Source organism: Priestia sp. ABM2_011 (assembly GCF_056158845.1).
The window spans coordinates 1167747-1225417 of the sequence record NZ_JBSWUB010000001.1 but is presented as its reverse complement, the minus strand read 5'-3'; the positions used below and the strand labels follow the sequence as shown (position 1 = coordinate 1225417).

The following is a 57671-nucleotide window of genomic DNA, read 5'->3' as shown; positions in this document are numbered from 1 at the left end:
GGAATATTCCGACTCCATAAGTCTTTGGCTTTTTCAGTTAGCGTATCCCCAGTCAGCAACTGTACATATCCAAGCCTTGTATCAATAATCAAAAACACAATAAAACCGACAAACAAAACAATGGCTAGCCTTTTACGAACTGTGACTCCTGATACCCGCATATATTAGAACCTCCTCTGAATCGGCTCGTTCCAATATATGCTTGTACAGGATTCACTAGAACTTATTTTCTAGTCAAGTTGCTTATCGTCTTTTTTACTGTCAGATTCACTTTTTTCCGTTTCTTTTAGCTTATTTAACGTGCTTGAAAATTCTTTAGGCGTTTCAAGTTCCACTTTCAGGTACGTTCCTGCTTTTAGCGGATCTCCTGCTTTAATACTTTGACTTACAACATAACCATTTTCAAGTGCGCTAGGTCGAACGTTGACAAATTCACTAAAGCGAATAACGTCACGATGTGAAAAACCTGTTAAATCAGGCATTGTGGCTTTTCCGTTTGTCTTAATGAACACGCGTTGACCAGTGACAATGGTATCAGAAGTCGGTGATTGGCTTTCTACCGTATCTCCTTTACCTATTACAACAGGAACAAGCCCTTTTTGTTTTAAGTCTTTCACGGTACTATCAACTGATTCATTAACGTAAGATTTAAGCTTGATTTCTGAATCCACTTTCTTTTCTTTCGTTTCTTTTCCGTCTTCATCCGTTTTTTGAGGCTCCACTCCTAAATACTGCAGACTATTTTTCATCACCGGATTAAATACAGCTGTAAGCGGCGCAGTACCCGTTTCTTGAGGCGTGAGAGTTGGATTTTTAACGGCTACATAGACAAGGAGCTTTGGATCCTTAGCAGGTGCAAAGCCCATAAAGGAAATGAAATTTTTCCCGTGTCCATGCAGGTAACCTCCGGTAGGCCCAGGAATTTGAGCTGTTCCCGTCTTTCCAGCGACATCGTATCCTTCAATCGCGTAAGGTTTGCCTGTTCCATCATCAGAAGAAACAACGGTTTCTAAAATACCTAGCGTTTCGTTCGCTGCTTTTTTAGAAATAGGCTGGCCTACTACGGTAGGTTTTGTTTTCTTAATTGTTTTCTTATTTGTTTCATCGACTACTTGTTTAATCACGTAAGGCTTCATCATTTTCCCGTCATTTGCAATCGCAGTAGCCGCTTGAATTTCTTGAATAGGCGTAAAAGCAGACGCCTGTCCAAACGCAGTGGTTACGCGGTCTCTCGGGTACTTCGTCACTAACTTGCTAGAAGCTTCATTTGGCAAGTCAATTCCCGTCTTATCCATAAAGCCAAACTTGTCCAAGTATTTATACAAACGGTCGGTACCTAATTTTTCGTTGGCTAAAATGGCAACCGCTACATTTGAAGACCTTTGAATTCCTTCATTAAATGTAATAGCTCCCCAGCCGACTCCGCCGTTGTGATCGTTAATCGGAACGCTGTTTTTCGTTACTTTATAAGATCCCGACTGATAGCGGTCTTCGCCGTTATAAACGCCTGCATCAATCGCGGCTGCTAGCGTAAAGATTTTCATCGTTGAACCAAGCTCATAGCTGTTTTCAACAAACGGATTGCGATAAGAAGTGATATCACGAATATTTGGATCAAATGAAGGTCGGTTTGACATCGCCAAAATTTCACCGGTTTTCGGATTCACTACCGTTGCCATTAGCTCTTCTGGTTTATATTCTTTAGCAGCAGCTGTCATCGCATCCTCTAAAAACGTTTGAATTTTTTCATCAATCGTAAGCGTAACGCTGTCTCCGTTTTTAGGAGCTACAATTGACTCTTTTGGATCCGGAAGCTTAATTCCGTTTTTAGCAGCTTCGTATTTTACATATCCATCTTCTTCAGAAAGCTGCTTATCAAATACTTTTTCAATTCCCATTTTCCCTACGATTTTACCCGTATCATCTTTTTGTGCATATCCTAAAATACTTGAGGCAAATACACCGTTTGGATAGAAGCGCTTCGAATCGCGTAAAAACGTGATGCCCGGGAGATTTAGCTTCTCAATTTTTTGCTTTAGCACGTTATCAATATCACGTCCGCCTGGGCCAAGTTCTACTTGGAAGGTACCACGTTTAATTCCTCTTGTTAACATGCTTTCAATTTTCGATTCGTCCATCTTCAACAACGGGGCTAATTTTTGAGCCGTCTTTTCTGGGTCTACCACATGTTGCGGGTGATCTTTATCTTTTGTTTGTTTTTTATCTAAAATCGCCACAACCGTATAAGCACCCGTGTCTTGGGCGATTGCTTCTCCATTTCGATCGTAAATCGTACCGCGCTGTCCTTCAATTTTAGACGTTCGCGTATGCTGTTTTTGTGCAATTTCGGCTAAAGCTTCTCCGTCTGCTTTGCCCGTCGCTTGGATGTAAAAGAACCTGATGGCTAATACAAAAAAGAGCAATGCAAATATTAAAATTAATATTGCTGCTCCTGTACTAATATTGCTATTTTTTCTTGGCGTAGTCATCGCAATTAATCGTTAACGACTTTTACGTTATTTTCATTCAATTTTAGTCCAAGTTCTTTTGCTTTTGTCCAAATACGATCGTATGCACTTAACTCTGTTACCTGTAATTTTAACTCATTGTTTTTTGCTTCTTGCTTGTCAATCTTTCCATCGAGTGATTGCACTTCTTCACTGATGCTATAAAGCGAAGATTGATTTGAAATGATTTGCACAGACCCAAACAGCATGAGTGCGACAAACCCAGAATACACAATTTTTTCACCAACCGTGATTTTTCTTTTTGTCTTTCGAACAACTTGACGTACCGTCTTTTGCTGCTTCTGCTGCTGGTCTTGCTCTCTTACTTTGTATGCTGCATTGTTCATTCTCGTCCCCTCCTCTTTGATTAAACCCTTTTATTAGACTAATTTCTCAACAATTCGAAGCTTTGCCGAACGCGCGCGCTTATTTTCTTCTACCTCTTCTTCTGAAGGTAAAATAGGTTTTCTTGTGATGACTTTCATTTTAGGTTTAAATTCTTCTGGAATAACCGGCAGTCCATGAGGAAGCTGCGGAACCGTGCTTGCATTTTTAAACGCTACTTTACAAATTCGGTCTTCAAGTGAATGGAAGGTAATAACACTTACACGTCCACCTTTTTTGATTACATCCATGGCCTGTTCAATTGCATCTTCAAATACTTGAAGCTCATCATTTACAGCAATGCGAATAGCCTGGAAAATCCGTTTTGCCGGATGTCCGCCCGTTCGTCTAGCTGGTGCTGGAATACCATCTTTAATAAGATCAACCAGCTCTAGCGTTGTTTCAATTGGTTTAGACTCTCGATATGCTTCAATCTTGCGGGCAATTTGTTTCGAAAACTTTTCTTCTCCGTATTGGAAAAAGATTTTTACAAGTTTTTCATAAGGCCATTCATTTACTACGTTGTACGCAGAAAACTTTGAGTTTTGATCCATGCGCATATCAAGCGGGGCCTCATGATGAAAGCTGAACCCTCGCTCTGGTGTATCCAACTGAGGAGACGAGACGCCTAGGTCAAACAATACTCCATCTACTTCTTCAATTCCATGTTTCATTAGCTGCTCTTTTAAATAGCGAAAATTACTTTTGATTAGAATAACTCTGTCTAGATACGGGGCTAATTTTTCTTTTGCATTTTCAAGAGCAACATCGTCTTGATCAAACGCAATTAATTTCCCTTTTTCTGATAGCTGTTTTACGATATATTCACTATGACCTGCTCCGCCAAGCGTGCAGTCGACATATACTCCATCCGGCTTAATATTTAAGCCTTCCGCTGCTTCTTTAAGCAAAACAGTTGTGTGATTAAACATTATGACACCTACTTCTTTCTAAACTACTTAGTTATGTATACAAAAAGCAAAAAACGGTGTTTTTCTTTGATATATATACACGTTTATATTATATATCAAAGTTCAACATTATTTCAGCTATTTATATAAGAATTAAGTAGAATTTTGTCTTTTTGTCACAAATAGTGTCATTTTGTTAAAAGTAGGACATATTCGTAGAATAAAATGTAAGGAATATAAGGTTTTTTTGCGTAATTAGAAATAAATACCTTATAAGGATTCAATTGGATGACATTCACCTTGTAAACTTGTTCTCTTTTCCAAAATAAAAATCCTGCTTTTCAGCAGGATTTTATTAGACATAGCAGACTTTTAACTGGTGATTTAATTCGACTTCAGCACTTAGTAAATCTGACACAAATTGCATACCATAGCCGTTTAAATAATACATAATATTCCACATGCGTTCTTGTGGAGCATTGTAGGGACGAAGAGCAAGTTCAATTTGAGCATATTTTGAATGCTTCACATCGTGCTTAATGAGCTGTTTGGATTCGACAATCTTTTGAATGGTTTCAAACTGCTTTTGAATAATCGCTCGATTTTTAAGCATGACTTCATCAAATGTTTTGTCTTCTTTTTGAATATTTTCACGAAGAGTTTTATGAATTTTTTCAAAATCTTCTTTCGCTTTTTCAAAATACATTTCGTACGGGTTGTGAACTTCTGTCTTAAGCCAGTGCTCCCTCTCTGCATCTACGCCTTTGTTAATGACATTCGAAAGGTCTAACTGAAGTTCATCCATATACTTCTCGATATGTCTTTCTACGATTGCATAGGATAACCTCGGAACCACGGGAGGCATTTTAAAGCTAAATAAAGAAAATGCTTTTTCAAGCTCTGCCCAATACGCTACTTCCCCTGGACCTGCAATAAACGCAAGGGTAGGAAGTAAGTACTCCTGCATAAGGGGTCTAGTCACAACGTTATTACTAAGAAGCTCTGGCGTTTGTTTAGCAATTTGAACCAGCTCTTCTTTAGACAGCGCGAGTTCATTTTGCTTTCCAACAAACTGCTCTTGCTCTGCGTCTCTTTCTAAAAGTACTCTGTTTTCGTTGTGTGAATAAAAGAGATGAGCCGTTTCTTCTCCCACTTCAATCATTCGTCCGTATTGTTTTTGAATCTCTGTTTGCTGTTCCATAACGGCTGACGATAATTTGTCATTTTGTTCAATTAACGTCACAAAGAAAGAAGATTCAATGCTGCGCACTTCTTTAGAAGCTGCATCCATTAAAATAAGACCTGACTCTGCAAACAATGTGGTAACCAAATGAGCAAAGAAATCGACATAGGTACGTGATTTATCTAACGCCTCTAAAACAAAGTGTAACACCTGATTTGTATGCGCCGTTTCGTTAAACGTTTGAAAAACATCACGAACCCAGCTTCTACAGGCTTCCTGATCTAATTCGATTTGAGAAACCATTTGCTTTTTCTTTAAAGAATGCTTTAACGTTTTCTTTAAAAGCTGGTTTTTATGCTCTGTGTATACATGGTTGATCTCAGCAAAATCATGATCTTCTCCAGCAATCCAAAATACCGGAAGCACGGGCACGTTTAGAGCTGCCTCTTGTTGTTTAGCTAGCAGCACAATTGAAATCACTTTATGAATGGTGTACAAAGGACCCGTAAGCAGCCCCGCTTGCTGACCTCCAACGACCACTACGCTGTTAGGATCTTTTAGCTTTTCAATATTTTCAATCGTCTTAGAAGATGCTCCGTAGCGCTTATTAAAATCAAGCAGATACTCAGCAAGCTGTTCTCTTGGATAAGACTGCTTTTGAACGTCCGCTAAACGTTTTTCATATACGTCTTTTTCGTGTATATTATAATGAAAAAAGGAAAGTGCTTGCTTTTCACCTTTTATGTAATCGTTCGTTAGTTTGTTTCCCGCCTTTAAAGAGACGTCTGTAATCTCCATGAAAGAACTTCCTTTCTTTTCCTAATACTTATATTCTCTACATATAGCTTCATTATCCATAATGTAACTGCTCACGTCTAGTAACATGCTTTACAGAGAGGAAATACGAAAAGCGATTCCACCTATATTTAACACAATATGTGCAATAAGAAACAAAACGAAATTCATTCGAAAGAACCCTTTCGCAATAAGCTTCATTTCTAAGTCATGTTTGACTTTCCAATGTACAAACATCATAATCATTGCCACAACTAAAAGGACTAACGCAATCAACCACAAAAAAGAGTGCCCAAAAATTTCCACAGCTGCATAATGCACGGACAAAATAAGAAAAACCGTAGTAATGTACGTTGCTATGTGGACAGATTTCCTTTTATTTTTCGTCAGTTTGCGTAAAAGCATGTATAGAATAAAAAAACCGACGAGCGGCAGAGTGACAAACGTCGCAAAAACGCCAGCAATAAAACTTCCCATGTTACTCACCCTTTTCTTCTTCGATTCCTTTTATTGACCTATATAAAAAGTCAACAATAGGCGTCGACGTTCTTTTTTCAGCAGCTTGTGTTTGGATATAACCTAAGATAGCATCAATCTCGGTTTGCCGCCCCTCCTGTATATCTTTTAGCATAGAAGATTGATTTGTACTCGTGCGCGAACAAACCCCCAGCGCATTTTCCCAATAATTAAAAGCTGAATCCAGTTTTAACACATCTGCAATCTCTTCATACAATAGACGCATCGTTTTATAAAAGTAGCTGTTGTGAATCAGCTGCCCATTTTTCACGCGATACAGCGCCGTAAGAGGATTAATGAGCGCATTTACAACTAATTTCTTCACCAGCATCGCATACCAATCTTTTTCAATTACCCAAGGAAAATTCACAATCGGTAAGATAGACTCCATTTCTCCTCTGTACGAAGCAATACGGGTTGTTCCTATTCCTGTATGATGGACGCTATCCATATTTGTACGCATTGCCCCATGTTCAACTGTACCCAAATAGAGAGTGCGCTGCGGGAGGTTTTTGAGAATTTCAATATGGCTCATACCGTTTTGGATAAACAAAAGGGGAGTATGTATAGTAAGGGTTTTAATAAAAGGAATAATCTCTTTTAAATGATACTGTTTTACAGTAATAATGATTAAATCTGCTTCTTTTATGTTTTTTTCCAGAGGGATAGCACTGACTTTTTTCGTGTGATGTTCCCCTTGTCTATGTAAGGTAATTCCATTTTCGTTAATACACTTTGCTTGAGTTGGTGTTTTCGTGTACAAGGTTACATCATAACAATCTGATAAATACGCGCTAAACAACAGACCTAATGATCCGCCTCCAATAATACCTATAGTTTTCATCGTATTTTTTGTTCCTCTTTCTATTATTGAGTTTCATTTTAGCAAAAAAATGCTTTGAATTAAATGCATTCTTTAAATTTTACCTATTCATATAGCCCGTGTGATTAAAAATCACCGGGCTTATTGTAAATTATTTAGAGTGATCCCGTTTTTTTCTATTATACGGGATACACCGGATGTTTACGACGGCTAAAGGTCACATTCTTTGTTTCATATAATCGAAAGCGGTCAATTAACGTTCGACGCAGTTCGTTAGCAGGAACGATGTCGTCAATAATAAGTTCAGATGCCAGCGTATAGATATCGATGTGTTCTTTATACTCTTGCTGTTTCTGTTTAACAAACATGAACCGCTCTTTCGGATCTTCAATTTCATTAATTTTATTAGAATAGACGGCATTTACTGCAGCTTCAGGACCCATTACGGCAATTTGAGCAGTAGGCAATGCAATGCAGCAATCTGGTTCAAAAGCCGGACCAGCCATAGCGTAAAGCCCTGCGCCATAAGCTTTACGCATGACTACGGAAATTTTAGGAACTGTAGCTGAACTCATCGCTGCAATTAATTTGGCTCCATGTCTAATGATGCCAGCTCTTTCTACTTTGGTTCCAATCATAAATCCAGGCACGTCAGCTAAAAACAGCAAAGGAATATGGAATGCATCGCACAGTTGAATAAATTTTGCGCCTTTATCTGCTGAATCTACAAACAGCACTCCCCCTTTAACTTTTGGCTGATTAGCAACAATCCCTACTACTTTTCCATCTATTCGTGCAAGCCCTGTTACCAATTCGGCAGCAAACAGTTTTTTCACTTCAAAGAAGCTCCCTTCGTCAATAAGGGTATCAATTGCTTCATAGATATCAAATGGAACATTTTGATTCTCCGGAATTAGTTCTACTAAATCTTTTGTCTGCTTAGGCTCTTTAGCTTTTTGTACTTTAGGCTTCTCTTGATAGTTTTGTGGAAAGTACGTTAAATAAGATTTGGCATACGAAATAGCTTCTTCTTCAGAATAAGCCAGCACATCCCCGCACCCGCTAACGCTGCAGTGCATATGCGCTCCTCCCATTTCTTCTAGCGTAACCTTTTCTCCAATAACGGCTTCGGCCATACGCGGCGACCCTAAGTACATAGAAGCGTTCCCATCTACCATCACAACAATATCACAAAATGCAGGGATATAAGCCCCTCCAGCTGCTGACGGACCGAAAAGCAAACAAATTTGAGGAATGACGCCGGAAAGTTTTACTTGATTGTGAAAGATCCTTCCAGCTCCTCGGCGGTTTGGAAACATATCTAATTGATCCGTAATACGAGCTCCCGCGGAATCCACCAAGTACAGTAAAGGCACATGCAGTTTTTCCGCTACTTCTTGAATCCGAATAATTTTCTCTACTGTTCTGGCCCCCCAAGACCCTGCTTTTACAGTAGAGTCATTAGCCATTACACAAACCGTTTCACCGTTTACTTTTCCAATTGCGGTTACAACACCGTCTGCCGGCAACCCTTGGGCTTTATTATTTGCAAACATGCCGTCTTCTTCATATTTCCCGTCATCAAATAAAAGAGCTAAACGTTCTCTTACAAAAAGCTTCTGTTGCTTTGCAAGTTTCTCTTTGTACTTTTCAGCGTTGCCCCGCTCTACTTTTTGACGGTTTTCATCATATTTTTTCTGAGATTCACCTGTATGTATCATGATATCCCCCCTTTATGAGTTATGAAATAGTCACCAAAACGTCGCCTTCGTTAACAAAATCCCCCACCGCTATATGGACCGTCTCTGCAATACCGGCTTGATCGCTTTCAATAGGAATTTCCATTTTCATAGATTCTAATACAACAACAACTTCTCCTTTGGCTACACTTGCTCCTTGCTGAACAAACACATTAAATACCATGCCTGCCATTGTCGCTTTGATTTCACTCATTGTGGTGCTCCTCCTTTATTTAATACTGTTGATAATAACGATGTGTTGTAGGCGCCTTTTTCATATAACTCTTCATTTAACAACTGCTTAAATAGAGGAATATTTGTTTTGATTCCCTCTACAACAGCTTCTGTAAAATATGATTTAGCTAGTTCAATTGCATTTGAACGCGTACGACCAGTAATGATAACCTTTGCAATCATTGGATCATAAAAAGGTGTAACCGCATTCATATCACTGTAGCCGCTATCTACGCGCGCGTAGGTTCGCTCCGGCAAGTGATAACCCGTAATTTTCCCCGGAGCCGGTAAAAAAGTAAACGGATCTTCTGCATAAATTCGAAATTCAATGGCGTAGTTATTTGCTGCTATTTCCTCTTGCATACGAGGAAGCTTTTCACCGCGCGCAGCTAAAATCTGCCACTTAACTAAATCGACCCCTGCAATTTGCTCGGTGATCGGATGCTCAACTTGCAGCCGCGTGTTCATTTCAAGAAAATAAAAATTTTCGTCTTCATCCACGATAAACTCCACCGTACCCGCATTATAATAGCCGATTGCTTTAGCCGCTTGAACGGCTTGGTTTTGCATGGCTTGTCGCGTACTTTCTTTTAAAGAAAGCGCAGGGGCTTCTTCAATCACTTTTTGATTTCTTCTTTGTACAGAACAATCGCGTTCAAAAAGATGAACGACATTACCATGCTGATCTCCAAAGACCTGTACCTCGATATGTTTTGCGTTTGTGATAAGCTTTTCAATAAACATTCCTTCATGACCAAAATATGCTTTTGCTCTTGCTTTTGTTGAGGCATATACTTGTTTTACTGCTTCTTCGTTATCGCAGCGCACCATCCCAATTCCTCCGCCGCCTCCGCTTGCTTTTAACATAACGGGATATCCAATTACCTCCGCTACTTTACAAGCCTCTTCAACCGACGTCACATCACCTTCGCTGCCGGGGACAACAGGTACACCCGCTTCTTTCATCGCAGCGCGGGCAGCAATTTTGTCGCCCATCATCGAAATGATTTCGGGAGAAGGACCGATAAAACAAAAACCTTCATCAATCGCTCTTTTAGCAAATGCACTATTTTCCGATAAAAATCCATATCCAGGATGAATGGCGTCTACTTTTTCTTCATGACTAATTCTAAGCAGCTCTTCCACATTCAAATATGACTTTTGCACAGGAGGCTCTCCAATTCGACGTGCTTTTGTAGCCGCTTGAACATAAGGAAGTTCTGCATCTGCATCGGAATAGACAGCCACCGTTTCAATGCCCATTTGTTTGCATGTATGAATAATACGAAGAGCAATTTCTCCTCGATTTGCAATCAGTATTTTTTTCACCTTTCTCTCCCCTTTCCTCAAAATTCTACTTTCCCCCATATAATTCTACAATAATTTTAAAACTCCTCTACAATTTTTGAAAACGCTTTCTATTTGAATTCTGTTTCCCTTTTGCCTCCTTTCTAAAAAGTGATGTTTATAGTAATGTATTCCTCGTATTTAACCGAAAGAATTCATTTTTCTTTGTGCGCATTGAATATTCGTTCACCAATCACGAAAACAGAATATTTTGTATTTTTGTTATATAATATTAGATGAACGAACCAATCCAGTTCGTTCATCTAGCAAGGAGACATAACAAGGGGGATATGGGATGAATTACGAAGTGAAGCATTTAAAAATTAATTTTAAAACGCTAGAAGAGTTCAAGAAATTCAAAGAATATGGCATTCAAGAACTTTCAATGCTAGAAGAATTACATGCCAAGATTTCCGATAATGAAATAAATTCTCCGTTTTACGGCATTTATTTTGGAAATAGCTTAGTGGCTCGCATGAGTCTCTATAAACGAAACAAACAGTACGATCAATATTTCGAGCCGCCTCAAACGTATATTGAAGTGTGGAAACTTGAAGTGCTCAGCGATTTTCAGCGCAAAGGATTAGGTCAAACGCTCGTTGAATATGCCAAATCCTTTCAATTACCTATCAAAACAAGCCCGCGAGTAAAATCGAGTGATTTTTGGTCAAAAATGGGGTTCGTACCTGTAACGTATGATATCGATCGTGATTTGGGAGAAAACCCTCTTATTTGGCTACCAAACGGTGTAAGCGAACAAAAATAAACAGCTGATTTCCAGCTGTTTATTTTATATCTATGTGGTATATATGATCAACATGAAGTAGGGAGCATTCAAGCTATCGCTTTACTTTTGAACTTTTTCTAAATTTAAATTTTTATCCACTTGAAATTTCACTTTTCTACTTTTTTCATCCTCTTTTAATACAACCATTTTACGAGCCCTCTCCATAATTTCAATAAGAGCTTTATAGTCATCTTCCACAATTAACAAATTGTTTTGCAAAGCTTTTTTTTCTTTTTCCAAAATCGTTACTTTCTCTTGTAAACGTTCAATCTTTTGCTGCAGTTCTTCATTAGCTTCGAGAAGCTCCGACGAGTGTTTTTGCCCTTGATCTACATTTTCTAAATACTTAATTACCTCATTAAGCGAAATATGTTTCTCTGCTTCCATATATGATAAGCGTGCAGGCTGCTCGTCGTCTTTTGAAACAGTTCTTGCTTTTAATTCTTTTCTCTGTTTTTTCGCAAGGTCAATACCAGTCTTGTATTGTTTGCGCACAAAAGAATTCCAGCGGAAGCCACAAGCTGCTGATGTTCGTGTAAGTTTCTTCCCCACTTCTTCAAATGCAGCTAGCTGAGTGCCACCTTCACGTATATGACGCAGTACAATTTCTGCGAGTAATAAATCTTCATCATGAGTCCATGCATCTTGACGAGAAGAAGTCATTTTTCTATCCCTCCTTATCCGTACTTATTAAATGAATATGCACCTACTAGATAAGATAGACTATTGTTCCTCTTCTCAATCAAGAAAATCTTTCATATACTTTGAAGCAAAATGGGAAACCCGTGATTCTTTCATCTTTCGCTTATTAACTATATTGCTATGGAAATGCAGTTCATAACTATGTTTTTTTAACGATGACCTTTTGAACCGCTTCTTCATGCTCAGGCGATTCCCACAATATCGAACAGCGATGAATTTCTTGTTCCATTCGATTCCAAACCCGGCTTTGCTCCCATTTCTCAATAGCGATTTCTTTGTAAGCTTGCACTACTTGGGTCGATTTATGAGTAATAGGCGCTAACCACTCCTCACACCTCATAGTTAGCTCTTTAAACGACGTAACATAGGAAAGAAATCCAATTTGCTTTGCTCGTTCTACTCCATACAGCTGAGCACTGTAGATCATTTCCATCGCTTCTTGATACCGCAGCTTTTCAAGAAGAATGGTTCCTCCTCCCCAGCCTGTTGTAATTCCTAAATTCCCTTGAATAAAGCCCATTTCGCTATGTGTTGCACTTATACGGAAGTCACATGCAATCGCAAGCTCACATCCCCCCCCAACCGATGTTCCATTCAAAAGGGCAACTGTTGGTTTTGGGAGCGTTAAAATTTCATAAAGAATTCTCCCCATTTTCGTTAACATTTGAGACGCCTCTTTCGAAGTCTTTAGCTCATGAAATACGCTTAAATCTCCTCCACTGCAAAATGCGTCTGAACCAGCACCTGTAATTACAAAAGCTTTTACTAACTGATTATGTTTCACATAATCTACAGCTTGCTGCAGTTCATTCATCACATCATAATCAATAGCATTACGCTTTTCAGGGCGATTAATCACAAATGTAGCAATGCCTTGGCTTGTAGTAAACAGCTCGCTTTTTTTCATGCTTTTTCCTCCTTATGAACAAGGTATGAATCCTTTTACAACAGTAATTGTTTATTTAAAAAGAGTTCTTGTTCTATAAGAAAAATCCTTCTCTTCCAAAGGGCAGAGAAGGAAAAAAGGCAAAAAAATAAAAGACCCTTTAAGAGGGTCTTTTATTTAAATAAGCAATTATTTGCTTACTACGTCATTTCCTTTGTAAGTACCACAAGCTTTACATACGCGGTGTGATAGTTTCATTTCACCACAATTTGGGCACTCTACCATACCAGGAACTTGTAATTTAAAGTGCGTACGACGCGTTCTTTTCTTCATTTTAGATGTTCTTCTAAAAGGTACAGCCATTATTCCCACCTCCTTAAAAGAATTTTAAAATCATATGAAGGCCCGAAAGCCGGATCTTCGCATTTTTATTTCTTTTTGTCTTTAAAGAAATTTTCGAGTACGGCTAAGCGGGGATCTACTTTTTCCTGCTGTTCTTCTTCGGTAACAACTTCCCAGTCTTTTCCTGACTGTGGAGCTGCTCCTGCCGCTTGCTGATTTTCACTAAATACCTGCAGAGGAATTTCAACAATAATTAACTCTTGAATCAAAGGTTGTAAATCAACCGTTTCTCCCTCTACAATGCGTACTTCAGCATCTTCTTCATAATCAGCATTCACATTCAATAAAAACGTTTCAGTTGCGTTAATTTCAAACGGATACGGAACGTCAACTAATGTACGAGCACAAGGCAACGTCATTTCTCCTGAAATTTTAAGGTGAAACGTTACTTTCGAAGAGCTAATGTCGGCTCTTCCTTTCACCTTTACATCTGACATTCTACGAATTTGAGGATCAGCATTCATAAACTCTTTGCCGTCAATCACTTCGTCAAATGTTAGACCTTTATTTTGCAACTGATACAATTGATGTATTGTCCATTTCATTGTTAATCACCTCAAGGCAACAAAGGTTATTATAGCTTTCACAAGATTATTTGTCAATATTTTTTCTTTACACTATAATGTACTTAAATATGCTTTTTTGTAAAAATTTCTTACTTTCATAAAAAAACGTTTTTAAAACAAAGAGCTAGACTAAAAATAATAAATTAAAAGGAGACATTATGCAAGCAGTTGGAATAATTGTCGAATATAATCCTTTTCATAACGGACACGCTTATCATTTGCAGCAAGCCAAACAACAAACCGGAGCAGATTGTGTGATTGCTGTGATGAGCGGGCACTTTTTGCAGCGCGGAGAGCCTGCTCTAGTATCGAAATGGTCCCGCACAAGAATGGCTTTAGCCGCTGGTGCAGACTTAGTCGTTGAATTACCCTATGCTTTTTCTACTCAAAAAGCTGAAACATTCGCAAGCGGCGCTATTTCTATTTTGGAATCCCTTCACGCTGACTTTGTATGCTTTGGCAGCGAAAATGGCAATATTGACTCATTTACCCGCACCGCTGATTTGCTCGAAGCTCATGAATCAGAACTATCTGCCTTAATTCAACAAGAGATGAAAAAAGGAAACAGTTATCCAAAATCAGCTTCCAATGCTTTCTTACAGCTTTTCACGGAGGCTCCTATTGATCTATCTCAGCCAAATAATGTGCTTGGAATGAGCTATGTAGCTGCCATAAAAAAACAGCATGCATCTATTAAACCATATACAATCACTCGAATTCAATCACATTATCACGATGATTCCCTGTCTTCCTCTTTTATTTCAAGCGCTACAAGCATACGTAAAGCTATTTTTGACAGCAGCAGCCATGGGGACCTGGGCAAGCATATGCCAGTTAGTACAGCAAACGAATTAGCAGCTTACAAACAAGCACACGGACAGTTTCATCATTGGGAGCACTATTTCCCATTTTTGAAATACAAATTATTAACTACTCCACTTTATGACTTACAGCGTATTTATGAAATAGAAGAAGGTATTGAACATCGACTGCTATCTTATATTTCTTCATCTACTTCATTTGAAGATTTTTTAACAAATGTTAAAACGAAGCGATATACGAGAACCCGTTTACAGCGCATGTGCGTTCACCTTTTAACCAATACAACAAAAAGTGAGATGCAACAAGCTGATCCTTATATTCGCTTATTGGGAATGTCAAAGACCGGACAAGCCTATTTAAAAACAATTAAGAAAAAGCTGTCCCTTCCTATTGTATCCACTGTATCGCAATGTAAACTAAAAGAAATTGATACCGATATTAAAGCGACACATGTTTATAGTATGCCGTTTCAGGAGCCTCTGCGCTCTCAGTTTATGAAACAAGAATATACGCAGCCTCCTATCATTTGGCCATAAAAAAATCGTCTGCAAGAGACGATTTTTTTATGGTTTCAGCTTTTCTAAATAGGTTACGGCATCCGAAAATGAATCTACGGGTACAATTTTCATATCACTGTTTATTTTTTTGGCTGTCTTCACTGCTTCTCGGTAGTTAGAGCCAGCAGCCCCTTTTTCATTTGGTGCAAAGAAAATCTCTGCTCCTTCTTTATCTGCGGCTACAATCTTTTGTGAAATACCTCCGATTGGTCCTACCTCTCCTTTATCATTGATAGTCCCTGTACCTGCAACGCGGTGGCCTTTTGTCATGTCTTCTTTAACAAGCTGATTATAGATTTCAAGTGAGAACATCAGTCCCGCTGAAGGCCCCCCTATTTTTTCAGTATCAATATGTATATCGGGCTTGACTTTTAATTCTTGGTTCGTTTCTAAGGCAATTCCTAGGCCTACTCGTTTCGGCTCGTCAGGAAATGCTTTAACTTTTAGAGTATGTTTGCTTTCTTTGCCATCTCTTTTTACATAAATTGATACTGAATCTCCTGCTTTTTTAGTCGATACGTAGTTGATTAAGTCCTCAGCAGTTTGAATTTTTTTCTCATCTACTTTTGTCACGACATCTCCAACATGAAGTTTTCCATGTGCAGGCATATTTTCTACAACATATGTAACATATACGCCTTTATTGTGGTAGGAAACGCTCTTTCCAGCTGCTTCATATGCTACTGAAATAGCGGCATTTTTTGACGTATCCATCATATGTAATTGCCTTGTCGAGTAATCTTCATCGCTTTCACCCTGCTGCAAAATTTGCTTTGTAGGGAAAATTTCATGAAAGTCCTGTATTTTCGCAAGACCATATGAAAGAGGAGTTGCTCTGCCCATTCTTACAGTTGTAAGCATAAACGTCCCTTTTTCATGGTATCCATCTTCTACCTTAATAATAGGCGCAAGTTCTTCTGCCATTCCAGGCTTTGTAATGTAGTACGGCAATGGATAAAAACAAAGCATTGCCACCACTGCAATAACAGCCAAATATACCAAAATTCTAATTCTAGATTTCACTTTTTTTGTTCTCCTTCCAATGATCAATTGCTTGTAGAATAGAAGGCAACTGCTCATGTGCTGCTTGTTCACCAATTGACATCATTTCTTGAATGTTTGTAAATGCTCTGGAACTAAAAGTATCGAGATTAGGACGAATCATAACGTCTGAAGCAATAGTTCGGTGAGCTACTAGCTCATCTTGCAAAATATCTAAACTTTGCATAATGACATCAAAAATGGAGCTGATTTCTGCATTCACTTTCGCTTTTGATACATCGACTCCAATGACAATATCAGATCCCATCTCTTTTACAACCGATACAGGAATACGGTCCACTACCCCGCCGTCTACAAGCAATCGCCCATCAATTACTTCGGGAGCAAAGATTCCTGGAATTGAAATACTTGCTCTCACCGCTTCAGCGATAGGTCCTTTTTTAAACACCACTTTCTCGCCTGTTTTCAAATCTGTCGCTACAATGGCAAACGGTATAGATAGCTGTTCAATGGTTCTATTTTGCGTAAAGGTGCGAACCAACGATTTTACTCTGTTGCCTGTAATAAATCCCATTTTGGGCACGGTAAAATCCAAATAATACTTTCGTTTGAACGTTAGCGCCATTTTATAAAGAGTTGTCAGTTCAATACCCGACGCATATAGTGCACCAACTAAAGCTCCCATGCTGCTGCCAGCTAGAAAATCAATAGGAATGTTATTTTCTGTTAGCGTTTTGATTACTCCTAAATGTGCAAAACCTCTAGCTCCACCTGAGCCTAACGCAACTCCTATTTTTGGGCTTTCCACTTTACCTGCCCCCTCGTTTTACCTTATAGACTTCTAAAAATGTAAAAACATTTGATGAGCTTCTCTATCATTGTTGCCCTGTCTTCGGTAGGACTATTCTTCATTTTCTATTTGTTCATTTAGTATGAAGCTAAAGATATGTTTTGCTCAATCCACGGTGGTTATTAAGCATTATACTATACTGAAGGTTGTTTTAAGAAATTCTTACTCTTCGCTTGCTGCGTATACGTTTTTTTACTCCTTGACTATCCTAGAAGTGCATTGATTTATGTATATGAATTGTATTTCCAAATGTGACAAGACGCCTTTTTATTCAGTATGAATTTATTTTCTCCTTACTCATAGGCATAAAGTCGATGCATAGCTTCGTATATTGATATATAGAAGAACTTGTACATTTGCCTAAAACTCCTCATTTCATTCGTATCAAAATGACGTGAGCTTAGAAAAGGAGATGAATCGTTCGTTGAATAAATCGATGGTGAAAACACTTCTGCTCGGGACGAGCGTAACGCTTCTCGCTATTGCGCTTATTGTATATCCAAAAGAAGCGCTAGAAGGTTCAGTAAGAGGTCTCAACACATGGTGGAAGGTCGTCTTTCCTTCTCTGCTGCCCTTTTTTATTGTTTCAGAAATGCTTATTGGGTTTGGCGTAGTGAAGTTCATTGGAATCTTATTAGAGCCGTTTATGAGGCCTTTATTCCGAGTACCTGGAGTAGGGGGTTTTGCTTTAGCAATGGGCATGGCTTCTGGGTTTCCTTCAGGTGCAAAAATCACTTCCCGGCTGCGCCAAGAAAAACAGCTAACAGCTATTGAAGCTGAAAGGCTCGTATCATTTACTAACTCATCTAACCCTATTTTTATTTTTGGAGCTGTGGCAGTTGGCTTTTTTCACAATCCAGCTGTCGGTATCATATTAGCTCTCTCTCATTACATAGGGAATATTTGTGTAGGACTGGTGATGCGGTTTTATGGATCAGCAAAACCTAAAGGACAAGTAATTCAAAAACCTTCTTTATCGTTAGCTTTTCACGAAATGCATAAAACGCGATTAAAAGATAAGCGTCCTATCGGGAAGCTTTTAGGAGATGCGGTTACTTCTGCAGTTCAATCTCTCTTAATGATTGGCGGTTTTATCATTTTATTTTCTGTATTAAACAAACTTTTATATGTGACTCATATCACGGCCGTTTTAAGCAGCGGTCTAGCTTATTTATTTTCCCTTTGTCATATAGGGACTGAGCTGAGCCTTCCCTTTATTTCGGGGCTTTTTGAAATTACGTTAGGAAGCCGCCTAGCAAGCGAAGCACCGGACACGCTGCTGTTTCATCAAATTATCATCGTTAGCTTTGTATTAGGCTTTAGCGGTTTCTCTGTTCAAGCACAAGTAGCTAGCATACTCGCCGAAACAGATATTCGATTTTTCCCGTTTTTTATTGCCCGAATTTTTCACGGCTGTTTTGCGGTAGTATTCACTATCTTTCTATGGGGTCCTCTTCGGGAATCCATTACTACTTTTCAAGCATCTGAAGGAGCACTGCCGGTTTTTTCTCACTTGGAGTCCGTTACGATTCTATCGCAGTGGCTAAACGTGTACGGCCCGCTCCTAACGATTTTTACGCTGTGCTGCTATATTTATCTATATTCAAAACGAGCGTTTCTTCATCGTTCCTAGTAAAAAAAGAACGTGACGTTTTCTTATCGGCAAAGAAAACGTCACGTTCTTTTTTATCTTATTTTTGAGACAGCTGTTCAAATTTTTCTGCAAGCGCTTCTCTAACAGGGGGAGGAACTAATTCAGAAATATTCCCGCCATATTTAGCTACCTCTTTTACAATACTAGAACTTAAAAACGAGTATTGATTATTTGTCATCATAAATAACGTTTCGATTTCTTTATCTAATACGCGATTTACAGATGTGATTTGCATTTCGTACTCAAAATCTGATACTGCACGCAAACCTCTTAAAATGGTCTTTGCCTGCTTTTCTTTTGCATACTCCATTAATAATCCGCTGTACGACTCTACTACCACATTAGGAAGTGATTTTGTTACTTCTTTCAGCAAAGCTACTCGCTCTTCCCCTGTAAATAGAGGACTTTTTGAGGAGTTATTTAAAACAACCACATAAATCGTATCAAATACATTTGCGCCTCGTTTAATAATATCAAAATGTCCATTCGTAACTGGATCAAAGCTTCCTGGACAAACAGCTATACTGCCCATACGTATCCCCTTTCTACATCTAACAGCTCATTGATTTATTCAACTGATTCTTCTTTCTTGTATGTATAAATAGAAACACCAATGATACCGTACGTTTCGCTTTTTATTTTTTCAAATAAACCAATCTCATTATCTAAATGTACATCATGAGAATGCTCCGCTACAATAATTCCTGTTTTTGTCAGAAGGTTTTCTTCACTTACCGTTTCGATAAGCGCTTTCAACTTTTGTGCTTTATACGGTGGGTCAAGCAAAAGTAAATCGACAGTCAGCTCCCTTTTCTTTATCGCTTTCAGTGCACGCTCTGCATCATTTCGATACACTTCAGCGCGGTCTTCTAACCGGCAGGATGCTAAGTTTGCTTTAATCGTCTGAATCGCTTTGCCATCCCGATCCACAAAAATGACTTTATCTATTCCTCGACTTAGAGCTTCAATTCCCAAGCCACCGCTTCCACCGAACAAATCAAGAGCTGTTCCACCTTCAAAAAACGGTCCAATCATATTAAAAATAGCTTCTTTCACCTTATCTGTTGTAGGGCGGGTTGAGTATCCTGGAACCGCCTTTAACGCATGGCCTTTATATAAACCTGCTACTACTCTCATCCTTATCACTACCTTACTTTTACTTCCTTATTCTTCATTATCCTAACATATTTTGAATTACAAAGACTAGCAAAAATCCTCAATTTATTCAATGCTGTATGCATTCTGTGCAATAACCCAGCAGCTTGCTTTTATGCTGGACTTTTACGACCGTCTCCTTAGATACACCTATGCAGATCATTCGGCATTTCGTTCATAAAAGATTTCCTTTACTTTAATATGTCATCATAAACGTAAATTTACCCTTTTTCTCTGTCATGTTATCAGTCTTTTATATTTTAAAAAGTGAATTTCACGAGACAGGTATATGAACGTTTAAAACGGACATACTGACTAGTAACAACATCATCTAACCGATGTTGTTGCCAACCGCGGAGAAGACTTACGTTTCCCCATAAGTTCTTCCTCCGGTTTCTCCTCTCCCTTTGCCTTCATCAAGGTGCTTGTAATCGCAGAGGTGATTACACCCCTTTATTGAAGGGCCCTACAATGAGTAGTTGTAGGGATTTTTTTATTTACTCCTAAAATATTCAGTGATACATTAAACTACGTGAGTTTGCTTTTTTAATACATAGAGGGGGAAATACATATGATTCAGCGTTTTATTGAGCTCGGAGAAGGGTATTCAGATATTTATGAGCTGTTAGAGATTGTCAAAAGCAACAAACATCGTCTTGCCCATCTTATTATGCTGCGAACAGTAAAAGAAGATCGACAAGTAGCTTCTTTTGTCGCTGTCTTGCATCCAACAGCTGAAGGGAATTTCCAACCGCTTTACGTTTGCCGAGAAGGAATTGTTTTAAAACAAAACGACAGCAAGCGCGTTGAGTTATTTAAACGAGCAGCTGAGGAAGCGGGAAAAGAAATTGTGGTACTCGATGTCAAACCATCTACTACCTTTCCAGAAACAGCACTATACTATCAGCACCTTATTGGCATTTTGCGAATGAACCGCTTTATTCCGCCAATGCAATAACCTCATCCCTGCCTATTCGTTTGCTAAGGCCAAGTAAAATAAAAAAAGGAATGTACATTACATTCCTTTTTTGTTTAAATTCCTATCTTATAGTCATATTCCTTCGCTTTATCCGGCTTTGAATTTTCGAATTCTGTTTTTAAAAACGGCCGATAAGAAGGATCTACTTTCTTCACAAAAGGTAGAGACTGAAGTTTATGGATTGTTTTTTCAATGCCATCTTGGTTGCAATATAAGACAACATACTTTAATTCTTTAGATACGTAATGTACATTTCCGTACTTTCGCAATGCTTTTGCTTGCTTAACAGAATGCACATACGCCACAATTCCTTGACGTTCAACAAACATATTTAGTTCCCCTTTTGCATACGTTATATTGGTTTTCTTTATCATAAATTCTTTTATATGAAGTAGGTGCTTTATGTATGAATTTAGATGATATCTGGATGCTCTTTCTTACTCATTTTAACGAGCACAGAGCTATTGAACAAGTCATTTTCAAAAAAATCACAAATATACCCTTTTTGTATATAAACACATCAATTGAGCGTAGAAAAATAGATGAGCTTCTAGAAGCTTCATCTATTTTTGCTACATCCAATACAAATGCTACGTGGCGCTCAAGTTTTGTCAGAAGTCAGCATCTTACTTATGTCTATCAGCACAGGTTTTACGTTCCACAGCGTAAAATGGCCTGCTGCGGAAATTCCTGTGCTGATTGCGTTCGATTTATACAGTGAACGGCTTATGCGCTGCACCCGCAGCTTCCACCAGATCCGCAGCCACCGCCGCAGCTGCTTCCCGTATCAAAAAACGGATTTCCCGTCGGTACTTTAACATGCTCTGAAACAGCTTGACCAAGGATAACGCTAATTTCATCAAGCAGTTTTTGCAATTCATTTTCTGCTTTTTTGAACGCAGCGATTGTCGCATGTAAATCAACTTGACGCTTTACATCACGTACTTGTCTCGTAATGGTTTTATAGTCAGGATGATATTTTCCAAATCGCTGAACATCCTCATACTGTTCCTTTATTTTCACAAATTGAGCAATTAATGCCTGTGCATGTGAATCTTTATTTAATCTATATAAACATTGACGATAGTTCTCGGCTACGTCTGATTGTAACACCATGTTCGCTACCTGATCAGACTCGTCGAGTAATTCAACAGTTCTCATTGTTGTCAGCATGGCTGTGCACCTCCGTTTTTATCTTATCACGTTTTGGATCTAAAGAAAAAGAACTTGCTAAAACAGATTACACTGATTTACTACAAGTTCTACTTTTTAACTATATAATTTCAACCGTAAAGGTATTCCTCACTTGATAACTTTCTTCTTTAGATTTCATCAGTTCAATCGTAACAGTATGAGATCCTTTTGGAAGATCACTTAAAACAAAGGCTGCTTGCTTCATTTCTTTAAATGGTTTTCCATCTACTGTGATTTGAAGGAATCCACTCTCTGTTGAAAATGAAAACCCGCTTAGAATACATTCGACGTATACGTTCTGTCCTTTCACATGCTGGTGTACCATCAGTGAAGGTTTTGTATTCATTGCACCAAACGTTTCAGCCGCCCGCGGTTGAGAGGAAGTTTTAGTCTCAGGTTTTGGTTTATCATGGTTGCATCCTAGCAGAGAAACTACACATAAGGCCGTCGTTAATAGTAAGCGCATAATACCATTCCTTTATCATTCGTTTCTCCATAGTGTTTACAAACTCTTTATTTTTACTCATGACGTGCAAAAATCTCTGCATCGCTATGTATGCAGAGATCATTGATTTTTCATGGATTGAAACATATGAAACATCATGTTTGCCATTTGAATCGAATTCGAAAACTTTTCAACTTTATGAGGAATGGTTTGTTTGTAGTAGTGTTTGGATTCTAATTCAAATTTCTCCAGTTCTTCAGGATTCCTAGATAAACGCCGGTACCACATTGGCTGTTCACGAACGAAGTCGTTGAGTTTAGGACGAGACTGCATATACTCGTATATATCTTTTCTCATTGCGTTTAATCTTTCCTAAAGCCAAATGGATTCCCTGGCCCGGAAGCTGCTCCTCCACCGGATGGCTTAGATGGCTGAAATTGCTGCAGTACTTGTTGAATATTCGAAATAGCGGAATTTACATTTGTGATATGATTTTGCATTTGATTCAAGTCCATGTTTTTTAGCGAGGATACAATTGTACCCATAATATCTTTTTTCTCCTCTGTGGCAGCAGCTGGTTCAGCCTTTTCACTTTCTTCTGAACGATATGCCTCCCACATTGGGTCTTCTGCACCGAATAAATACCAATCTTCATAAAGCTCTTTCCACGTTTTTTGCTGCTTTCGAACCTGTTCTACTAATTTGGGATGTGATTTTACAAATTGTTTAAATTCCACAACGGACGGATGAAGCTCTCGTTTGGTTTCCTTCACAGTCACTCACCTCATACTTAAATATAGCCTACTATATCTTAGAAAAAGAGAGCTCGTTTCGTGCGCCTATTTCAAAAATTTTTTATAGCTGTTTTTTTGAAGAAGCACGAACTGTGAACCAGTATGTAATGAAAATAGATAAAATGCTTAGCCAAAATGTAAAATAACCAATTTCAGACATATACGCATTGAGCATGCTGTATCTTGGCATCATAGAAAAAACGTAATCAATGATATCATTATGTACGGCCCATACAGCGGCAACCGCTACATGCCATAACTTAATCCGGTAAAACGGTACGTATAAAAGCCCTTGAAAAGCCATTGCTGCATGAGAAGCCATTAACATAAGCATCATCCAATCAATGTATCCTGTTAACACATAGACCAATACATTCATTATAACGGCCCAAATCCCGTATTTAAACAGCGTGACCATGGCTAAAGCTTCAAATAGTGAAAAATGTTTTCCGAGTAAAAGACCGATAAGTACGATAACAAAAAACAAGCTTGCCGTTGGACTATCAGGTACAAATAATAAAAACTTCTTAGGTGTTTCCGCTAATTGACTCCCATACCAAATATATCCGTAGATTGTTCCTAGTATATTTACAATCAGCAAAAGCGTTAAAAAACGCTTATCTTTTAAGGTATACCATAACCAAGCCATTCAGAAAGTCTCCTTTACATTTAATCTCTTCTTTATTATGTACAGTTTTTGGACAATAGCAAGCACCTATCTCATTGATATAAACCACAACATTAAATAAATTCAAAAAAACCAGCCTTTTGGCTGGTTTTCATTATTCTTTTCCTAAGTTTCCGACAAACTCCGAGAGCGTTTTCAATTCTTTATCTGAACCTTTGAAAACACCTTTTGGCATATTGCCTTTACCATTTTTTGCGATATTGGCGATTTCTTCAGGAGATAAATCAATTCCTGTTAAAGCCGGAGCCGCAGGGCCTCCCTGTAAATTATCACCATGACAGGTCAAGCACGTTTGCTTTTGCATAATTTTGTAGCCTTCTGAATTTTTGTCAATCGCTACTTCTTCTCTAATTTTCCCTTGCTCTTCACGTGCTTTCCAATCTACCTGTGTCGCTGACTGCCACGTTAGGAAAAAGACTGCTGCTATAGCCAGAAGCATGAATCCTGTCGCAAACGGTCTCTTAGCCGGTCTTCTTTCTGGTCCGCAATCAATGAAAGGAGCAAGCATTAATGCGCCAAATGCAATCCCAGGAATAATAAATGCACCTATAATATTATATGGACCAGAAGCAAATGAATATTTAAGCAATTGATATAGGAACAAAAAATACCAGTCGGGAAGAGGCAAGTACCCCGTATCAGTCGGATCGGCAATACGTTCAAGCGGAGATGGATGAGCGATGGTTAAACATAAATAACCAATTAAAAAAACTGCTCCTACCATCCATTCTTTTAGTAAAAAGTTTGGCCAGAATGCTTCTGTTTTCCCTGGAAATTCAGAGTAATCTTTTGGAATATTGGGTTTTCGTTCTGCAGGAACACGTGAATCTCCAACAAACTTCATCCCTTTACCACGATGCATGTTCTCCCTCCTTTTTCTCACTGTTCTAGTGAAAGTACTAACAACGGAGTATGTGCTTGATGCATATGATGACTAGTGTGATTGACTAATTGAATAAAGCGTATAAACTTTTATAGTGGTCCTGAAATTCCTTGTTTACGAATCATTAAGAAGTGGGCACCCATTAAGCCAAGCAGGGCTCCGGGTAAAAAGAATACGTGAATGGCGAAAAAGCGAGTTAGTGTTTGAGCACCAACGATGTCTGGATGTCCTGAGAGTAATGTCTTCACTTGCTGGCCTATAATTGGTGTGGATTCAGCAATTTGCAAACCTACTTTCGTTGCAAATAGCGCTTTCATATCCCACGGCAACAAATAACCTGTAAAACCTAAACCTAACATAACAAAGAAAATTAACACACCCACAATCCAGTTTAACTCGCGGGGTTTTTTGTATGCTCCTTGGAAGAAAACACGAAGTGTATGTAAAAACATCATGACGATAACCAAACTTGCTCCCCAGTGATGCATACCTCGAACAATTTGTCCGAAAGCGACTTCATTTTGCAGATAATAAACGGATTCCCATGCATTTTTTATATCTGGTACATAATACATGGTCAAAAACATGCCTGATAAAATTTGAATAACGGTAACAAAAAACGTCAATCCACCAAAACAATACACAAATGCTGAAAAGTGATGTGCAGGATTTACGTGTTCTGGCACTTCATGATCGGCCACATCTCGCCATAAAGGAGTAATATCTAGCCGTTCATCCACCCAGTCATAGATTTTATTCAACATTTTCTATGCCCCTCCTTGTGGTTTGGCTTTTCCTAGATATAACGTACCGCCTTTTACCTTTTGAACGTATACATCTAACGGTCCCATCGGTGGTGTCCCCGGTACATTTTTACCGCTTTTTTCATACATTCCCCCATGACAAGGGCAGTAGAAACGATGTGGATAGTTTTTGTCACCAGCCCAGTTAACCGTACAGCCTAAATGCTTACAAATTGGTGACAGCGCGACGATTTCACCTTTATCAGTTTTGTACACCCAAGCCGATCTTGGTTCTTCTGATTTATGCCACGCATCCACTTGCTTGATTTTAAAATCGACACGTTTCGGCTCTTTTGTAATGTCTTTAACCTGCGCTACAGCTACTAAATCCTGACCCGCTTCTTTTTCCAAAATTGGATCTACTGCAAAGCGCACCATTGGCATTAACATTCCAGCAGCCATAAATCCCCCTACACCAGTGAGCGTATAGTTTAAAAACTGTCGTCTTGATACCCGATCACCCATGCTTTTCCCCCCTTTAAAAAAGTTCAGTCCAGAGAATTTTGGACACATGATGGACCATTCTATTAAACTAGGACATAATCATGATATATTAATATTTCTGGAAGGTCAATACAATAAAAACCTAAAACATGGAAATAATCTTTATTTTTCTAAATTTTTCGTCATTATTTTGTTTGCGCTTCCATTGCTTATTCTACAGCCTTTTTAAACACTCCATTTCTCTACAAAAATCGGCAGGAGCTGTTGGACTTGTTCATGTATGAGCGTATACTTATGCGAGTCGTCTATATGCTCAAGCGGTAAAGCAGGTATCCAAATGCAGTGAGCCCCTATTTCTTTCTCATACTGCAGCCAATCTCGGTCGCTAGTAAGCACAAAAAGATGTTTGACTTCATTGTCATTTATATGCTCATTCCAACGAAGTAATGTTTCATAAACAGCAGCTACTCCATCTTTTTTTAAGTATGTAAAACTAGGTGTTAAAATCACTCTTCCTTTAAATTGTCTCTCTAACTCTTCAGTAAGAGCAGTCGTATATTCACTCATAGATGCAGTAAGCTTTAAATCTTCTCCGAAATCAATAGGAATGAGTGGAACCAATACAGTATCAACATAACTTTTGGATTGTAAATACACATCCATTTCCTTCGCCTGCAGCTTCAACTTTCTTCTCCTCTCAGCAAGCTTGCTAAGGCTTGTCTTATTTATTTTTCAAACTGAATAAGGAGATAAAAAAAGAGATTGACCTTTTTCTAAGAAGCTAGCCAATCTCTCGTTTATCTACTGTACATAATGGTTATTTAAATATTCGCTTAAGCGCTGAAATTCCTCTTTATCATTTTCATCTAATGCTTTATCAATTAGTTCCATGATTTTTGATCGTTGAAATTTCTGAATAGATTCTTCCAATATTTGCTCAGCTAATACTCTGTCTTTTTCATTTGTTTGATTAGCTTTTGGCATATACGGATTGTCTTCCAGTACAGCCACATATTGAGGCGATGAATACAACAATCGGAAGTTTAATTGAATATAAATGTCTTCTTCTCGATTCAAACGAATATCATGAAATGATTTTTCTGCATCGGTTGTCATGATATTTTCTTTATAAAAACGAAATGGAGGGTCTTCCACACAGTGCGTAGACATCACCATCCCGCGAGGACAAAACTGTGCTTGCTCAACGAAGTGAACTCGTTTCATCAATTGATCATGGCTCATCAAATAATTTAAAATCCATACACATTCTCTGCGCTTCAGCTGATAATTCGTTAAAAACCAGCGAACAAATTCTTTTTTCTCGTTGACAGTAACAGGGGTCGTCATATTCTCACTTCCCTCCTCTGTGTTTAAACTCTCAGTTAAAACACCTTTTACAGTTATTTATTCCACACGGCAGCAATAAAATCCTCTGAACTATTATTTATTCTTCTAATTGAAATAATATGTCTTGAATTTCATCTACTGTTGGATCCATGGCTAATAAAGCTTGGAAAATCCCCTTCGCTTTCGAGCGCTGTCCTTCTTCTAATAAGAAATAGCCATACTCTTCTAAAAACGCATACTCTTCTTTAAAAACAGTATATGCAGATTCGTAGTATTTTAGCGCTTCTTCATAATTTTCTAATTCCTGATAAGCTTTTGCTAAATCCCATTCAAAATGAGGATCATGCTCATTATATTCTTTGGCATGCTCGATATTCTCTACTACATCTTCATATCTCTCTTGACTCATATAAAGTTTAGAGAGAGTTAAAATAGCTTCAATGTACCCTGGATCTAGTGCAATCGCTTGTTGAAACGCCGATTCAGCCTCTTCTTCTAGACCGCGCTTTAATGCTATTTTACCTTTAAAAAAGTAAAGTTCTTTTTGAAATTCATCCTGCGCAATACCTTCGTTGACAGCCACCGCAGCCTCTTCTAGCATCTCTTCATGTTCATATGACTTTGCTAAATATAAATAAAGAGAATGGTACTCACGGTCTAACTCTTTTAGTTCTGTAAACTTTTCAATAGCGGTCTGATAATGACCTGCTTGATACGCTGAAATCGCATATTCAAATAGTGTGTTAATCTCAAGCTTATCTTTTAACGCTTGATCAAAGTAAGGAAGCGCTTCTTCGAACTGGCCGATACCTGCTAGACTTTCAGCTAATCGCTGACGAAGATCCGTACCGTTAAATTCTTTTTCTGTTTTTAGCAGCGTTTGATAAAAAGGAATTGCCTTTTGATAAATTCCTTGACTGCTGTAAAATTCACCGAGCCCAAAATCGATAACCGGCTCATTTGGAAGCATTTTTTTCGCTTCCATTAACTTTTGCTCACTTACTTCACTAAGGCCTTGCATTTGATATAAGTCAGCTACAAGAAGCAGAGCTGGCACGTAATTATCGTCTTCGCTGCTAATTTGATTTAAAATATGAATGGCTTCTTCTTCTTCTTCTAAATCAATGAGCATTTCAGCTTTTAATAAATACAGCTCGCCTTCTTCTGGGTATTTAGCGATGAGCTCGTCTATTAAAGGCAGCGCATCATTTACTAGTCCCCACTCCTGCAGCTGTTCAGCCATTAAAAACTTTTCTTCGTCTGTAGCTTTATCTTTCAATTCATGAATAAGGGCAAGACCTTTTTCAATTTCATTGGATTCTACGTAACCTATCGCGCGGTCTAGTTCTTTCACACACAATTCTCCTTTATTATTACATTCACTTTTTATATAAAAATAAAACGAATTAATTTTCTATTTTTCCAAACTCGAAGCAAGAACACATGCTTCTATACACAATGATAAAATAGTTTGAGCGTTTGTTCAACAAATCAATTTGAATACGCTTACATTTTTTTAGGTAAAAACGAGATTGAGACATGAAACCTTCGTTCACCATCTCAATAAAAAATCCGAACGAGTTTGATTTTTCATCAACAATATCAATTCCTCGTTCGGATTTCCCTTCAACCAAAATACGTTTGTTCCAGCCTCTTCCTTATTGGCTTAGCTCATCAAGATCTTCAAAAAAAGTAGGGTAGGAGACGTGAATGGCATCACTTCTCTTTAGCGTTACCTCTCCCGTTGCAATGGCTGCTGCGACCGCAAGCATCATTCCAATTCGATGATCTCCGTAGCTGTCTACTTCACCGCTTCGCAGGGCCGTCTTGCCTTCAATGATGAGGCCATCAGCTGTTGGCGTAACAGAGGCACCCAGCTTGCTTAGCTCGGTTGCAACCGTATCGATACGGTTCGTTTCTTTTACTTTTAGTTCTTCCGCATCTTTAATCACCGTTTTCCCAGTTGCCTGAGTCGCCAAAAGAGCGATTACCGGAATTTCATCAATTAAACGAGGAATTAAATCGCCCCCAATTTCAATCCCTTTCAACTGAGACGTTTCAATCGTCAAATCGCCAATAGGCTCTCCATTTTGAATACGTTCATTGGAAATTGTAAGGCGTGCACCCATTTGCTGAAGCACATCAATAATACCTGTTCTTGTAGGATTGAGTCCGACGTTTTTCAAAACGATTCGGCTGTTTGGAACAATGGCTCCTGCAACAAGAAAGAATGCAGCTGAAGAAATGTCTCCAGGGACGTACACATCCGTTCCGCGCAGGGATTGTCCCCCTTCAATACTTACAGTCGTTCCATCTACCTCTACGTCTACTCCAAATGCGCGAAGCATACGCTCGGTATGGTCGCGTGATGTAAAAGGCTCGGTTACTTTTGTTGTGCCTTCGGCATGAAGTCCCGCTAGTAAAATCGCCGATTTTACTTGTGCACTTGCTACAGGAGAATGGTAATGAATTGCTTTTAATGCTCCTCCTCTAGTAGATAAAGGCGTATATTGGCCATGCTCACGCCCATCAATCTTTGCACCCATAGAGCGCAGCGGCACCGTAACACGGCTCATTGGACGCTTGGCAATCGACTCATCTCCAATTAGAGACGTATGAAATGGCACACCGGCAAGAATCCCCAGCATTAAACGAGTAGTTGTTCCTGAATTTCCTACATCTAAGATGGAAGTAGGTTCACTTAATCCTTCGATACCTTTACCTTCCACTTCGACATACTCGCCTTCTCTTTTAATCGATACGCCCATCTTTTCAAAACAAGAGATAGTACTTAAGCAATCTTCACCTGCTAAAAAATGATTAATCGTAGTTTTCCCTTCTGCCATCGCTCCGAACATCACAGCTCTGTGAGAAATCGACTTATCCCCGGGAATAGAAATTTCTCCTTGAAGAGATGAAAGATTCGTTTTTAATGGTTTTCCACTCATTTCATTCACACCTTTCGTACATTAAGAAATAAACGTCTGATATTGATGCTGATGGAGACACGCTCTTGCCCGCTTTCTATCTTCCTCTGTTTGAAAGCTCAAACGTAATACTCCGTATATATCTTCTCGTGTTTCTAAAATTCGAATGTTTGTAATACTGATTTCATCTTCTGCTAAATAACCGGTTACTTCTGAGATAATACCCGGATAGTCAGGAACATCCACATAGAGATCATAAAAGGATGGAATCGCTCCTTTGGTTCGTACAGGAAGCTGATCTCTAAATTGTTTCGCTTGTGAAAAATATGTATAGATATCATTCGCATCTTTTCGTTCGATCATATTTCGCACGTCGTTCATTTCTTCAAGCCAGTGGTCAAACATTGAAAGAAGCGCATCCTGGTTATGAAGCAAAATATCTCTCCACATCGCTGGACTGCTTGAAGCAATACGTGTAATATCACGAAACCCTCCAGCCGCAAGCTGCGAAACTAGCTGATTGTCTTGTTGGTAATATTCTGCTTGATGAACAAGGCTTGCAGCAATAATATGTGGAAAATGGCTAATGACACCTGCTAATTTATCATGTTCTTTTGGTGACATTACAATAATTTTAGCTTTTGTACCACTTAGCAATTCCTTTAAGCTTTTTAAAGCCTCCGAAGAAGTAGAAGATGAAGGTGTTAATACATACATTGCATTTTCAAATAAATGAGCTTTAGAAGCAGCTACTCCGCTTTTATGAGACCCCGCCATTGGATGACCCCCGATAAACTCAATGCCTTTAGAAATAAGAGCCTCGGCTGTCTTCACTACTTCTTCTTTTGTACTTCCTACGTCTGTTACGATGACAGACTGTTTGAGCGTAAAATGTTCGAACTGTTTTAGCACTTCCGCTGCTTGGGTGACCGGAATGGCAATAACAATATAATCCGCTTGCTCAGCGCCTTGTTGCAAAGAAGAAGCCGCTTGGTCAATTACGCCTAGAGTTTTAGCGAGCTCCAGCTGCTCTTGATTAATGTCAAAACCTATTACATCAAGATGATGATGCGTCTTTTTTATATTAAGTGCAAGAGATCCTCCAATTAATCCTAGGCCTATAACAAAAACATTTTCTTTCACTTTCCTTCACCTCATTGTGCATATGAAGATGAGAGTGTGAAATCACACTCTCATCTTTTACTATATTAGGTATTAAGCTTTCGCCGTTTCTTGGTTAACAAACTGCTGAAGCAATTCAATGATTTGTTCATTTTGTTCTTTTGTTCCCACCGTAATACGAACGGAAGTTGGGAAGCCTAATGCATTCCCTGAACGAACGATAAATCCGCGCTCCAATAAAAATTGAAACACTTCATCGCCTTGACGGCCAAAATCAATTAGAACAAAATTAGTGAAAGAAGGATAATAGTTTAAGCCATTCTTATCACAGAAAGCATAGTACTGCTGCAAACCTGCTTCATTTTTCTTTTTGCACTCTTCAATGAACGCTTGGTCTTCAAGAGCAACGATTGCTGCTTTTTGAGCCATGCGGCTTGTATTAAAAGGTTCGCGAGCCGGCTCAATTTTTTGTAGCAATGATTCGTTTGCAATACCGTAACCAATACGCAAAGAAGCTAAGCCGTATGCTTTTGAAAATGTGCGAAGTACAATTAAGTTTTCGTATTCATTCAAAAGCTCTACCGTATTCGGATAGTCGGCTTGGTCTGCTGCATACTCAAAATACGCTTCATCCATAACGATTAACGTATGCTTAGGAACTTGCTTCATAAAGGAAATTAACTCATCGCCCTTCACATACGTTCCCGTTGGGTTATTAGGACTGCATACCCATACAATTGTCGTATTTTCATCAATTGCACGAAGCATAGCATTTAAATCATGATCTCCGCCGCGCAGCGGTACTTCACGAATTTCTGCACCTTCAATCACGGCATTGTGCTTATATTGAGGAAATGATGGCGTTGGCATGACAGTGTTTGTATCAGCCGATAGTAAAGCTCGGCAAATAATTTGAATGACTTCATCAGACCCATTTCCAAAAATCAGCTGATCTTGCTCTACACCTACGTGTTTTGCTACTGCTGCACGCAGTTCAGCTGCATAACCGTCTGGATAAAGCGCCATATTTTCAATTTCTGCAGCAATCGCCTCTTTTACTAAAGCAGAGCTGCCGTAAGGATTTTCATTGGATGCTAATTTTACAACGCGATCTAAATTAAATTCACGCTTCACTTCTTCAATTGGCTTACCTGGTTTATATGGAGATAAAGTTAGTAATTGTTCTTTTACCTTCACCGTGTTACACCTCGCATTTTTGTATAGGCGAAACGATGGATGCAACATACTCCTCAATTTGATTTAATCCGTCTCGGCGTGTATCCTTATTTAAAAGAACTTCTTCAAGCTGGCCAATTTTATTAACAATTGCACTTCCAATTACAATGCCGTCGCTGTGTTCTTTTAATACCTCTACTTGTTCGCTTGTTGAAATCCCAAAACCGACGGCAACCGGTATAGAAGCTGCTGCTTTCACATCTTCTAAAAAGGTGCCAATATCAGCCGGCAACGTAGAGCGAACCCCAGTAACGCCTAAAGACGACACGCAGTATAAGAAGCCCGTTGCATCTGCAGCAATTTTTTGAATACGCTCTTTAGATGTAGGAGCAACCATTGAAATGTACGCAACTTCATTTTCAGCGGCAAGCTCCCGGATACGGCCACTCTCTTCGTACGGTAAATCCGGAATTAGCACTCCATCTATTTCATTTTCTCGCATTAACGCGAAAAAGGATTCTAAACCTAATTGTAACACAGGATTAAAATAGGTAAAGAGAATTACCGGTATTTTCACACCTTTTTTTCTCATCACCGATACAAGCTTAATAGCTTTTGAAATAGACATACCGCCAGATAAAGCTCTTTTGGACGCCTCTTGAATAATCGGACCATCTGCTAAAGGATCGGAATACGGTACGCCCAGCTCTAAAATAGAAGCACCTTGCTTTTGCAAAGACAAAGCAATCTCCACCGTTGCATCTTCATGAGGATCTCCTGCTGTAATAAATGGAATAAATAATGTTTCATGTTTAGGTAGTCTCGCTTCAAACGTATTCATGTTCTTCTTCCTTCCCTTCTAGCAAGTTTACTAATGTATGAACGTCCTTATCTCCTCGACCTGATAAGCAAATTAAAATGGTTTCTTCTTTCGTCATGCTTTTAGCCAGTTCAAATGCTTTTGCCAGCGCATGGGCGGATTCGATAGCCGGGATGATTCCCTCCGTTTTCGCCAGCAGCTGAAGAGCTTCGATTGATTCATCATCCGTTACACTTTCATATTCTACTCGTCCAATAGATGAAAGGTGAGAATGCTCTGGACCGATACCCGGATAATCCAAACCTGCTGAAATAGAATAAGGCTCTGTAATTTGACCATTTTCATCTTGAAGTAAATACGTGAGCGTTCCGTGGATAACACCTTTTGTGCCTTTAGCCATTTTAGCAGCATGAAGAGCTGTATTTAGTCCTTTCCCCCCTGCTTCTACTCCAATCAAGCGTACATGTTCTTCTTTAATAAAATCATAAAACATACCGATTGCATTACTACCGCCTCCGACGCATGCCACGACAGCATTTGGAAGTTTTCCTTCTACCGCTGTAAACTGTTCTTTTGCTTCTTCTCCAATAATTTTTTGGAAATCTCGAACCATTTTAGGATAAGGATGCGGTCCAATTGCCGAACCAATTAAGTAAAAATGATCTTCACAGTGTTGAACCCAGTAGCGGATTGCTTCATTTGTTGCATCTTTTAGCGTTTTTGTTCCAGAAGTTGCAGGAATGACTTCCGCTCCTAGAAGCTTCATGCGAAAGACGTTCAACGCCTGACGTTCAATATCTTCTTCTCCCATGAATACTTTACATTCCATTCCGAACTTTGCAGCTACTGTAGCTGTGGCTACCCCGTGCTGACCCGCTCCTGTTTCAGCAATAATTTTTGTTTTGCCCATCCGTTTAGCAAGTAAAATCTGTCCAATGGCATTGTTGATTTTGTGAGCACCCGTATGATTTAAGTCTTCACGTTTTAAATAAATTTTTGCCCCGCCGAGTGTTTCGGTAATATTATCAGCATATGTTAAAGCCGTTGGTCGCCCTGAGTAATTGACGAGTAAGGATAGATACTCATCTTTAAATGCCGGATCTTTCATTGCTTGATTCAAAGCTGCTTCTACTTCTTCAAGTGGTTTCATTAATGTTTCAGGTACGTATTTTCCGCCAAATTCACCAAAGCGGCCAAATTCATCAGGATGATTGTATGTCATAGTATGGATCTTCCTTTCAATCTCTATAATTTTTGTATAGTCCTTCGTTTCATTTGTTTCAATACCGCCAGAAATATCAATCGCCCCAGGCTTGTAGGGTAACAAGTTCTCAATGTTAAAGGCATTGATTCCTCCAGCAATAAAGCATTTTTTACCTAACTTTCGTGCAGCTGATTCATACTGAGGAACGAAGCTCCAATCAAAAGCGACGCCCGTTCCTCCGAATTGTTCTTTAACCTTGCTGTCAATTACATAACCGTCAGCTTCTTCATATACATGCATTTGCTGCAGCGTATCTTTATTGTGCGGGAGTGCTTTCCATACTTCATATCCACGCTGCTTTAACTCACGTACTTCAGCAGCTGTTTCTTGCCCGTGGCACTGAATCACAGCTAAATTTGTCACGGAGGCAATTTCAAGTATTTGATCCACCGGTGTATTAACAAATACCCCTACTAGCGAGACTTGTTTTTTTATTTCATCTGTTACAAACTCATTTACTCGTTCAGGCTTTACATATCGTTTACTTTTAGGGTAGAAAATAAAGCCAATGTGAGTAGCAGCCGACTTTTCGATTAAAGCTATATCTTGTTTTGATCGAATACCGCAGTACTTAATAAGCATATTCACTTTCCCCAAACAGCTTTTTAATCGCTTTGGTTTGATTATCCTGTCTCATAAGCGATTCTCCTACTAAAATAGCTTTTGCTCCGGCTTCTTTTACGTAGGAAACATCATCGTATAAGTAAATGCCGCTTTCACTTACTAAAAGCTGATCTTTCGGCACGTGCTTAGCGATTTCTTTTGTCTGCTGCACGCTGGTTTCAAACGTATGAAGATTTCGATTATTAATCCCGATAATCTTCGGTGTAAATACAGCTAACAGCTGTTCAAGCGTTTCTAAAGAATGCACTTCTACTAAACAATCTAACTCTTTTTCAGCAGCTTGAAGATAAAGCTCTTGCAATTTTAATGGTTCAAGTGCTTCTCCGATGAGTAAAATAGCATCGGCACCGATTCTTGCACTTTCTTCCACTTGAATGGAATCAATGATGAAATCCTTACGAAGCACAGGAATAGAGACATGCTGTTTAATATCACTTAAAAACGTTCGGTGTCCTTGAAAATAGTGCTGATCCGTTAACACAGACAAAGCATCTGCTTTTCCTTCCTCGTAGGCTTTAGCAATTTCCACAGGCTGAAAATTCTCCTTTATTAATCCTTTGGAAGGAGAGGCTTTTTTTACTTCTGCAATAAGAGCCAGCTCTCGATTTGGATTTGATAAAGCTTCTAAAAATGATCGTTTTGTAACATTTTGCTGTTCGGGTAACTGTAGGTTTTGAATTTCTTCTTTTTTTGTTTCAATAATTTTATTGAGCATGTTCAACCACCTTTTTCGATTTCAATCGTTGTAATTGCGTGTATGCAGCACCTGATTCAATTGTTTCTAAAGCTACAGCTACTCCTTCTTCAAAAGTAGAAACGTTTCCGCTAACGTAAATAGCTGCAGCAGAGTTCAACACGACTGCATTTTTAGCAGTTACATTACTTTTATTTAAAAATAGCGATTCAATGAGCTCTGCACTCGATTTCGCGTCTTCTACCACCAAGTCTTCAAGCTTACCTCTCTGTAAGTGTACATCCTCTGGTGCAAGCGTATATTCTGTAATAACATTGTCTTGCACTTCTACAATATCCGTTACATCCGTGGCACTAATTTCATCCAAACCGTCCCTGCCCGCAACGAGAAGAACGTGGTTAGCTCCCAGTACAACAAGCGCTTCTGCTAATTTCCGTGCAAGCTCAATAGAGTAAACGCCAATTACTTGCTTTGTGCAATTAGTAGGGTTTGCTAACGGACCTAATGCATTAAAAACGGTTCTAAACCCTAATTCCTTTCGAGTAGCAGCAACGTGCTTCATAGCAGGGTGATAAAGCGGCGCAAATAAAAAGGACATGTTGAGGTCAGACACCGCATTTTTCACTTCTTTTTCATTTCCTTGAATCCATATATCCAGATGTTCTAACACGTCTGCACTTCCGCTTTTAGAAGACACCGCGCGATTCCCATGTTTCGCAACCTTTACTCCAGCAGCAGATGCCACAATCGCACTAGCCGTCGAAATATTAAACGTAGAGGCGCCGTCTCCTCCCGTACCGCACGTATCTACTACGTTTAATTCTTCTAGAGAAATAGCATTCATGTTGTTTTTCATACCCCGGACAAAACCAACAATTTCATCGACGGTTTCTCCTCGGTACGTTAAAATGGTTAGCACGCTAGCAATTTGAGCTGCCGGGACTTTACCGTTCATAATATCATTCATAATTTTTTCTGCTTCTTCCGCTGAAAGTGACTCGCCGCGCAAACACTTTTTCAACAATTCTTTAAACATATACATCCTCCTTTTTATCGTAGATGTCTTGAGCTAATTGAATTGTTTTAATTAAAGCGCTAGCTTTATTGCGGGTTTCTTTCCACTCAAGCTCCGGTTTTGAGTCAGCAACCACTCCTGCTCCAGCCTGTATATAAGCGGTTTGGTCTTTCAAAAGAATGGTACGAATTGCAATGCACGAATCAATGTTTCCATCAAATCCGAGATATGCTACGGTTCCTGCATATACATTTCGCGCAACTGGTTCAATTTCATTTAAGATTTGCATCGCCCGCACTTTTGGAGCGCCAGATACGGTACCCGCTGGAAATGCAGAAAGCAGCGCATCAATAGGATGTACTTTTTCATCTAGGCGTCCTGTCACTTTAGAAATCAAGTGCATGACGTGCGAAAAATTAACCTGCTGCATTAATACCGGCGTTTGGACACTTCCATACTGTGCAACTCGGCCGATGTCATTTCTTGCTAAGTCCACGAGCATATAGTGTTCTGCCCGCTCTTTTTCATCGTTAATTAAGTCTTCATACAAGCGCGCATCTTCTTCTGCATCTCTGCCGCGTCTTCTCGTTCCTGCAATTGGATGAATTTCTAAATGGCCGTTTTCAATTTGAATCAACCGCTCAGGGGAACTTCCAATCAATTCCACTCCCTTTACTTTCACGTAAAATAAATAAGGAGATGGATTAACTAATCGCAATACTCTGTAAATATCAAATCCAGCTACGGTCGTATCAATTTGAAATCTCTGCGACAATACGGCTTGAAAAACATCTCCGCTTTTAATGTATTCCTTAATTTTTTCCACATCTTGCACAAATTTATCTTTTTGGTATGACGATGTCACACCTTCAAAGCTAACTTCGCGCTGCTCGCTTTCAAACATCATCGGCTTTTCTTTCACCGTCTGCGCTATTCTTTCAACATATCGATTGATCTCTGCTAGAGCTTCATCATGTTTTTCTTTTTTCTGCTGTTCTTTATCTTGCTCATCAAGCTGAATGTAGTGAATCACCATAAGCTCTTTTGTTTGGTGATTATAAGCGAGCATCGTTTGACAATAGATAAAGTGAAAAGTAGGCATGTTCAAATCGTTTTGGGCATGTACGTTTACTTTTTCAATTTGCGATACTGCGTCGTAGCTGATAAATCCTACTGCTCCTCCTTTAAAAGGAAGTGCAAGGTCTGGTACTTTCACTTTCAGCTCTTGCTGAATTTTACAAAATACCTCTTTAAAGCTGTCTCCTTGCAGCACAGGTTGAAGCTGCTTGTTTTTTGCTAGATAGGTTCCGTTCTCTTCTTCTACATACAAAAACGGATTCAAGCCAATAAAAGAATAATTGGACCATGGTGATGATTCATCATTGCTTTCAAGCAAATATACAGCTTCATCTTTTACTTGCTGAAAAAGATCAACAGGTGTCATGCTATCGATAAATATTTTTTTTATGATTGGAATGGTTAAATACTTTGTAGAGTCTTCTAAAAAAGAAGTATACGTGTTCGTCATATCTTTCAATCCTCCATTTCATGGAGAATGAGAATAGATGAGGTTATATAAAAGAGGATATAATAAATAAACCCAAAGACACATCAAAAATGGGCCTTTGGGTATACGAATGGTAAAATTCACTCAACTAAACTCTGCTCAACTGTCTCATTCTCGTCTACCCTAATCTCAACTAAACTGTCTATTTTTTTCTCATAACTAAAATCTCTAAACTAACTTGTTACCAATTGTAGTACGTTTCAAATTCATTTGTCAACTACTATCTACTTGGCTTTTGAAGAAACTACGCTTGAAGCTCTTCATTCAGCAGCTTAAGAATCACTTCATCTTCTACTTGTTGAACAAAAGGTTTTCCTACGCCTTCAAGCAGTACCATATGAACATTGCTTGATTTGGACTTCTTGTCTGCTTTCATTCTCACGAGCAGCTTTTCAGCTGAAAGGTGGTTTGGAACAGACGTCTCATAGCCAAATTTTTCAAACCATTTCGCAATTTCAGCTACAGGGAACTCGCTTTTCCCAAGCGTATTGCTGACTTTCATAGCAAACAGCATCCCAATGGCTACGCCTTCTCCGTGACTGATTTGTCCATAGCCGCACTCTGCTTCGATCGCATGACCTAACGTATGTCCAAAGTTCAGGTGAGCGCGAACGCCAGCTTCTGTCTCATCTTCTTTTACAACAGATGCTTTGACTAAAATACCGCTTTGAATAGCATAAATTAATTTTTCATCTTGTAAATCAGTCAGCGATTGTATATTTTGCTGAAGCCATTCATAAAATGCTTCATCGTGAATAAAAGCATGTTTAATCACTTCTGCAAAACCAGAACGCCACTCTCTTTCAGGAAGCGTTTTAAGAAGATCAATGTCATAAACAACCGCTTCAGGCTGATAAAAAGCGCCAATCATATTTTTTCCAAGCTCATGATTAATGGCTACTTTACCGCCTACAGCACTATCGTGAGCAAGAAGCGTCGTTGGCACTTGAATAAACGAAACCCCTCTCATGTATGTAGCGGCTACAAATCCAGCTAAATCGCCAACTACCCCTCCGCCGAAAGCAATAACGAGCGCATTGCGGTCAAGCTGCTGCTCGAGTGCAAAAGTCTGACAATCGTAGTAATGTTGAAATGACTTTGCGTGTTCACCGCTTGGTACTACGTATTTAGCCACTTTAAACTGCGTCTCAATCGCTTTTACAACCGCTTCTCCATAATATGAATCTACAGCTGAATCAGTGATGATTAACACCGACGACAGATTAGGTTTTACACTCTCAATAATAGAAGGCAGCTTTTCAATTAATCCATTTCCTAAATAAAGAGGATATGTTTTGGATAAAGTTTGAATATCAATTTGCAACATTAAAACTCCCTCGCATGTACACGCATTTTCTCAATATTTTCAGCAATTAAATCAATTCGGTCTTGTCCAAACTGTTCGATTAGCGCATCAGCCAATTCCCAAGCTACAACGGCTTCTGCTACAACGCTTGCTGCCGGCACAGCACAGCTGTCTGAACGTTCGATGCTTGCCTCGAAGGCTTCTTTTGTTTCAATATCAACACTTTTTAACGGCTTGTAAAGCGTTGGAATAGGTTTCATTACACCGCGTACTACAATTGGCATACCTGTTGTCATGCCACCTTCAAAGCCGCCTAAGTTGTTTGTTTTACGGGTATATCCATGCTCTTCATCCCATAGAATTTCGTCATGAACTTCGCTTCCTGGTCTGCGAGCCGCTTCAAATCCAATCCCAAACTCAACGCCTTTAAATGCATTAATGCTCATAACAGCTGCAGCAATCTTCGCATCTAATTTACGATCGTAATGGACATAGCTGCCCACTCCTGCTGGCACGCCTTCAATAATAACTTCTACTACGCCTCCGATCGAATCGCCGTTTTTCTTAGCATCATCGATTGCTTGCATCATGTCTTTCTCAACAGCTGAGTCAAAACATCTTACTGGAGAAGCTTCAGTGACTTCTTGAAGTTCCTCTAAGCTTTTGTATTGAGGAGGATTTGCCTGTACGCCGCCAATTTCTAATACATGTCCAGCTACAGAAATCCCGAACTGAGCAAGGATTTGACGAGCCACAGCACCTGCCGCTACCCTTACAGTTGTTTCACGAGCTGAAGAACGTTCTAATACATTTCTCATATCGCGATGACCATATTTAATAGCGCCGTTTAAATCGGCATGCCCTGGTCTTGGTCTTGAGATTTTACGCTTTACTTCTTCTGATTCTTCTTCAGAAATTGGCTCGATGCCCATAATTTTTGTCCAGTGTTTCCAGTCGTTATTTTCTACCGCTAACGTAATAGGAGATCCTAGCGTATAGCCGTGGCGAACACCGCTTAAAATTTCCGCTTGATCTTTTTCAATTTGCATACGTCTTCCGCGACCATGACCTTTTTGTCTTCGCGCTAAATCTGTATTGATGTCTTCGGCTGTTAAAGGAAGTCCTGCGGGAACACCCTCTAAAATAGTAGTCAACTGTGGACCATGTGATTCTCCTGCTGTTAAATATCGCATAATCGTACCTCCGCTTAATATGTATTATTCGTCAGAATTTTTCCATTTTTAAATATGACTATACCATACTATAACATAAGAATATATAAAAAGTTTCACCTCAGCTTGTAAGAAATCGCTTCAGGTTATCTCAATTAAATGGTCTTTACTTTTCTGTAAAAAAACGTATCAGCCGTTTCAAACCCATACTTTTGCGGAGTGAAAATCTGCTCTGTGCTCCCTACAAATAAGATGCCTCCAGGTGCTAAAGCTCTGCTAAACTTTTCATATAAAGCATGCTTTGCTTCATCGGTAAAATAAATAAGCACGTTTCGACAAACAATCAAGTCAACGTTTTTAGGAAAAGAGTCTGACAGTAAGTTATGTTTTTGAAAAATAACTGTTTTTTTGATTTTTTCATCTAATAAGTACCCGGTTCCTCTTTGTTGAAAGTACTTATTTTTCATCGAAACAGGCATTTCCTGAAGTGAACGTTCATCATAAAAGCCTATTTTTGCTTTTTCTATCACTTTTTCATCCAGATCGGTCGCCAATATAGAAATACGCGAAAGCGGAAAAAATGTTGATAAAACCATCGCTAGTGTATACGGCTCTTCCCCTGTTGAACAGGCAGCGCTCCACACTTTCAGATCTGTTTTTCCTTTTACAAGAGTCGGTAAAATTTTTTGCTCCAATATATCCCACCGCTGATAGTTGCGATAAAACTCTGACACGTTAATCGTCATCCGATCTAAAAACTCCTCAAGCAGTTCGTTGTTACTGTTCATTGCTCGATAATATTCAAAAAAACTAGAAAAACCTTTTTTTTCATACAGCGAGGTGAGGCGGCGGTGCATTTGAGACTGCTTATATAGTGATAAATCAATGCCTGTTTTTGTTTTTATTTTCTCCACAAACGCGTCGTATTCATCTATCATCTTTGACTCTCCTTTCTCATTCCTATACGTTTATGTTAGACGTATAAAGAAATAAAACCTTTATATACGCTTATCTTCTTATTAATATATCGGAATACATTATGAAAATGTTTATGCGGGGAAATCTTTGCACTTAATAGCCTAGAAGCCTGTTTATACACACAATAAAAAAGACGAATGAAAATTCATTCGTCTTTTTGCGCTATCTAAATTAGTAAATCCAAGCGTCTGCGTCTTTTTTATAGAAAGTCAGCTCTTCACTTTCAAAGAATAAGCTGATTTCACGCTCCGCACTTTCTGGTGAATCTGAGCCGTGAATAATATTCTTATCCACAATCAGTCCATAATCACCTCGAATAGTTCCAGGAAGCGCTTCTTGAGGGTTAGTTTTCCCCACCATTTGACGTGATACTGAAATCACGTTTTCACCTTCCCATACCATAGCAAAAACTGGACCTGATGTGATAAATTTCACTAACTCACCGAAGAAAGGTTTCTCTTTATGTTCACCATAGTGTGTTTCAGCTAATTCCTGCGAAATATGCATAAGCTTAGCTCCAACTAATTGAAAACCTTTTTTCTCAAAGCGAGAAATAACCTCACCAATAATGCTTCTTTGTACCCCGTCTGGTTTGACCATTAAAAACGTTTTTTGTATCATTTTACTCTCCACCCCTGAAGTTCATGATATGTAAACAAGTTTTGAAAGCGCAATCACACCTCATGAAGATATTAACATTGTTTCGAGCAGTTTACAACTTATGAAAGTAAATAAATCAAAATTTCCGTTTTCCAATGTACTTCGCAATTTGATGCAGCGTTTTTTTCGCCTTGTTTGGCGGCAGTTCTTCTAAAATGCTCATCGCTTTTTGCAGATAACGATCGCTCATCTCAAATGAACGTTCAATGGCGTTAGAAGATTTAATATCAGAAATAATTTCATCAATCAGCTCTTGCTCATATTCCCTCTCGAAAAGCTGTTCTACTTTATCTCGAAACTCAGCATTTTCAATGGCATACAAAACTGGCAGCGTAATATTTCCTTGCAGTAAGTCGCTGCCAACTGGTTTCCCAAGCTGTTCTTCTGATGAGATAAAATCTAAAATGTCATCCGTAATTTGAAATGACATTCCCACGTAATATCCAAACCAAAATAAACGTTTATGTATATCTTCAGGAGCTCCCGCTGCAATTGCGCCTAACTGACAGCTTGCAGCAATTAGCAGTGCCGTTTTACGTTTAATTCTACGCAGATACACGCGTAAGTTTTGGTTTAGGTTGTATTTGTCCTTAATCTGTTCAATTTCACCGAGCGTTAATTCCACCATCGTATTAGATAAAATTTTATGTGCTTCCACATCTTTAACCTCACTCATAACTTCAAGTGCACGAGCAAAGATGTAATCCCCTGTATACATAGCAATACGATTGTCCCATTTTGCCTTAATTGTTGGTTTTCCCCGTCGCTTATCAGCGTCATCAATAACATCATCATGAACAAGAGACGCCATATGAATCAGCTCAAGCGCTACTGCCACATGTTTGATTTGGTCGATATTGTAATGCCCAAATTTAGCTGCCAACAAAACAAATACAGGGCGAATTCGTTTCCCCCCTGCTTGTAAAAGGTGAAGAGAAGCATCTGTGATAAGTGTTTCATCGGTATGAACAGTTTGTTCAAGTTCTTTCTCAATAAGGGTAATATCCGTATTCAAAAAAGCGTACATCATTTTTAGTTTCATTGGACTCACCTTGCATTATATATTCATTCTTTACTCCTTATCCTACAGGCTGTTGCACCTGTAGGACAAGCTTTTTCTCTTTTATCGTTTGTACCCTAGATGCATCGCCGCTACTCCACCTGTGTAAGATTTCACTTCAACATCTGTCAAACCGGCTTCACGGAACATATCAGCCAATTGCTTTTGACCTGGAAAGTCCCTAGCTGACTCTTGAAGCCATGAATATTCATCATAGCTTTTAGCGACCATCTTTCCAAGCGCAGGCATAATATACTTAAAATAAAGCAAGTACATTTGTCGGTAACCAATCATCGTTGGCTGAGACGTTTCAAGGCAAACCACTTTTCCGCCAGGTTTCACGACGCGCTGCATTTCCTTTAAAACTTGAAGGTAATCGGGCACGTTGCGCAGTCCGAATCCAATCGTTACATAGTCAAATGAATTATCTTCAAAAGGAAGCTCCATTGCATTGCCATGTAGTAAAGTAATATTTGAAAAAGGTGAGTTTTTTACTTTCTCTTCACCAATCTTTAGCATATTTTGACTAAAATCCAGGCCAACTGCCTCTCCTGTTTCTCCAACTGCTTCAGCCATAGCTAGCGTCCAATCCGCAGTTCCGCAACAAACATCTAAAGCTTTTGTTCCTTTTTGAACATTCATTCGCTTCATCGTATCTTTGCGCCATGCCTTATGACGCTGAAAACTAATAACAGAATTCATTTGATCATAATTTTTGTATATTTTTTCAAATACGCCATGGACACGCTGTTCTTTTGATTGCTGCATATCTCTATCCTTCTCCTACGACATTTTTCAACACTTCTAAGCTAGATGTAAGTTCATCTAAGTGCTCTCTTAAAAACTCATTCATCGCAAATTCACTTCGTAAGTACCCTCTAACAATATCTACAGACTGTTGAGTATACGAATAAAGGTATTCTTTTATTTGTTCTTGATTCATGCCAATTTGTTTGCAATAGTTTAGCAAGAGAGTAGGCTCTTTATGCTGTAATGACTTTAATTGCTTTAATATCCCATTCAAATACGCTGCATGTTTTAAAAGTTCTTTCCACTCTTCACGTTCAAAATAGTCACATAAGCATCTTACAAACGATGATTCTGCTGCTAAAAAACTATTCATAACGTCGTGTGGATTAGTAGAGCGATTGTTATAAATGTGTATCTTAGCGATATTAATTTCTTTAATAGCAGATGCTATAACTTTCATTAAATTCAGCTGGCTGCTTTGAGCTAAATAGTAATAGTACAGGCCGCTGTAATAATCTCCGGCCAAAACTACCAGCTGCCTCTCATGCAGCTTCCCTTCATTTCCGCTAACATTTTGAGTGGAGACTAGATCGTGGGTATCAAGTGCGGTTTGAACGAGCATCACAGATAGCACAGAGCTGTTCTTTTTTTCTTCTTCCATTGAAAGAGTATCTAAGAACGAACACATGTACAGTAATCTATTTTCATCAATACGCGGATGATGAATATATTTTTTTACATATGGATGACTTAATTCAACATGAAGCTGTTCTTTCATGTTGGCCACAATATCATAGATGGTTTTTACGCTCATCATCCTTGTCTCCCTTTCCATCACTATTTGTTTAAAGTTCTTTTAACTCCAAATCGATAGTGTCAATTATAACATAATTACATTATAAAATATCCTTTAAATTCTTTTGAAGCTTTTTCACGGTTTAAATCCTTTAGCTGCTCATCCGCTTGAACACCGTTCATCTACATACCATCTTGATTTCTTAGACAGTAATTTAAGATATTGCTTTTAGTTTCACCATGTTTTTCCTGTTCTTATTCATTTATTTTAAATATAAATAAAAGCAGGAAAATCCCTGCTTATTTTTTCGTATCGGATTCAATTTCTCCGTGAACAGTCTGAACGACGGCTTTGCCACGAATTTTAATTGCGGATGTATGCTCAGTAAACTGCGCAATCATCACTTCGCCTTTATCTAGTTTTTCTGAATGATGAAATCGCGTATCTGCTCCTCGCGTTAAGCCAATTACGTTAACTCCATCTTCGACCGCTTTAATGACAATATACTCTGGCGTTCCTTTTTGTGTCATATTCTCTTCTCCTTCATCATCCACATTATGATTTGATCAATGATAAAACTTCAGCTCTAGAACTTGCATCGTGTTCTAACACTCCACGCACAGCAGAAGTAATTGTCATAGCCCCAGGCTTTTTAATGCCTCGCATGGTCATACACATGTGCTCTGCTTCCACTACTACCATTACCCCGTGCGGCTCTAATGTTTCTACAATAGAATCCGCCACTGTAGATGTAATTCTCTCCTGAAGCTGAGGACGTTTCGCAACAGCTTCTACCGCTCTTGCCAGCTTACTTAAACCGGTCACTCGTCCGCCTTTTGGAATATACGCAACATGAGCTTTTCCGTAAAAAGGCACTAAGTGGTGTTCACACATAGAGTAAAAAGGAATATCTTTTACAAGCACTAGCTCTTCATGATCTTCTCCAAAAACTGTTTTAAAATGCTCTTTTGGATCTTCATTCAACCCGGAAAAGACTTCCTCATACATTTTAGCTACTCGCTTTGGTGTATCTAATAATCCTTCACGGTTTGGATCTTCGCCAATTGCTTCTAAAATTAGTCTCACAGCTTGTTCGATCTGTGGTTTATTTACAGATGACATGTTGTTGCCCTCCAATTCGTTGCATTACGACTTTATGAAAAAAATTCTAGCATATGTATATACCAAAGGCAAAAAAGAAAGGTCGCAAATGTGCGACCTTTCAAAGCTCTTCATCAACGGCTATGAATAAAGCCATTTTATGTAGATATTATTTTACAGCATCTTTAAGAGCTTTACCTGGTTTGAATGCAGGAACTTTGCTAGCAGGAATTTCGATTTCTTCGCCAGTTTGTGGATTGCGTCCTTTACGAGCAGCACGTTCACGTACTTCGAAGTTACCAAAACCGATAAGTTGAACTTTGTCCTCAGCTTTTAAAGCTTCTAAAATTGTATCGAAAACAGCATCAACTGCTTTTGTAGCATCCTTTTTTGAAAGCTCACTTGCTTCTGCAACAGCATTAATTAATTCTGTCTTGTTCATGCCATTCACCTCCTCCCAAAATCGGATCATATAATAACTAAAAACCTTGTTAGAAAAGGAATCTAGTAATTCGTTATATCTCATTCTTTAACAAAACAAATGGATATTATACATAACCTATGTATCGACAAGCCTAATCATAAACGATTGAACTAAATAATTCAATGTTTTTCATTCGTCTGCCGTATGTATGTAGTGAAAACAGTATGATCGATCGATTTCTGTTAAAAGATTAACATATTGAACAAGGCATAGCAAGCAGAAAATAACGCAGGAATAGGATAACCACGCGATCTATCACAATATATGTAAAGTTTTGTATGATCTATCCAAAAAGAAGAGGCTCCTTTATGAGGAGCCTAACGTTATATTCTTATAAAATAATCGCGATTAAACCTCCAGATCCTTCGTTAATAATCCGTTCTAGCGTTTCTTTTAACTTATATCGCGCATTTTCAGGCATCAGCGACAGCTTTCCTTGAATCCCTTCTCTTACAATTGAACTTAGAGAGCGGCCAAATATATCTGAATTCCAAATTGAAAGCGGATCATCTTCAAAGTCTTGCATCAAATAACGAACTAATTCTTCGCTTTGCTTCTCCGTTCCGATAATCGGCGCAAATTCTGATTCTACATCCACTTTAATCATGTGTATAGAAGGTGCCACTGCTTTTAAACGAACTCCAAAACGCGATCCTTGGCGAATAATTTCAGGTTCATCAAGGCTCATATCTGAAAGCGAAGGTGCAGCTACACCATAACCCGTTTGCTTAACCATGCGAAGTGCATCAGAGACTTGATCATACTCGGTTTTTGCATGCACAAAGTCTTGCATTAACTGCAGCAAATGATCTCTTCCGCGAATTTCTACTCCCACGATTTCTTTCAAAATCTGATCATATAAGTCATCTGGAGCGTATAAGTCAATTTCGGCAATCCCCTGCCCCATCTCAATTCCGGCTAATCGAGCCTGATCGATAAACTCAAACTGGCTAAATTGCTCTACTACCCGTTCAACGTCTCTCAGTCTCTTAATATCTTTTACCGTTTCTTTAACGGCTTCTTGATAGCTTTCACGCAGCCAATGTTTATCTTTTAAAACCATTACCCAGCTTGGTAGATTAACGTTGACTTCTAATACAGGGAACTCGTATAGTGCTTCTCTTAATACATTCATCACATCAGTATCGCGCATGCTTTCCACACTCATCGCTAATACTGGGATATCATATTTTTCATTAAGCTTTGCACGAAGCTTTTCTGTATCGGGATGATATGGCTGTACGGTATTAATAACCATGATAAAGGGTTTGCCTACTTCTTTTAGCTCATTAATGACGCGCTCTTCTGCTTCCACATAATCTTGACGAGGTATATCTCCAATTGAGCCATCTGTTGTAATGACGACACCAATCGTTGAGTGTTCTTGAATGACCTTTCTCGTTCCAATTTCAGCCGCTTCGTGAAATGGAATTGGTTCTTCATACCAAGGTGTATTGATCATTCGAGGTCCATTTTCATCTTCGTACCCTTTAGCGCCTGGCACTGTATATCCTACACAATCTACTAACCGTATGTTAACTTCTAGCCCGTCATCTACCAAAACATTGACTGCTTGATTCGGTACGAATTTCGGCTCAGTTGTCATAATCGTTTTTCCAGCTGCACTTTGTGGTAGTTCATCTTGTGTGCGAGCTCTTTCTGCCTCGTTCTCGATGTGAGGCAGGACCACCAGCTCCATAAACTTTTTAATAAATGTAGATTTTCCTGTTCGAACTGCTCCCACCACACCTAAATATATATCGCCTCCTGTACGTTCAGCGATATCTTTAAATACATCCACCTTTTCCAAAAGATCCCCTCCGATCTATGAGTTCATGGAATATGACATCCATTGCGAGAGTAAATTAGGACACTATATAGTTATGACGTTGTCCTATTAAAATATGACTTTTGATAGAAAAATTTATGATTTTTTTCATGCACATGCTGACTTAGTCATTCTGATTTTCATTATTGGTGTACAAGAAAGAGAAAACCCCTTCTCTCTGAATATTATTCAAGGAGAAGGGGTTCATGACTTATTTTTTAAAAAATATTGGTTCATTCTTATCGTTAACTGTATAAGGAAGAGAGTAAGCAGGTACAAAATCACTGTTTTCCACAAGGAGCTTTCGGATATCTTCACCCGGTTTGTAGGAGCTTTTATGCTTTTGAATGGCATCATACAAATCAGGACGATAATCTACAAATACATCTCCCTGCCCATTAACAATTAAAGAAAGACTATTCCCTGTATACGGGCTAGTAACGACAGGGGGTTCTTTCATATTCAATTTCTTATAGTTAATAGAGAATACGCCGGGAGCGATGACGTCTTTAAACGGTACGTATCCTTTATGGTTTTGACGGTATATATTCAAATGTACATTAACATCTTGAATCGTATCCGCCATCCGTAAGTCTAATAATTTAACCGTGGGCTTTGTTTCTGCATCCACAAGCACGTACGCAAATATCCCTCCGCTTTCATACGAATTCCCAGGTGCGTCTTGCATGTATCTAGGAACAATTTTCGTAAAGTCAATCGGATATTTTTGATAAATCGGCGTGTCCATATCTTTCGTTTTTATCGGCAATAAGCCTCCGCTTTCTTCTTTAAATTGATCAACGGCCGTTTGTACGGAAGCAACTTGATCTTTATAAGGAACTTGATTTTGAGACATTCTTTCCGTCGGGTACAAACAACCGGATAATACAAAAATGGTTAACCCAACAATAGACGTTAGCATGAATTTTTTCATTTTCCTCACCCTACCATATGTACATTAAGCATCTGTCGGACCACTGAATACAACAATTACCATAATAAGACCTGCTACAATCATGAGCGAATAGGCAATGAAAGCGAGTACAATTTTACCAACGCGGTTCGTGATTTTATAACGACTAAAGTAAATAGAAAATACCGCAATAAACATAAATACAATGGAACCCAATGAAATCCACATCTTTAACAAACCTGGCGACAAATTGCATCCACTCCTTTTTTCACCGTTATTATAACATAAGGACTTATAGTTAAGATGGATATTAATAGAACATTCTAAATTTAATATTTATTTACCTTCCATTGATTTACGCTCTATAGTAATTACTTTCCTATTAAATTGACAAATTCCTGCTTTTTCACATAAAAAAAATCGAAGCGAAGGGGGCTCTTCGCTTCGACCGTAACTAAATATTCCCATACTAACAGTTCTACTCATCTTTATTTACACGTTATTTTATGCAAGTAAATGATTTTGGGTATCACCAATTGCCTATTTTTTCATATTTCTTTGCACTTAATTTAATTTTTCTCCTAAAACATTCGCTAAATCTTCCATTTCATGTGTTTTAGTACGAGACATAAGCGCGTCTACTGCATCTTTTGCCTTCACATCATTAAACAGTACATTATATAAAGCATCAGCAATCGGCATTTTTACGTCGTATTTTTGAGATAGCTGGTAAGCTGCTTTCGTCGTGCGTACACCTTCTACAACCATTCCCATATTTTCTAATACTTCGTCTAAATTTTTGCCTTTTCCAAGAAGATTACCAGCGCGCCAATTTCGAGAATGAACGCTTGTACACGTTACAATCAAGTCTCCAATCCCGGTTAAACCTGAGAACGTCAGAGGATTGGCGCCAAGCACCGTACCTAAACGAGCGATTTCAGCTAAGCCACGAGTCATAAGAGCGGCCTTCGCATTGTCACCATATCCAAGTCCATCCGTGATACCAGCAGCAAGAGCAATAATATTTTTTAACGCTCCCCCAATTTCCACACCAATCACATCAGGATTTGTATAAACACGGAAGTACTGTTGATTATTAAATAAATCCTGCACTTTTTCTGCTGCTTGTATATTTGTTGAAGCTGACGTCACGGTTGTCGGCTGCCTTCTACTTACTTCTTCAGCATGACTCGGACCTGATAAGACAACGATGTCTTTTGTATCAATTTCTTGTTGAATCATTTGAGATATACGTAAAAGAGAATCCGGTTCAATTCCTTTACTTACGTGAACAATTGTAAACAGTTCATCGGTAAGGGATTTTAGCTGTTGCAACACTTCACGAATGGCCTTCGTTGGAACAGCTAAAATAAGGGTTTCAACACCCTCTATTGCCTTTTCTAATGACGTAAAACCTTTAATCTGATGAGGAAGCTCTACACCAGGCAGATATTTTTCATTCTGATGCGTCTCGTTGATTTGATCAATGACTTGTTGTCTATGTCCCCAAATGCGAACATCGTGTCCATTTTCCGCCAATACGAAAGCTAATGCAGTTCCCCAACTCCCTGCTCCTAGTACAGCTATTCTTTCCACGCCGATCACATCCTCTGTTATTTTCTTGGTCTTGCAATAATTTTAATTGGAGTTCCTTCGAATCCAAAAGCTTCACGAAGCTTATTTTCTAAGAAACGTTTATATGAAAAATGCATTAGCTCAGGATCATTTACAAACACAACAAAAGTTGGCGGCTTGATTGCTACTTGAGTTGTGTAATAGATTTTTAAGCGGTTGCCGTTGTGAGTAGGCGTAGGGTTCATTGCTACTGCATCCATAATTACATCGTTTAAGATGCTTGTTTCTACACGTACAGCATGGCTTTCGCTTGCAAGATCAATCATTGGCAATAGGGTATGCGTACGTTTTTTCGTTTTAGCTGAAAGGAATACAATTGGAGCATATGTTAAGAACTGAAAATGCTCGCGTATATTTTCTTCAAATTTTTTCATTGTTTTTTCATCTTTTTCTACTGTATCCCATTTGTTCACAACAATGACGACAGCTTTTCCAGCTTCTTGTGCATAGCCAGCAATTTTCTTATCTTGTTCAATAATACCCTCTTCAGCATTTAATACAATTAAGACAACGTCTGAGCGTTCAATTGCCTTTAATGCGCGAAGTACGCTGTATTTTTCAGTACTCTCGTACACTTTTCCACGCTTTCTCATTCCAGCTGTATCAATAACAACATATTCTTGATCTTCTTTTGTAAACTTCGTATCGATGGCATCGCGTGTCGTGCCGGCAAGATCACTGACAATAACACGGTCTTCACCTAGAAGAGCATTAACTAATGAAGATTTCCCTACGTTAGGACGACCAATCAATGAAAATTTAATGACGTCTTCTCCGTAATCTTCGTCTTTTTCTTTTGGAAAGTGCTTAGCTGCCTCGTCTAGCAGGTCACCTAAACCTAAACCATGCGTTCCTGAGATTGGGAACGGTTCTCCATATCCTAGTGCGTAGAAATCATAGATTAATTCTCTCATTTCAGGATTATCTACTTTATTAACGGCTAGGACGACGGGCTTTTTGGATTTGTATAAAATTTTCGCCACTTCTTCATCAGCTGCAGTAATTCCATCGCGTCCATTCACTAGAAAAATGATTACGTCCGCTTCATCAATTGCAATTTCTGCTTGCTGTTTGATCTGTTCTAAAAATGGCTCATCTCCAATATCAATACCACCAGTATCAATAATGTTAAAGTCCAAATTCAGCCACTCACCTGAACTATAGATACGATCACGAGTTACACCCGGAATATCTTCTACAATAGATACTCGCTCTCCTACAATTCGGTTGAAAATTGTTGATTTTCCTACGTTGGGACGACCAACAATCGCAATAATTGGTTTTGGCATACGATTCTTCCCTTTCCTTGATCTTTTTTATGTATCGGCAACCAGTCTTTAATCGACTAAAGGTATTTATCTACATGTACAAATAAATAAGATCATTCTTTTTTCAAAAATCGAGGCCATGCAGCGTGGCATGACCTCTACTAATCGATCATAAGCGATAAAGCAGGATTTTTATCAGCTCTTTCTTATACTGAACTGATTAACTGCCTATCCGCTGAATAAGCATTACTCTTTCAATCAAACAATTTTATCAAAAATCACCGGTAACAACAATATAATTTTACGAAATCTCTTCTTCTATTTGTAAGTACTTTGCTTTTGCCTGTGAGACTTCAGCACGTACAAATCTAAATAAGCAGAGAAATAAACCAGCATCTCCCAAATAAACATCGCTCCTACTGCTGTGGCTAAAACGTCGAGTGTACGAAGAGACCCTATTTCATAAGATGCGATATCCCGAATGACAACTGCATATAAAAAGTCTCCTCCAACTACACCTAAAATGATTGCTGCGAATCTTTTTTCAGCATCTTTAACCACCATAAAGCAAATATATAAGATAAGTCCAGTCAAAATCCACTTACGATCAATAAAAATCCAGACAGGATCATAGAGCTCAAGTAAACAAAAACTAGCATAGGCAATTATTATAATGCCGCATACAATAACATAATATAACTGCTGAAATCGGCTGTAGCCTGAAGCATACACACACGCTACTCCCACTAAAAACAAAGCGGTGTAGCTACATGAAAACTGAGTCATATGCATGTTCATTCCGCTTAGGAGTATACTGATTAATATAATGGCTGCTACCTTCCAACGCCTAGCTGTTTTGGGCATAAGAAAAGTCGCAACAATCCATCCCATCCACGAAAGCCAATAAAAGAAAATTCCGTCCACTGAATATGGCACCTCCCCTATCTGTCATCAGTATGTATCAATTTTGGAAAACTTAATCGGAGTTTTAGAATAGAACCGCTTATTTTGGACAACCTATCAGAAAAAAGGAGGGAATATAAAATGGGAAAAGATCGTCAAGAGAAAAAATTAAAGGAATCAAAACGAGTTGAATCTGACCGTGATCAAGGACTTCACTATCCGGGAGCAACTAGCTTGCAAAGTCCTGAAGAAGCGCGCGAGTTAAATGAGCATAAATAAAAAAATGCGCTGACTAAGTCAGCGCATTTTTTATTTTAAAACTGGATGTGAAACAGGATAGGAACGTTCTTTCTTTCCTGTAAACAAAAAGAGAACTCCTCCCACTAACAATAGTGCTCCTGACAAATAAAATCCGAATTCCATACTTCCAAGTTTATCTGCAAAATATCCGGTAATGTAAGGTGCAAAGATCGATGACAGCATGCCGCTGAAGTTAAAAAAACCGTACACTTTAGAGTACATGGAAGAGGGAGTAATATCCGCCATATACGAAATTAAAATCGGATCTAATGCTAATTTCCCTATCAGACCGTACACAATTAAGCCGATTAATAGCCAAGAATAACTCTCTGTATAGGGAATAAAAAATTGACATAAAGCGCCCGCTACTGACAAACTCACAATTAATGCTTTTTTATTTGCAATTCGATCCGATATATAACCAAAGAAGATTGCTCCCGGAATAGACGCCCACGGTACTAAAGATGCTATGATGCCTGTTTGAGACCCTTCTAAGCCGCGCGAGTGCTGCAAATAATAAGGAAGCCACGTCAGCATCCCAAAAAATCCGTAAAGAGAGCAGAAGATTAAAATGTATACGAAAATATGATTTTTTGTAAATAATACTTTTAGCGACTGCTTTGTTTCTTTATTTAGCGAATTTTTTTCTTGATCCCTTTGCTTATCTTTTACAAAGAAAGCTATTAAAATAGCTATTACTATAGTCGGAATAGCAAATAAGTAAAAAGTAAACTGCCAGTCTTTTTCTAACGTATATGTAATGTATGTAGAACCGATAAAACCAAGCGATATACCAAAAGCCATTCCACTATTGATGAGCGCAGACACTAGACCTCGGTATCGTTCAGACGTGATGCTTGAAGAAATTCCGTATTGTGAACCATAATACGTTCCTTCTCCAAGTCCTGTCAGCGCCCGCATGAGCAAGAACATACCGAAAGTAGTCGTAAGTCCTGTAAAGAATGTGGCAACTCCAAACAAAATGTATCCAGCCACTAAGATCTTAACGCGACCAAATCGATCTGCCAAAAAACCCGTTGGAATCTGCATAGCTGCATACGCTGCAAAAAATACGGTAGACATTAGCCCAAGTTCAGCTTTATTAAGATCCCACTGCGCACCGATATCTCCCATAACTGGAGATAAAATATTACGATCTGCATACATGAAAACCCAGCCTAAAAAGAAAAGAAAAATTGTAAATATAGGATGTCCCTTTTTCATTACGCCACCTCTTTTTTCTGATTTTTCTGTTTATTTAACTTATTATAAGTGGCTAACGTTTGGGATTTCATGCTTTTTGTCACTTCTTCTGCCAATATTTTTTGTTTTTTTTAATGAAAACGCGATCATTCATCTTCTAAGGAAATAAAAAAGCAAGCAGTTAACTGCTTGCTTTTTTATCATCTGTTATTAAATGTTTCTATAGATACATTTCGCTGAGTCAGCCAGCTATGGGTATCCCCTGTAATAACTAGAGGCATTTGCTGAAGCTTAGCAATAGAAGTTGCTCCTAATGCAGCCATTATAAACGTTAACTCCTCATGCAGCTCGGCTATCTCTTCTACGACTGCTTCTAAACCAGACTTCATTAAAATGGATAGAAAATATCCTGCCATTCCCGTTGCAGAAGCTCCTAACGCAATGGACTTAGCAACATCCATAGAGGTTTGAATACCTCCTGAACCAATAATGGATATACCTTCTACGTGCTGAGATACTTCCGCTAAAGAAGCTGCTGTGGAAATTCCCCAATCATTAAAGAAGTGAAAATGTTTTGCTCGTCTTTCATTTTCGATTTTCGAAAAATTGGTACCACCGTACCCACCAATATCAACGATTTCAACACCAACATCTTTAAGTTTTTGCACTGCTTGAGCGCTCATCCCAAAACCTACTTCTTTGACAATTACAGGAACGGTTACTTCTCGGACAATTCGTTCAATACGATGTAATGCATCGGTAAAATCACGATCTCCCTCTGGCATGACCAGTTCTTGTATAACATTTAAATGAATTTGAAGTCCATTTGCTTCAAGCATATCAACCGCTTTTTTAGCTTGTTCAACTGTAGCTTCACTGCCTAGGTTGGCAAAAATAATTCCGTTAGGGTTTTCTTGACGCACTACTCTGTATGATTGTTCTTCCTTTTCATCTTTAATCGCAGCCATCTGCGATCCAACGGCCATTGCTAATTGACCATGATGAGCAATTTGAGCAAACGAACGGTTAATCCGTTCCGTTTCTTGTCCGCCTCCACCCGTCATAGCATTTATAAAAATTGGCGAACTTAACAAAAGTTCGCCAATTTTTGTATCAATATGAACATCGTGCACGCCTGTATTTGGTAAGCTATTATGAACGAAGCGAATATCATCTAGCCCGTGCAGCCGATGCTGTCCCGTTTGAATCGCATGATGAATGTGATCAATTTTACGTTTTGCTCTGCTCACAAATCATCACCATTACTTATCTTAATTTTTTTAATTGATCCCCAATCATATCACCTAATTGGAAGCCTTTTGACTCTTCTTGTAATTCATAGTCACCGTAATCTTCTTGCTCTTCTTCCTCAAGGTCACGAATGCTTAACGAAACGCGTCGTTCTTGTTCATTCACATCAAGTACTTTTACCGTCACTTTTTCGCCTTCAGAAAGCACTTCATGCGGTGTCCCGATATGCTTATGTGAAATTTGAGAAATGTGTACAAGTCCTTCTACTCCAGGTAGAACTTCCACAAAAGCTCCAAAAGATACAAGTCTTTTAACAGTTCCATCTACTACATCACCTTGGCGAAGCTTCGTAGAAATGTTGGACCATGGACCTTCTAACGTATCTTTAATAGATAATGAAACACGACCCGTTGATTTGTCAACAGATAATACTTTGACTTTCACAGTATCTCCCTCAGCTACTACGTCTGAAGGCTTTTCTACACGCGTATGTGAAAGCTGAGAGATATGCACTAGCCCATCTACTCCGCCTACATCTACAAACGCACCAAAGTCTGTTAAGCGCTGAACGGTTCCTTCTAAAACCTGACCTTCTTTTAATGACTCAAGAACATTTTCTTTTTGTTGTACAAGCTCTTCTTCTACAACTGCACGATGCGAAAGGATCACGCGATTTTTTTCTTTATCTAATTCCACTACTTTGACTGTAAGAGTTTGATCTTGATATTCTGCGAAATCATCAACGAAATGAGTTTCAACAAGAGAAGCTGGAATGAACCCTCTTACACCAATATCTACTACTAATCCGCCTTTGACAATTTCTTTGACTACCGCTTCAAACACTTCACCTGAAGAAAGTTTTGCTTCTAAACCGTCCCATGCTTTTTCAGCATCTACAGCCCGTTTAGATAACACAAGCACATCGTCTTCCACTTTAATTACTTTCGCTTCGACTTCGGCACCTTCTTGGATTACATCCCCTGCTTTTTCAATATGTAAGCTCGCTAATTCACTAATTGGAATAATACCGTCTAGTTTGCTGTTAGGCACATCTACATACACTTGCTTTTCTTCTACTTTTGTAATAGTACCTTTTACTGTTTCTCCTACTTCTAATGACGTTACCTCTACTTGATTCATATCTTCTGTCATCGTCTTTTCCTCCTCCAATATCCATCTACAATATGTATTCCCTTGTAAGAGTTCTTCACTCTTTTAGCTCATCATTATTGTATATAGCTCTGTATAGAAAAAACTCTCTTTGTTACTAACTTCTAATAAATAGAATCTTTTGTCAAGTCATAAGGTTACAAACTATTGATATTTTTCAATTAATTCACCAATGCTTTTCATAATAACTTCGGTTACTTCCTCGGCTGATGCCTTTCGTTCACGAAGTTCATCCATCTGAATTGGCGGTCCGTACACTACTTTTAACCTTGCAAAACGCTTATA

64 protein-coding genes and 1 pseudogene (2 of these 65 cut by a window edge) are annotated in these 57671 nt (G+C 38.8%); 6 read left to right on the top strand and 59 right to left on the bottom strand.

From position 1 onward, the window contains the following. The 10 genes from ACXAE4_RS06535 to ACXAE4_RS06490 form a co-directional block, all read right to left on the bottom strand. On the bottom strand, positions 1–161 hold the beginning of the coding sequence (locus ACXAE4_RS06535) for a stage V sporulation protein D (protein ID WP_013084856.1). It extends 1756 nt beyond the left edge of the window; the window shows 161 of its 1917 coding nt (coding positions 1–161); it begins with the start codon at positions 159–161; its stop codon lies beyond the left edge, outside the window. 69 nt (positions 162–230) lie between these two features. After that, positions 231–2489, bottom strand: coding sequence for a penicillin-binding protein (locus ACXAE4_RS06530; RefSeq protein WP_028411476.1), 2259 nt, complete (start codon positions 2487–2489; stop codon positions 231–233). A gap of 5 nt (positions 2490–2494) precedes the next feature. Beyond that, on the bottom strand, positions 2495–2854 hold the full coding sequence (ftsL, locus tag ACXAE4_RS06525) for a cell division protein FtsL (RefSeq protein ID WP_028410764.1): 360 nt from the start codon (positions 2852–2854) through the stop codon (positions 2495–2497). Positions 2855–2887: 33 nt separating this feature from the next. Then, positions 2888–3823 carry a 16S rRNA (cytosine(1402)-N(4))-methyltransferase RsmH gene (gene rsmH, locus ACXAE4_RS06520; RefSeq protein ID WP_028411477.1) on the bottom strand — a complete coding sequence of 312 codons (936 nt, stop codon included), beginning with the start codon at positions 3821–3823 and terminating at the stop codon, positions 2888–2890. A 334-nt stretch (positions 3824–4157) separates the two neighbouring features. Next, on the bottom strand, positions 4158–5783 hold the full coding sequence (gene bshC, locus ACXAE4_RS06515) for a bacillithiol biosynthesis cysteine-adding enzyme BshC (protein WP_155017491.1): 1626 nt from the start codon (positions 5781–5783) through the stop codon (positions 4158–4160). Between the two features lie 90 nt (positions 5784–5873). Further along, on the bottom strand, positions 5874–6257 hold the full coding sequence (locus ACXAE4_RS06510) for a DUF3397 domain-containing protein (RefSeq protein WP_013058968.1): 384 nt from the start codon (positions 6255–6257) through the stop codon (positions 5874–5876). A 1-nt stretch (position 6258) separates the two neighbouring features. After that, complete coding sequence (locus ACXAE4_RS06505) at positions 6259–7140, bottom strand: 2-dehydropantoate 2-reductase (protein ID WP_028411479.1); 882 nt, start codon at positions 7138–7140, stop codon at positions 6259–6261. Between the two features lie 158 nt (positions 7141–7298). Next, entirely contained in the window at positions 7299–8840 is a 1542-nt protein-coding gene (locus tag ACXAE4_RS06500; protein ID WP_289578403.1) for an acyl-CoA carboxylase subunit beta, read from the bottom strand. 19 nt (positions 8841–8859) lie between these two features. Then, the gene (locus tag ACXAE4_RS06495) at positions 8860–9072 is read right to left on the bottom strand and encodes a biotin/lipoyl-containing protein (protein WP_013058971.1); all 213 of its coding nucleotides are present in this window, start codon (positions 9070–9072) and stop codon (positions 8860–8862) included. Continuing rightward, a complete protein-coding gene (locus ACXAE4_RS06490) occupies positions 9069–10421 on the bottom strand; it encodes an acetyl-CoA carboxylase biotin carboxylase subunit (protein ID WP_289578405.1) in 1353 nt (450 codons plus the stop codon). The genes ACXAE4_RS06495 and ACXAE4_RS06490 overlap by 4 nt, the downstream gene beginning before the upstream one ends. Positions 10422–10734: 313 nt before the next feature. Between ACXAE4_RS06490 and ACXAE4_RS06485 the strand changes: the two genes are divergently transcribed. After that, positions 10735–11205 (top strand): N-acetyltransferase, encoded by a 471-nt coding sequence (locus tag ACXAE4_RS06485; RefSeq protein WP_013058973.1) that lies wholly within the window; start codon positions 10735–10737, stop codon positions 11203–11205. A gap of 81 nt (positions 11206–11286) precedes the next feature. Here the strand turns inward: ACXAE4_RS06485 and ACXAE4_RS06480 are convergent, their stop codons facing one another. From ACXAE4_RS06480 to ACXAE4_RS06465, 4 genes are all read right to left on the bottom strand, one after another. Next, positions 11287–11889, bottom strand: coding sequence for an RsfA family transcriptional regulator (locus tag ACXAE4_RS06480; RefSeq protein WP_028411482.1), 603 nt, complete (start codon positions 11887–11889; stop codon positions 11287–11289). Between the two features lie 178 nt (positions 11890–12067). After that, positions 12068–12835 carry an enoyl-CoA hydratase/isomerase family protein gene (locus ACXAE4_RS06475; RefSeq protein ID WP_155010537.1) on the bottom strand — a complete coding sequence of 256 codons (768 nt, stop codon included), beginning with the start codon at positions 12833–12835 and terminating at the stop codon, positions 12068–12070. A 168-nt stretch (positions 12836–13003) separates the two neighbouring features. Further along, complete coding sequence (gene rpmF / locus ACXAE4_RS06470; protein WP_013058976.1) at positions 13004–13177, bottom strand: 50S ribosomal protein L32; 174 nt, start codon at positions 13175–13177, stop codon at positions 13004–13006. Positions 13178–13242: 65 nt separating this feature from the next. Further along, on the bottom strand, positions 13243–13761 hold the full coding sequence (locus ACXAE4_RS06465) for a YceD family protein (RefSeq protein WP_154989723.1): 519 nt from the start codon (positions 13759–13761) through the stop codon (positions 13243–13245). Between the two features lie 179 nt (positions 13762–13940). Between ACXAE4_RS06465 and ACXAE4_RS06460 the strand changes: the two genes are divergently transcribed. Next, on the top strand, positions 13941–15140 hold the full coding sequence (locus ACXAE4_RS06460; RefSeq protein ID WP_154973124.1) for a nucleotidyltransferase: 1200 nt from the start codon (positions 13941–13943) through the stop codon (positions 15138–15140). Positions 15141–15167: 27 nt separating this feature from the next. Here ACXAE4_RS06460 and ACXAE4_RS06455 read toward each other — a convergent pair whose 3' ends face one another. Next, entirely contained in the window at positions 15168–16184 is a 1017-nt protein-coding gene (locus tag ACXAE4_RS06455; protein WP_028411485.1) for a SepM family pheromone-processing serine protease, read from the bottom strand. Continuing rightward, entirely contained in the window at positions 16174–16971 is a 798-nt protein-coding gene (locus ACXAE4_RS06450) for a patatin-like phospholipase family protein (protein ID WP_099331258.1), read from the bottom strand. The genes ACXAE4_RS06455 and ACXAE4_RS06450 overlap by 11 nt, the downstream gene beginning before the upstream one ends. 466 nt (positions 16972–17437) lie before the next feature. Here ACXAE4_RS06450 and ylbJ point away from each other — a divergent pair, with 466 nt between their 5' ends. Beyond that, positions 17438–18646 carry a sporulation integral membrane protein YlbJ gene (gene ylbJ, locus ACXAE4_RS06445; RefSeq protein ID WP_033579758.1) on the top strand — a complete coding sequence of 403 codons (1209 nt, stop codon included), beginning with the start codon at positions 17438–17440 and terminating at the stop codon, positions 18644–18646. 58 nt (positions 18647–18704) lie between these two features. Here ylbJ and coaD read toward each other — a convergent pair whose 3' ends face one another. Both coaD and rsmD read right to left on the bottom strand, forming a co-directional pair. Further along, the gene (gene coaD, locus ACXAE4_RS06440; RefSeq protein ID WP_013058982.1) at positions 18705–19199 is read right to left on the bottom strand and encodes a pantetheine-phosphate adenylyltransferase; all 495 of its coding nucleotides are present in this window, start codon (positions 19197–19199) and stop codon (positions 18705–18707) included. A gap of 35 nt (positions 19200–19234) precedes the next feature. After that, on the bottom strand, positions 19235–19804 hold the full coding sequence (rsmD, locus tag ACXAE4_RS06435) for a 16S rRNA (guanine(966)-N(2))-methyltransferase RsmD (RefSeq protein ID WP_099331259.1): 570 nt from the start codon (positions 19802–19804) through the stop codon (positions 19235–19237). Between the two features lie 589 nt (positions 19805–20393). On the opposite strand from rsmD, the gene ACXAE4_RS06430 reads away from it, so the two are divergent. Continuing rightward, entirely contained in the window at positions 20394–20780 is a 387-nt protein-coding gene (locus tag ACXAE4_RS06430; protein ID WP_013084871.1) for a DUF7147 family protein, read from the top strand. 74 nt (positions 20781–20854) lie between these two features. On the opposite strand, the gene ACXAE4_RS06425 is transcribed toward ACXAE4_RS06430, so the two are convergent. Further along, entirely contained in the window at positions 20855–21130 is a 276-nt protein-coding gene (locus ACXAE4_RS06425) for a YlbG family protein (RefSeq protein ID WP_013058985.1), read from the bottom strand. A gap of 77 nt (positions 21131–21207) precedes the next feature. Here ACXAE4_RS06425 and ACXAE4_RS06420 point away from each other — a divergent pair, with 77 nt between their 5' ends. Further along, the gene (locus ACXAE4_RS06420) at positions 21208–21522 is read left to right on the top strand and encodes a hypothetical protein (protein ID WP_033579757.1); all 315 of its coding nucleotides are present in this window, start codon (positions 21208–21210) and stop codon (positions 21520–21522) included. A gap of 5 nt (positions 21523–21527) precedes the next feature. On the opposite strand, the gene ACXAE4_RS06415 is transcribed toward ACXAE4_RS06420, so the two are convergent. The 36 genes and pseudogenes from ACXAE4_RS06415 to ACXAE4_RS06240 all read right to left on the bottom strand — a co-directional run bounded on the left by ACXAE4_RS06415 (position 21528) and on the right by ACXAE4_RS06240 (position 53483). Beyond that, on the bottom strand, positions 21528–21974 hold the full coding sequence (locus ACXAE4_RS06415) for a YlbF/YmcA family competence regulator (RefSeq protein ID WP_099331260.1): 447 nt from the start codon (positions 21972–21974) through the stop codon (positions 21528–21530). A 100-nt stretch (positions 21975–22074) separates the two neighbouring features. Next, the gene (locus ACXAE4_RS06410; protein ID WP_033579756.1) at positions 22075–22461 is read right to left on the bottom strand and encodes a carbohydrate-binding protein; all 387 of its coding nucleotides are present in this window, start codon (positions 22459–22461) and stop codon (positions 22075–22077) included. Positions 22462–22560: 99 nt separating this feature from the next. Continuing rightward, entirely contained in the window at positions 22561–22797 is a 237-nt protein-coding gene (locus tag ACXAE4_RS06405) for a YlbE-like family protein (RefSeq protein WP_013058988.1), read from the bottom strand. 5 nt (positions 22798–22802) lie between these two features. Next, positions 22803–23213: a YlbD family protein gene (gene ylbD, locus ACXAE4_RS06400; protein WP_033579755.1), complete on the bottom strand. Its 411-nt coding sequence runs from the start codon at positions 23211–23213 to the stop codon at positions 22803–22805. 82 nt (positions 23214–23295) lie between these two features. After that, positions 23296–23883: a lipoprotein heptaprenylglyceryl N-acetyltransferase LhaT gene (gene lhaT / locus ACXAE4_RS06395; RefSeq protein ID WP_028411492.1), complete on the bottom strand. Its 588-nt coding sequence runs from the start codon at positions 23881–23883 to the stop codon at positions 23296–23298. Between the two features lie 133 nt (positions 23884–24016). After that, on the bottom strand, positions 24017–24784 hold the full coding sequence (locus ACXAE4_RS06390; RefSeq protein WP_475235675.1) for a c-type cytochrome: 768 nt from the start codon (positions 24782–24784) through the stop codon (positions 24017–24019). A gap of 110 nt (positions 24785–24894) precedes the next feature. After that, positions 24895–25569: a menaquinol-cytochrome c reductase cytochrome b subunit gene (qcrB, locus tag ACXAE4_RS06385; protein WP_013058992.1), complete on the bottom strand. Its 675-nt coding sequence runs from the start codon at positions 25567–25569 to the stop codon at positions 24895–24897. Positions 25570–25572: 3 nt separating this feature from the next. Further along, positions 25573–26073: a QcrA and Rieske domain-containing protein gene (locus ACXAE4_RS06380; protein WP_013058993.1), complete on the bottom strand. Its 501-nt coding sequence runs from the start codon at positions 26071–26073 to the stop codon at positions 25573–25575. 204 nt (positions 26074–26277) lie between these two features. Beyond that, the gene (locus ACXAE4_RS06375; RefSeq protein ID WP_028411494.1) at positions 26278–26736 is read right to left on the bottom strand and encodes a YpiF family protein; all 459 of its coding nucleotides are present in this window, start codon (positions 26734–26736) and stop codon (positions 26278–26280) included. Positions 26737–26853: 117 nt separating this feature from the next. After that, a complete protein-coding gene (locus ACXAE4_RS06370; protein ID WP_475235671.1) occupies positions 26854–27399 on the bottom strand; it encodes a ReoY family proteolytic degradation factor in 546 nt (181 codons plus the stop codon). 97 nt (positions 27400–27496) lie between these two features. Beyond that, the gene (locus ACXAE4_RS06365) at positions 27497–28759 is read right to left on the bottom strand and encodes a tetratricopeptide repeat protein (RefSeq protein ID WP_205689540.1); all 1263 of its coding nucleotides are present in this window, start codon (positions 28757–28759) and stop codon (positions 27497–27499) included. Positions 28760–29057: 298 nt separating this feature from the next. Then, positions 29058–30347 carry a 3-phosphoshikimate 1-carboxyvinyltransferase gene (aroA, locus tag ACXAE4_RS06360; protein ID WP_034270869.1) on the bottom strand — a complete coding sequence of 430 codons (1290 nt, stop codon included), beginning with the start codon at positions 30345–30347 and terminating at the stop codon, positions 29058–29060. Positions 30348–30368: 21 nt separating this feature from the next. Next, positions 30369–31469 carry a prephenate dehydrogenase gene (locus ACXAE4_RS06355; RefSeq protein ID WP_099000468.1) on the bottom strand — a complete coding sequence of 367 codons (1101 nt, stop codon included), beginning with the start codon at positions 31467–31469 and terminating at the stop codon, positions 30369–30371. A gap of 72 nt (positions 31470–31541) precedes the next feature. After that, a complete protein-coding gene (hisC, locus tag ACXAE4_RS06350; protein ID WP_033579752.1) occupies positions 31542–32645 on the bottom strand; it encodes a histidinol-phosphate transaminase in 1104 nt (367 codons plus the stop codon). A 4-nt stretch (positions 32646–32649) separates the two neighbouring features. Continuing rightward, entirely contained in the window at positions 32650–33465 is an 816-nt protein-coding gene (gene trpA / locus ACXAE4_RS06345) for a tryptophan synthase subunit alpha (protein ID WP_033579751.1), read from the bottom strand. Beyond that, on the bottom strand, positions 33452–34666 hold the full coding sequence (gene trpB / locus ACXAE4_RS06340; protein ID WP_028411500.1) for a tryptophan synthase subunit beta: 1215 nt from the start codon (positions 34664–34666) through the stop codon (positions 33452–33454). The genes trpA and trpB overlap by 14 nt, the downstream gene beginning before the upstream one ends. Positions 34667–34696: 30 nt before the next feature. Continuing rightward, a pseudogene (locus tag ACXAE4_RS06335) lies at positions 34697–35290 on the bottom strand (phosphoribosylanthranilate isomerase); the annotation flags it as partial. Beyond that, positions 35280–36047 carry an indole-3-glycerol phosphate synthase TrpC gene (trpC, locus tag ACXAE4_RS06330; protein ID WP_028411501.1) on the bottom strand — a complete coding sequence of 256 codons (768 nt, stop codon included), beginning with the start codon at positions 36045–36047 and terminating at the stop codon, positions 35280–35282. The gene trpC and the pseudogene ACXAE4_RS06335, both read right to left, overlap by 11 nt. Continuing rightward, complete coding sequence (trpD, locus tag ACXAE4_RS06325; protein WP_028411502.1) at positions 36037–37062, bottom strand: anthranilate phosphoribosyltransferase; 1026 nt, start codon at positions 37060–37062, stop codon at positions 36037–36039. Before trpD ends, trpC begins: the two co-directional genes overlap by 11 nt. Then, the gene (trpE, locus tag ACXAE4_RS06320; RefSeq protein WP_028411503.1) at positions 37055–38569 is read right to left on the bottom strand and encodes an anthranilate synthase component I; all 1515 of its coding nucleotides are present in this window, start codon (positions 38567–38569) and stop codon (positions 37055–37057) included. The genes trpD and trpE overlap by 8 nt, the downstream gene beginning before the upstream one ends. Before the next feature lie 283 nt (positions 38570–38852). After that, positions 38853–39935 (bottom strand): 3-dehydroquinate synthase, encoded by a 1083-nt coding sequence (gene aroB / locus ACXAE4_RS06315; RefSeq protein ID WP_028411504.1) that lies wholly within the window; start codon positions 39933–39935, stop codon positions 38853–38855. Then, positions 39935–41107 (bottom strand): chorismate synthase, encoded by a 1173-nt coding sequence (aroC, locus tag ACXAE4_RS06310; protein WP_099000471.1) that lies wholly within the window; start codon positions 41105–41107, stop codon positions 39935–39937. The genes aroB and aroC overlap by 1 nt, the downstream gene beginning before the upstream one ends. A 134-nt stretch (positions 41108–41241) precedes the next feature. Continuing rightward, positions 41242–42024, bottom strand: coding sequence for a CheR family methyltransferase (locus tag ACXAE4_RS06305; RefSeq protein WP_028411506.1), 783 nt, complete (start codon positions 42022–42024; stop codon positions 41242–41244). A gap of 211 nt (positions 42025–42235) precedes the next feature. Further along, positions 42236–42685 (bottom strand): nucleoside-diphosphate kinase, encoded by a 450-nt coding sequence (gene ndk / locus ACXAE4_RS06300; RefSeq protein ID WP_013059010.1) that lies wholly within the window; start codon positions 42683–42685, stop codon positions 42236–42238. A 115-nt stretch (positions 42686–42800) separates the two neighbouring features. Next, complete coding sequence (hepT, locus tag ACXAE4_RS06295) at positions 42801–43766, bottom strand: heptaprenyl diphosphate synthase component II (RefSeq protein WP_028411507.1); 966 nt, start codon at positions 43764–43766, stop codon at positions 42801–42803. Between the two features lie 81 nt (positions 43767–43847). After that, entirely contained in the window at positions 43848–44552 is a 705-nt protein-coding gene (locus tag ACXAE4_RS06290) for a demethylmenaquinone methyltransferase (RefSeq protein WP_013059012.1), read from the bottom strand. Between the two features lie 4 nt (positions 44553–44556). Then, positions 44557–45348, bottom strand: a complete 792-nt coding sequence (locus tag ACXAE4_RS06285; RefSeq protein WP_226313308.1) for a heptaprenyl diphosphate synthase component 1 — start codon at positions 45346–45348, stop codon at positions 44557–44559. A gap of 281 nt (positions 45349–45629) precedes the next feature. Then, positions 45630–45860, bottom strand: coding sequence for a trp RNA-binding attenuation protein MtrB (gene mtrB / locus ACXAE4_RS06280; RefSeq protein WP_028411509.1), 231 nt, complete (start codon positions 45858–45860; stop codon positions 45630–45632). A gap of 25 nt (positions 45861–45885) precedes the next feature. After that, positions 45886–46452, bottom strand: a complete 567-nt coding sequence (gene folE / locus ACXAE4_RS06275) for a GTP cyclohydrolase I FolE (RefSeq protein ID WP_013059015.1) — start codon at positions 46450–46452, stop codon at positions 45886–45888. Positions 46453–46600: 148 nt separating this feature from the next. Next, entirely contained in the window at positions 46601–46873 is a 273-nt protein-coding gene (locus ACXAE4_RS06270) for an HU family DNA-binding protein (RefSeq protein WP_013059016.1), read from the bottom strand. A 373-nt stretch (positions 46874–47246) separates the two neighbouring features. Next, positions 47247–48725 (bottom strand): stage IV sporulation protein A, encoded by a 1479-nt coding sequence (gene spoIVA, locus ACXAE4_RS06265; protein ID WP_013059017.1) that lies wholly within the window; start codon positions 48723–48725, stop codon positions 47247–47249. A gap of 229 nt (positions 48726–48954) precedes the next feature. Continuing rightward, on the bottom strand, positions 48955–49677 hold the full coding sequence (locus ACXAE4_RS06260; RefSeq protein WP_028411510.1) for a hypothetical protein: 723 nt from the start codon (positions 49675–49677) through the stop codon (positions 48955–48957). A gap of 24 nt (positions 49678–49701) precedes the next feature. Beyond that, the gene (locus tag ACXAE4_RS06255) at positions 49702–49905 is read right to left on the bottom strand and encodes a DUF2768 domain-containing protein (RefSeq protein ID WP_028411511.1); all 204 of its coding nucleotides are present in this window, start codon (positions 49903–49905) and stop codon (positions 49702–49704) included. Positions 49906–50220: 315 nt separating this feature from the next. Next, the gene (locus ACXAE4_RS06250; protein WP_013059021.1) at positions 50221–51252 is read right to left on the bottom strand and encodes an NAD(P)H-dependent glycerol-3-phosphate dehydrogenase; all 1032 of its coding nucleotides are present in this window, start codon (positions 51250–51252) and stop codon (positions 50221–50223) included. Between the two features lie 17 nt (positions 51253–51269). After that, positions 51270–52580 carry a ribosome biogenesis GTPase Der gene (gene der / locus ACXAE4_RS06245; RefSeq protein ID WP_028411512.1) on the bottom strand — a complete coding sequence of 437 codons (1311 nt, stop codon included), beginning with the start codon at positions 52578–52580 and terminating at the stop codon, positions 51270–51272. Between the two features lie 297 nt (positions 52581–52877). Next, the gene (locus tag ACXAE4_RS06240) at positions 52878–53483 is read right to left on the bottom strand and encodes a YphA family membrane protein (RefSeq protein WP_028411513.1); all 606 of its coding nucleotides are present in this window, start codon (positions 53481–53483) and stop codon (positions 52878–52880) included. A 120-nt stretch (positions 53484–53603) separates the two neighbouring features. Between ACXAE4_RS06240 and ACXAE4_RS06235 the strand changes: the two genes are divergently transcribed. Further along, positions 53604–53741 carry a YpzI family protein gene (locus ACXAE4_RS06235; protein WP_013059024.1) on the top strand — a complete coding sequence of 46 codons (138 nt, stop codon included), beginning with the start codon at positions 53604–53606 and terminating at the stop codon, positions 53739–53741. A gap of 30 nt (positions 53742–53771) precedes the next feature. On the opposite strand, the gene ACXAE4_RS06230 is transcribed toward ACXAE4_RS06235, so the two are convergent. The 4 genes from ACXAE4_RS06230 to ACXAE4_RS06215 form a co-directional block, all read right to left on the bottom strand. Continuing rightward, positions 53772–54986 carry an MFS transporter gene (locus tag ACXAE4_RS06230; RefSeq protein ID WP_028411514.1) on the bottom strand — a complete coding sequence of 405 codons (1215 nt, stop codon included), beginning with the start codon at positions 54984–54986 and terminating at the stop codon, positions 53772–53774. 179 nt (positions 54987–55165) lie between these two features. After that, positions 55166–56215, bottom strand: a complete 1050-nt coding sequence (gene fni, locus ACXAE4_RS06225; RefSeq protein ID WP_099000472.1) for a type 2 isopentenyl-diphosphate Delta-isomerase — start codon at positions 56213–56215, stop codon at positions 55166–55168. 16 nt (positions 56216–56231) lie between these two features. Beyond that, positions 56232–57368 carry a 30S ribosomal protein S1 gene (gene rpsA, locus ACXAE4_RS06220; protein WP_028410732.1) on the bottom strand — a complete coding sequence of 379 codons (1137 nt, stop codon included), beginning with the start codon at positions 57366–57368 and terminating at the stop codon, positions 56232–56234. A 162-nt stretch (positions 57369–57530) separates the two neighbouring features. Then, positions 57531–57671: the 3' portion of a lysophospholipid acyltransferase family protein gene (locus ACXAE4_RS06215; RefSeq protein WP_033579748.1), read on the bottom strand. It continues 447 nt past the right edge of the window; 141 of the gene's 588 nt are visible here — the last part of the coding sequence; its start codon lies beyond the right edge, outside the window — the gene reads right to left on this strand; its stop codon occupies positions 57531–57533.

Bases quoted from the DNA above. Each gene is read 5' to 3' on its own strand.
- ACXAE4_RS06290 (WP_013059012.1), bottom strand. From the start codon at position 44,552: ATGCAGCAATCAAAAGAACAGCGTGTCCATGGCGTATTTGAAAAAATA.
- aroA (WP_034270869.1), bottom strand. From the start codon at position 30,347: ATGAGTGGAAAACCATTAAAAACGAATCTTTCATCTCTTCAAGGAGAA.
- rsmD (WP_099331259.1), bottom strand. From the start codon at position 19,804: ATGAGAGTAGTAGCAGGTTTATATAAAGGCCATGCGTTAAAGGCGGTT.
- ACXAE4_RS06530 (WP_028411476.1), bottom strand. From the start codon at position 2,489: ATGACTACGCCAAGAAAAAATAGCAATATTAGTACAGGAGCAGCAATA.
- trpE (WP_028411503.1), bottom strand. From the start codon at position 38,569: ATGACGAACACGTATACTTCTTTTTTAGAAGACTCTACAAAGTATTTA.
- ACXAE4_RS06465 (WP_154989723.1), bottom strand. From the start codon at position 13,761: ATGAAATGGACAATACATCAATTGTATCAGTTGCAAAATAAAGGTCTA.
- ACXAE4_RS06235 (WP_013059024.1), top strand. From the start codon at position 53,604: ATGGGAAAAGATCGTCAAGAGAAAAAATTAAAGGAATCAAAACGAGTT.
- ACXAE4_RS06285 (WP_226313308.1), bottom strand. From the start codon at position 45,348: ATGAGCGTAAAAACCATCTATGATATTGTGGCCAACATGAAAGAACAG.
- ACXAE4_RS06510 (WP_013058968.1), bottom strand. From the start codon at position 6,257: ATGGGAAGTTTTATTGCTGGCGTTTTTGCGACGTTTGTCACTCTGCCG.
- ACXAE4_RS06480 (WP_028411482.1), bottom strand. From the start codon at position 11,889: ATGACTTCTTCTCGTCAAGATGCATGGACTCATGATGAAGATTTATTA.
- ACXAE4_RS06505 (WP_028411479.1), bottom strand. From the start codon at position 7,140: ATGAAAACTATAGGTATTATTGGAGGCGGATCATTAGGTCTGTTGTTT.
- trpA (WP_033579751.1), bottom strand. From the start codon at position 33,465: ATGAATACGTTTGAAGCGAGACTACCTAAACATGAAACATTATTTATT.
- ACXAE4_RS06460 (WP_154973124.1), top strand. From the start codon at position 13,941: ATGCAAGCAGTTGGAATAATTGTCGAATATAATCCTTTTCATAACGGA.
- trpB (WP_028411500.1), bottom strand. From the start codon at position 34,666: ATGACATACAATCATCCTGATGAATTTGGCCGCTTTGGTGAATTTGGC.
- rsmH (WP_028411477.1), bottom strand. From the start codon at position 3,823: ATGTTTAATCACACAACTGTTTTGCTTAAAGAAGCAGCGGAAGGCTTA.
- ACXAE4_RS06475 (WP_155010537.1), bottom strand. From the start codon at position 12,835: ATGAAAAAAAGCGAGCTGTTTACTACAAGCCAAGGCATTGCTACATTT.
- ACXAE4_RS06495 (WP_013058971.1), bottom strand. From the start codon at position 9,072: ATGAGTGAAATCAAAGCGACAATGGCAGGCATGGTATTTAATGTGTTT.
- ACXAE4_RS06425 (WP_013058985.1), bottom strand. From the start codon at position 21,130: ATGTTTGTTGAACGTCAAGGAATTGTGGCGTATGTGCATTCTGTTAAG.
- folE (WP_013059015.1), bottom strand. From the start codon at position 46,452: ATGTCATCTGTAAATAAACCACAGATCGAACAAGCTGTGAGACTAATT.
- coaD (WP_013058982.1), bottom strand. From the start codon at position 19,199: ATGGGCAGTATAGCTGTTTGTCCAGGAAGCTTTGATCCAGTTACGAAT.
- bshC (WP_155017491.1), bottom strand. From the start codon at position 5,783: ATGGAGATTACAGACGTCTCTTTAAAGGCGGGAAACAAACTAACGAAC.
- ACXAE4_RS06230 (WP_028411514.1), bottom strand. From the start codon at position 54,986: ATGAAAAAGGGACATCCTATATTTACAATTTTTCTTTTCTTTTTAGGC.
- ACXAE4_RS06500 (WP_289578403.1), bottom strand. From the start codon at position 8,840: ATGATACATACAGGTGAATCTCAGAAAAAATATGATGAAAACCGTCAA.
- ACXAE4_RS06430 (WP_013084871.1), top strand. From the start codon at position 20,394: ATGATTCAGCGTTTTATTGAGCTCGGAGAAGGGTATTCAGATATTTAT.
- ACXAE4_RS06485 (WP_013058973.1), top strand. From the start codon at position 10,735: ATGAATTACGAAGTGAAGCATTTAAAAATTAATTTTAAAACGCTAGAA.
- ACXAE4_RS06420 (WP_033579757.1), top strand. From the start codon at position 21,208: ATGAATTTAGATGATATCTGGATGCTCTTTCTTACTCATTTTAACGAG.
- rpmF (WP_013058976.1), bottom strand. From the start codon at position 13,177: ATGGCTGTACCTTTTAGAAGAACATCTAAAATGAAGAAAAGAACGCGT.
- lhaT (WP_028411492.1), bottom strand. From the start codon at position 23,883: ATGGCTTGGTTATGGTATACCTTAAAAGATAAGCGTTTTTTAACGCTT.
- ACXAE4_RS06390 (WP_475235675.1), bottom strand. From the start codon at position 24,784: ATGCATCGTGGTAAAGGGATGAAGTTTGTTGGAGATTCACGTGTTCCT.
- aroB (WP_028411504.1), bottom strand. From the start codon at position 39,935: ATGTTGCAAATTGATATTCAAACTTTATCCAAAACATATCCTCTTTAT.
- ACXAE4_RS06380 (WP_013058993.1), bottom strand. From the start codon at position 26,073: ATGGGTGATCGGGTATCAAGACGACAGTTTTTAAACTATACGCTCACT.
- ACXAE4_RS06405 (WP_013058988.1), bottom strand. From the start codon at position 22,797: ATGAGAAAAGATATATACGAGTATATGCAGTCTCGTCCTAAACTCAAC.
- hepT (WP_028411507.1), bottom strand. From the start codon at position 43,766: ATGAAACTAAAAATGATGTACGCTTTTTTGAATACGGATATTACCCTT.
- trpC (WP_028411501.1), bottom strand. From the start codon at position 36,047: ATGCTCAATAAAATTATTGAAACAAAAAAAGAAGAAATTCAAAACCTA.
- der (WP_028411512.1), bottom strand. From the start codon at position 52,580: ATGCCAAAACCAATTATTGCGATTGTTGGTCGTCCCAACGTAGGAAAA.
- mtrB (WP_028411509.1), bottom strand. From the start codon at position 45,860: ATGACACAAAAAGGAACGCCAGAGTATATTGTCATTAAAGCGGTCGAA.
- ftsL (WP_028410764.1), bottom strand. From the start codon at position 2,854: ATGAACAATGCAGCATACAAAGTAAGAGAGCAAGACCAGCAGCAGAAG.
- aroC (WP_099000471.1), bottom strand. From the start codon at position 41,107: ATGCGATATTTAACAGCAGGAGAATCACATGGTCCACAGTTGACTACT.
- trpD (WP_028411502.1), bottom strand. From the start codon at position 37,062: ATGTTTAAAGAATTGTTGAAAAAGTGTTTGCGCGGCGAGTCACTTTCA.
- ACXAE4_RS06370 (WP_475235671.1), bottom strand. From the start codon at position 27,399: ATGACGACCCCTGTTACTGTCAACGAGAAAAAAGAATTTGTTCGCTGG.
- rpsA (WP_028410732.1), bottom strand. From the start codon at position 57,368: ATGACAGAAGATATGAATCAAGTAGAGGTAACGTCATTAGAAGTAGGA.
- ACXAE4_RS06260 (WP_028411510.1), bottom strand. From the start codon at position 49,677: ATGAAAAAATTCATGCTAACGTCTATTGTTGGGTTAACCATTTTTGTA.
- ACXAE4_RS06270 (WP_013059016.1), bottom strand. From the start codon at position 46,873: ATGAACAAGACAGAATTAATTAATGCTGTTGCAGAAGCAAGTGAGCTT.
- ndk (WP_013059010.1), bottom strand. From the start codon at position 42,685: ATGATACAAAAAACGTTTTTAATGGTCAAACCAGACGGGGTACAAAGA.
- qcrB (WP_013058992.1), bottom strand. From the start codon at position 25,569: ATGTTGAATAAAATCTATGACTGGGTGGATGAACGGCTAGATATTACT.
- ACXAE4_RS06410 (WP_033579756.1), bottom strand. From the start codon at position 22,461: ATGCGCTTACTATTAACGACGGCCTTATGTGTAGTTTCTCTGCTAGGA.
- ACXAE4_RS06415 (WP_099331260.1), bottom strand. From the start codon at position 21,974: ATGCTGACAACAATGAGAACTGTTGAATTACTCGACGAGTCTGATCAG.
- ACXAE4_RS06305 (WP_028411506.1), bottom strand. From the start codon at position 42,024: ATGATAGATGAATACGACGCGTTTGTGGAGAAAATAAAAACAAAAACA.